This window comes from Bacteroides sp. AM32-11AC (assembly GCF_003603515.1).
Classification (GTDB): domain Bacteria; phylum Bacteroidota; class Bacteroidia; order Bacteroidales; family Bacteroidaceae; genus Bacteroides; species Bacteroides uniformis.
Genome location: NZ_QTNH01000012.1, coordinates 57,672 through 115,342, shown reverse-complemented (window position 1 = coordinate 115,342; position 57,671 = coordinate 57,672). Strand labels below are relative to the sequence as shown.

The window sequence follows — 57,671 nt, the reverse complement described above, 5'->3', positions numbered from 1 at the left end:
AATTTGTCGCATAAGTCTAAGAATTCTGGACTTGGAGGATTATGGCTACACCGTATTGCGTTACATCCGATCTCTTTCAAGATTTTCAATCGCCTTTCGTATGATTTATCAAAAGCGGCAGTACCCAAAGCTCCTGCATCTTGATGTAAGTTTACGCCCTTCATTTTCATCGCTTTCCCATTCAGGTGGAATCCGGTCTGGGCATTATAGTTAAAGTGACGGACTCCAAATGGCGTATGATAATCATCTATAATTTTATCATCAATCCGGATTACAGATTCCAATGTATACAATGAAGGAGAATCTACAGACCATAGACATGGATTAGCAATCTTTAATTGCTGTTTGACCGTCTGCACTGTATGCTCTTTGACGGACACTGGAGTGAGACTGCATGCGATTATTTGTCCCACTGTATCTTTTATCCGGCTCTCCAATAATATATTGCCTTTCTTGGCTGTATAGTTTTCAATGGAGGTTATTACATCAACATCGGCATTATCTTCCTCTATAGTAGGAGTGGTGATGTAAGTCCCCCATGTAGAGATATGTATAGGTGCTGTGACATTCAGCCAAACGTGTCTATATATTCCGGAACCGGAATACCAGCGTGATGACGGTGCATCGGAATGATTGACACGTACTGCTATCGTATTTTTTTCACCATATTTCAGGAACGGTGACAAGTCGTACTCAAATCCAATATAGCCATAAGGGTGGAAGCCTAAATGCTTGCCATTAATATATACATCGCTCTGATGATACACCCCATCAAAGAGGATGCTGATTTTCTTGCCTTTATATTCTGAAGGAACGTCAAATGTTTTTCTATACCAGCCTATGCCTCCAGGAAAGAATCCCATATTTGCTCCATTCTTTTTCTCTACATCCAATGCTATGCTCCAATCATGAGGTAGCTGTACTGTTGGCCAATAAACATCATTATATGTCTGAAGACAAGCATCTTGCGTATCCCCTAACATGAATTTCCAATCAAAATCAAAGCATATCCGTTTCCTTGTATCCGGATACATTTCGGTCTCTGGCGCCTTCAATTTTATGTCCGGTTTATCAGTCATTACAAAAATGAGATGTCCTCCTTTCATTATATCCTTATGCGCGATTGTCAATCCGGTCAAAGGAACCCCATTTAATTCGATAGAATGTACATATTTATTTGCTGTGCTCAATCCTTTAGCTTCCATTGTAAAGGTCTTTCCTTTTGGCAGAGTTAAAACGACCTTATCCAATTGTGGAGCGCCAATGACATACTCGCCGCTAATTGGGTCTACCGGATAAAATCCCATTGCTGAAAAAATGTGCCATGCAGACATTTGCCCGCAATCGTCATTCCCACATAAACCATCCGGTTTGGATAAATAGAAACGATCAAATATTTCACGAATCAAGAATTGGGTTTTGTCTTTTCTGTCGGCATAGCTATACAAATAAGCAACATGGTGGCTCGGTTCATTTCCGTGGGCATATTGCCCTATCAGTCCAGTGACATCTGAAGTAAAGCCCGTATTGTTAGCTCTGGTCTCAAGAAAAAATAGCGAATCTAACTTTTGTACAAATTTCTCATTTCCTCCCATGAGCTCAATCAATCCTTTGATGTCATGCTGTACGTGCCAAGTGTATTGCCATGAATTTCCCTCTGTAAAGTCTCCTCCTGATGTTCCGGCATGGGATAACAAAAAGGGATTAAAAGGTGTTCGCCAATTTCCTTTACTATCCCGGCCTCTCAATAATCCAAGCCGCGAGTCGAATAGATTCTTATAAAAACCAGAACGTTTAAGGAAGTAGGTATAATCTTCTTCTTTCCCCAAATTCCTAGCCAACTGAGCCGCACAATAGTCATCATAGCAACTTTCAACAGTGCGTGAAACAGATTCTTCCTTTATGACATCAAAAGGATAATAACCATATTTCATGTAAATATCCCAATTACTCTTTGGGTGATTAACTGTTAAAGAGTTCTTGATGGCTGTGTAGGCTTCTTCTGCGTCAAAACCATTAAATCCTTTTAAATATGCATCTACTACCACAGGGATGGCATGGTTTGCTATCATGCAATAATTTTCCTTACCCCACAATGCCCATATCGGTAAATATCCTTGTACTTTTGCATGTTCAATCATGCTATTCACGAAATCATTCACGTATTCAGGAGTTAATATAGTATACAAAGGATGTGCTGCTCGATAGGTATCCCACAATGATAATGTTGAATAATATCCGCTTTTTGAATAAAAAACGCTATCATTAACTCCTCTATACCGACCATCTACATCTGTAATGTCATTAGGTTGGGTATACAAATGGTATAAGGACGTATAAAATGCTGTTTTTTGTTCTGGAGTTCCTTGCACTTGAACACGTGAAAGAAGTTTTTTCCATTTACTTTGTGCCTGTTCTTTTACCGATTCAAAATTCCATCCTGGGTTTTCTTTTTCCAATGCCAATTTTGCTCCTTCAATACTGACTGTAGATAAACCTACTTTTACTTGGACTATATCGTTTTGGTTGGTATTAAACTTCAAAATAATTTTTTTCGTATTCTTTTCCGGCTCACCAATCTTCTTGACGATTTTGTAGGGCTTATCGAACTGTATTACATAATAAATCCTTCTTTCAACCCATGCACTTGCTTTATTAAAGCCTATTATGGTTTTACTGTCAGGCATTTCAACCTTTGATAGATGTACTTTTCTTCCTCTATGGCTATCTGCCGGCTTATTAGACAGGCCACCAGTCAGATCTATGTATATATACTTTGAAGTGTTTTTCGTAAAAGAATAGCGATGAAAAGCGGTGCGATGAGTAGCGGTCAATTCTACATTTACTCCTGCATCAGTCAGCTCTACAGAATAGTAGCCAGGAGATGCTGTTTGAGTGTCTCGATTATAATGGCTTTTCAACTTATCTGTTGTTTCATTACAGAAAGGATACATGAGGATGTCGCCTAAATCGGGAACTCCTGTGCCATTCAAGTGTGTTTGGGCAAAACCTTCGATAATTTCATCGTCATAATTATATCCGGAACAATACTTCCAACTTCCGTTCCCCGAATGTGGGCTTGCCTGAATCAGTCCGAAAGGCAGGCAAGCTCCTGGAAAAGTATGTCCATTTTCGGCATTGCCAATAAAAGGATTCACATATTCTAAAGGACCTTTATCCGCCTTGTTTTCTGCAGTCATGTATGTAAACATGCATAATGCGGAAAAACATAAGATGTATTTTATATATATACAATTCATATCAATGGTTACTTTTATTTGTTATGCTTTCGTAAATATTTCGCAAGACGTTTCTGCGAGTATCTCCTTCTTTTATTTTCATGCCCGACAGTGCTGACCATAGAACCGCAGTCTCCTTATCAACTATTCCATCCAAATTCGCATTCCAATCCGGCAGATACCCTTGAAGCCCCATACGTTGTGTTAATAGAAAATCTTTGTCTTCAATAGACATGTCTTTAAAATACATAAGTGTAGCTTTTTGGTCGAGTAATTTTTCTTGCAATAGAGTGACGTTTATATTTTTTACTTTTGTGTTCTGGTCAATACTTATTGAGGCTGCTAAACCCGCTGCTTGCCCCAAGGCCATCCAACATGGCTCCATGCGCAATGTGGAAAAACCAATATGACTGCCAGACACAGCTACGGGAATCAACAGATTATCGATTTCTTCAGGTACCATAACTCCATACGGGACAGTGTAAGGTGCTGCTCCATAACTGATGAATCCGTCCAAATTTATTTTGCCAGGTTCACGCTTGCGAACTGCATGGGAATCTAAGGCATAATCGCTACTTGTCACGCTGGAACGATGAATAGGAGGTCTTTTACCTTTCGCAACGGGCAGTGCATCATTTGCCGTAAAGAAATATTTTCCCTTGAAACGCCTCCCTTCCCTTACATACACCTGACGGGGAAAGTTTTCATTATCAACATACTCATCTTTTGCCAGTCCCCATTTTTGAGTTTCTGCACGAAAATGTTCCGGGAGTTCTGCATCATTCTGTACAAACCAAAATAAACCCAAAGTATAGTCTTTGAGGCGTTTGGAAAATTTGTCACGCCAATCCCAGCTTGATGTAGGCCAAGGCCAGTTCTCTTCCGGTAAATCTGTTGAGACAAAGGATAGGTGCTGATTGTTGGCATCCGTTTTATCATTAGGAATCTTTTTAATGTTGGAAATTTTGTGCATTCCCCATCTGTCTCCCGGTATTTTTGTCTTATTGCCTTTGGCTATATGTTCACGATTTTCTGCCAGCATTTCAGGTGTCACATTTGCCATTTGGAAGCCTGTATGCCTTCCTGTCCAGATATCATCAATCAAAGAAGAATAGTCGTTTCTGTTATAGTTATCCGGCTTCTCTATGGGAATTTTGTTCGAAGAATCTGTAGTCAGGCATATACGGTAATTATAGGCTTGAATTGAGTTGTCTCCAATGAACGTGCTGCAATCCTGTTCTGTCCCACCCCAATATTTGTAGACATTTCCTGCTCCGGGCTCATTGAATTCTGTTTTTCCTTCGCGTCCGACTCTGAATGGAATACCTGCTGCGGCCCCTAAATCACCTTCATAGGTGGCATCAACAAATATTTTCCCTTCGTAAGTTTCAACATCGCCGGATAACCTGTTCTGTATTCTAATAGAAACAATCTTGTCATTCTCAATCGTTACATTTTGAGGGTCAGAATCAAATTGTCTCATAGTAAGTACTGTTATGCATTGCTGATATTCATTCAGCATGTTTTGCAATGTGTTATAAGCGACTGAAGGCTCAAAATAAAAACCGCCGTCACAGTCTTTTACTTGTTGTGAGTTTTTCCCATACTTGTCCACATAATATTTTAAATTGCCTTTTAAGAAATCAAGGAATAAACCGGTCGTAGCCCCACGTGTAGCTAGGTCTGTTGCTCCCAAACCATTTGCCGGTAGGCCTCCAATATAGGCTGTTCGCTCCAACAGAAGAATTTTTTTCCCTTCTCTTGCTGCCGAAATGGCTGTCATTATCCCTCCTGGAGTACCTCCTATTATTATAACATCATACAATGTATCTGCATAAGAAGTTAGGATGGAAAGCAAACAAATGCATGTGCTTATTATTCTGTTTTTCATTTTATTATAGTTTTTATCGTAAATAATTAAATTGAATGTTTTCTGTTCCCCATTTTCCATTTGGTGCTGTTCCTAAATGGATGGTCAATTCCCCTCCATTCATTATTTCTTCATAACTTATCCAACTTCGTTCTAATTTTCTTCCATTCAATTGTACGGTCTGTATATACATGTCGTCATTTGATTTTCTTATAGTTCTGATGCGCAACTTCTTTCCCGTTGTATAATTTAATGTTATGGAGTCAAATAGAGGAGCAGATATCCAATAATACGGTATTCCGGGGCATACCGGAAATAACCCGATTGTTGACAAGACGAGCCATGAGGACATTGTGCCTGCGTCATCGTCCATCTCCTTCATATAGCCGTCTGGAGATGTTTTAAATACCTTACCGATATAAGGCTTTTCCCACTTGTCATGAGTTCCGTAATAATTCACTGTCGGATTCAGGATGATATCTTGTATTATCTTCTGAGCTTTCCAAGGCTGACCTAAATAGTAATAAAGGTAAGGCACATGAATATCAGGTTCATTGGCAATGTTAAACAAATGATTTTGAAAAAAGTAATCTAACTCTGCGATAGTTTTATCTTTGTTACCTATTGAATTAATCATCCAGTCCAAATCATAGGGGACAAACCAGCGATATTGCCAAAGTGTTCCTTCATATAAATTATCTCCATGCATCACATCTGCATTTTCTCCCATTATTTTAAATTTGTCGTTCCAGACAGTGCGATATTCCTGCGATTTTTTCAAATATGTTTGTGCAATCAATGGCAAATGAAGTAAAGTGGCTATACGTGATAAAGCCCAAAGATCATAGCATCTTTCCAGCATTTTGTCGGGTGTATTACCGGGAATCAGATTTGCTTCTGCCAGCATTTTATCGAAAACCAACTCTACGGCTTCAGGACTTGTCAGTCCTTTGTTTAAGGCATCCAATACCAAGACTATGGAATGTTCCGTGCGAACAGTTGGAAAGGGCTCTGTATTTGTAGCCCAGTCCGTTTTCCCTTGTTGGTAAAGTTTGAGCAAAGAATACATCATGTCTTTATATCTATCGGTCAACAAAAAGCTAAACAAAGGATCTTTTGTGCGGAAAGTATCCCAGATAGACCAGCCATGATAATAAGAACGTCCCGAATAATACGTTTTCCCATCACTGCCTTTGAATTGAGAAGAATAATCTGTCACATCAAATGGCGTTTGAACCGCATGGTATATTCTTGTATAAAATGATTTCTTAAGCTCCATATTGTCTGTTTCAACAACAACCTTATTCAAAAGCTCCTCCCATTTCTTGCAAGCCTCAGCCTTAATATCGTCAAAATTCTTATTGCCTAATTCCGCCAGTTTGTTTCTTTTTGCATTGTTGGAACTGACAGTTGACAATCCGACTCTCAACGTTATAACCTCTGTTTTTGAAGAAGTAAACGACCAACATAGCCGCCCCTCTTTCTCTGATAAATCAACATCTTTTTTATCTATATCAATATGATAATAGAATGTATAATATCCGCAGTCGCAGACGTTAGGAGCACTTACAGTACCGTATACCGCTTGGGAATTCTCCAAATGATGTATTTCATTCGCATTACCTGAAAATGAAGAGTTTAAATCGAGAATTAATCCTGCGTTCTGTGTCTTAGGGTATATGAAACGGTATATCGCAGATGTACGTCCAGCTGTTATTTCTACAAAGATGCCGTTTTTTAGCTTAACGCTATAATATCCAGGGCATGCCTTTTCGCTCTTTTTATCCAACTTTTCTGTTGGGGAAGGAATCTCGACAAACGGAAGTAAACGCAAGTTCCCGCCTGCTCCCCTGCAACCCACTCCTGAGATTCTGGTTTGGGAAAAGCCTTTAATTTCTTCTGCCAGATAATTATATCCAGCCTGCCCTGACGGCTTTGTATCAGGACCGGGTTTTATCATGCCAAAGGGAATATTAGCTGACGGGTCAGTCTGACCGTGGTCATCAGCTGTACCGATAAATGGATCAATATACGATGCCAATGGCTGTTGGGCATAACCAATAGAAAAGTTAGTATATACTCCTATCAAGAGTATATATATTACAAATATTTTCATTGTATTCGCTTTAAAAGTAATTTCAAACATTTCATATTCAGAAGCGTATGACTTACATCCGTGAGCAAATGCCTACGGATGTAAATCATTTTTTTGCCTCTGAAATATGTTTTCTATGTATTATGCATATTGTCAATATCCGGGATTCTGTTCTAACTTCGGATTTGCTGTAATTTCACGTTGTGGGATAGGCCACAGATAATCACGATTGTCTTCTTTGTTGAACTTGCGGACTTCAACTACGCGCATTTCCTCCCTATTAGGCACATTGGAGTAATCAGGAATACCATTCTCATCAATGGTGGGTGCTGTAGATAAAAGTCCTTTGGGTATGCGACCATAAAGAGGACCATTCAATACATATTCCGCTATCCGCCAACGTCTGATGTCAAACAGGCGAAGCCCTTCACCCGCCAACTCATATAAACGTTCTTTGCGAACAGCTGAACGGAGTTCTGCTTGGCTGAGGCCATTTGGCAATGGGGGCATGCTTACGCCGGGACGTTGCCTGACTTCATTTATTGCATTATAAACAGATTGGTCTATTTGGTTCGCTTCTATTTTGGCTTCTGCATAAATCAGTAGAATCTCTGCATAACGAAGCATGATTTGATGAATTTCCGATTCTGTCGGGTTTCCCCAATCGGCAGGATCATCTGCATATTTCCGCCAGCAATATCCGGTAAAAGTTGCATAAGGATTGGTTACATCCTCATTCTTCATGCGCACAGGCTTTTCTCCACGATAATTCCAGCATTCAACGCTGTCCTTATGAGTCTCAAACTGATATCCCATAAAGATTGAACCGGAAAGAGCAATGGTATAGCCCAAACGTGGGTCTCTGTTTTCATAAGGCTTTTCAGGGTTGTATAGGGCCGATTTATCTATATCCTTTCCATCTATACATTGGTATGCATCCACTACAGATTGCGTAGGTACTCTGCTGGATCCTCCTTTCCCATTTCGTGAACCGAAATTACGGGCGGTAGCATGAGTCTTTTTAGCAGCCTTTACATATTGGGTAGCCCAGATTATTTCTTTTGAATTCTTGCCGGCATACATGAAAAGTTCGGAGAAGTTATCATCCAAGGAGTATATTCCCATATTCATAATAGCTTTGGCTGCTTCCGCTGCAATTTCCCATTTCTCGTTATATAAAGCGGTACGGGCCTTGATGCCTAATGCAACCGCTTTAGTGACCTCTCCTTTATCGCTACTCTGATCTGGCAAGTATTCCACAGATTCATCCAATTCTTTAAAAATGAAATTAATGATATCTGCTTTAGGAGTCCTGGGCATGATAGCTTGCTTTAAATCGGGTATAATAGTAACCAAAGGGACAGCACCATAAAACTCAATCAGCCTATGGTAGGTATAAGCTCTAAGAACCCGAGCTTGTGCTTCAATGTTTTTATAGACTTCTTGATTTACATTCTCTTGAGCCCGTTGCATATTGTTAAGTAAATAGTTGCATCTGCAAATCGTAGCATACATCATCTTCCATATTTCAGCAGCATATCCTGTATCTGCATTGGCTTTACCTGCAACGAAACTCGGTAAACCTGACGAATTGCGCTCAAAAGCGATATCAGTAGCTGCATCCAAACTAATCCATGTTCCATAGTTTCCGCTAGAAGGAGTATAGGTTGCATTAGCATTATATGCACTGTATAAAGCTTTTCGGAGTTCAGATTCATCAGTCAAATAGGTATCCGAAGATGGACCGTTCAATGGATATTGATCCAGACTGCTACAAGCGGCAGCCACTAAAATCAATAATCCGATTGCAATTATATAAATTGTTTTTTTCATTCTGTTAGCATTTAAATTGATATATCAAAATTTTACTTCAAGACCAAAACTATACACTTTTACTTGGGGATAGAAATTGACCATACCTGTCGGGGCTTCTACATTATAGCCTTTCCAAAATTTGTCAAGGGTAAACAAGTTGGTGCCATTGGCAAAAAATCTTAGGTGGTTGATGCCCCATTTTTTTGTGAGATTCACAGGTAGGGTGTAACCTACCTGTAGATTTTTCAATCTGAGATAGGAAGCATCTTTTAGCCAGAAAGTAGATACCTGATTGTTATTGCTTTCATTGAAAGCAAGTCTCGGATATGCTGCGTTACGGTTATTCTCTGTCCAATAATCTTTGTGTTCTTCTAACACGGTTCCGCCAACACTTTCTCCACTGACAAAAGGTACAATACCAGGTCCCTGCAAATAACCGTCAGCTTTGCCTACTCCTTGGAAGAACATTGATAAATCAATACCTTTATAGTTCGCACCTATATTCAGACCAAATGTATAGCGAGGAATGGTGCTTCCAATTACAACTTTATCGTCACCGTTAATCCTATTATCACCATTCAGGTCTCTATATTTAATATCACCAGGCTTGATGGTGCCAACTTGGGTAGCACTGTTGGCTATTTCCTCTTCTGACTGGAAGTATCCTTCAGCAATATAACCATAAATTGAATTGATAGGATGACCTTCACGATTGGCTATAAATCCTGTTCCATTCTGTCCTCTGAGATCTGTTATCTTATTCTTTACATCGCTCAAATTGAAATTTACACTATATTGCAAATCACCAATTTTATCCCTATAAGTTATACCCAGCTCCCATCCTTTGTTTTCCACAACTCCTGCATTCTGCACAGGTGCATCAAGTCCGATAGTATAAGGAATAGGTAGGGTCAACAGAATATCACGTGTTTCCTTTTGATAATAATCGGCTGTTATATTCAGTTTATTGAACAGTGTCATGTCAAGGCCTATATCTTTAGACTCTGTAGTTTCCCATTTTATCAAGCTATTAGGCATTTTACTGAAGACTGCCATATTTACCACTTGGTTCCCCATTGCAGTAACTCCAAAAACCATCTGTGTTGTAAATGGATAGTATGAGCTACCTACATTCTGATTACCCAGTTTTCCCCAAGAGACTCTCAATTTCAAATCATCAAGGAATTTCTCTTTCAATTTTCGCATGAATTTCTCTTCTGAGATGCGCCATCCTACAGAGGCGGAAGGGAATGTAGCCCACTTGTTGCCTTTGGCAAAGCGTGAAGAACCATCGCGACGAATATTAAACTCAAACAGATATTTTTGTTTATAGTTATAGTTGGCACGCGCAAAAAATGAACGAAGTACGAATCGGTCTCTTCCGCCACTCACGCTTTGGTTAGCTACGGAACCTGTATTCAGAACCGGATAATTGACATCTATCGAATCTCGATATGCCGAGAAATTTTTAGCATGTCTTTCTTCCTGGGAAGCACCGGCAAGTACTGTGATGTTGTGATCTCCGATGTTCTTTTCAGCAGTAAGTGTTGCTCTTACATTATTATGCAAGGTCTTTGCGTCAGAGTTTGTTAATGAATTTTTGGTCGGATGGACGAAACTGGGGTTTCCATCTGGTAAATAGGATTGTATTGCCTTGGTCAAGTTGTCGTTACTGGCAACCGTATATTTAGGAGCTACATTTACTTCTGCGGTTAGCCAACTAAAGGGGGAATAAATCAACGAGGTATTGATGCTTCCCCAGATTGTTCTGGTAACAAATGCACCAGCATCTTTGGCATGTGATATAGGGTTCACGCCATTCCAACCGACTCCCCAGCTGCCATCGGAATTAATACCGATTTGATTGGCTGGTATGCCATTCATCCATATAAAGATATTTCCTGCCCCTGATGACGGACTGGACTTCTTTGTGCTGGTAAACTGAAGGTCAACCTTGGCTTTCAGCTTTGACGAAAACTTCCAGTCCATATTATTCCGCAGATTTAATCTTTTAAATGATGAATTCTCAATCAAACCGTCTTGGGTAAAATAACCCAAAGAAGTGAATGTTTTCAGTTTCTCGTTACCTCCACTGATGTTCAGAAAGTGGCTTTGCTGGAAGCCTGATTTTGTCAAGGTTTTCTTTTGCCAATCCGTATTAGGATAATCATCCGAACTAACTCCATTTTGTTTCTTGTATTGCTCAATCAATTCATCTGAATACAATGGGTCTCTTCCTACATTTTTATAGGCAACATTCAGTAAAGTCATATATCCTACGGCATCAACTATGTCTGGCATATTGGTAGGTTCCTGCCATCCCAAATAGTTCGTATATGAAATTGCAAATCGGCCTTCAGAACCACGTTTGGTAGTAACTAGCACTACGCCATTGGCAGCCCGGGAACCATAAATTGCGGCTGATGCAGCATCCTTCAATACTGAAACGGACTCAATAAGGTTTGGATCTATATTATTGATAGAACCTTCGACACCATCAATGAGTACTAACGGATTAGCATCACTAAGGGTCCCGATACCACGAATTCTGATACTGCCACTATCTGCACCTGGTTCACCAGATCTTTGTGTGACGGTAACACCGGGAAGAACTCCTTGCAAGGCTACAGATGTTTGTCCTACAGGCTTAATTTTAATGTCTGCGGAAGATGCAACAGCTATTGCACCAGTAAGATTTACTCTTTTTTGGGTACCATATCCTACAACAACCACTTCGTCTAGCAGTTCAGAGTCTTCTATTAATTTTATCTTAAAACCATTATTATTACCAACTTTAATCTCCTGAGATTTATAGCCAATCGAAGTTATATGCAAAATCGCATTAGAAGCAACCTCCAACGAAAAAGAACCATCTATTGAAGTAATAGTACCATTCGTTGTTCCCTTCTCCATAATATTAGCTCCAATAACAGGTTCTCCTTTATCGTCAGTTATTGTACCTGCAATTTTTCGCTTTGATTGTTGACCTTTAGGAAGAATAATAATTTTACTATTTTCGATCTTGTACTTGCTATCTGGCAGTATTTGAGTCATAACGCTCTTTATAGAAGCATTTTTAGCTTTAACGGAAACTTTTCTGTTCAAATCAATGTCCGAATTCTTATAAAAGAAAACATATTCAGTGTTTTGTTCAATAGCTTTTATTGCTTCATTTAGGGTGACATCAGACAATGTCAGATTCACTCTACGATTTTGTGCCTTAGATTCTTGTATGAAAAGACTAGAAAATAAGGCTATAAAGAAAAGAAAACATATTTGTGTTCTTTTTCTTGAAATAAAGTTAACAAAGGATATATTTGCCTTTGTATTAGATTTATTTTTCATAAATTTGTGTACTACATTTTTTACTTTTGTACATCCAGTTGTTGGCCTGTACAGAATCTTTTTTATAATCAGGCAAATGGTGCGAACATTTGCCTGTTTTTTGTTATCCATATTTACTATTTCATAGGCAATATCTTTTTAGGGTTTAACTTTGGGATATTTGGAACGGACGATAATTTCTTCTGTTCCGATCTCATATTTAATAGGAATTATCAGTGACAATAATTCCAATATTTCTTCCTTACTTTCTTTTCTGATAGTGAGTGACAACCGTTGATTTAAATCAATTGATTCTTCTGAAGTTACATTTACACCATACCAGAACCCAATGCTTTGTAGTACTTCAGATAATTTTTTATCTGAGAGAACTAATTGTTCATTAGTCCAAAGTACTTGATTTTGAGCATTAAATTCTTCGATTGCATGTTCACCAGTCTCTTTATGAATGGAAATTTTTTGATTAGGTTGTAATATGACATTCTTTGAATTGTTGAAGATGACCTCTACTTTCCCAGATAAAAGAACTGTTTCCATGGATGACCGACCAGGGTAGTTCTTCAAATCAAATTGTGTCCCCAATACACGAACTTTCATTTTATCTGTTTCTACATAAAAGGGTACCTTGGGGTTTGGGGTCACATCAAAGTAACCTTCTCCTTCTAATTTAACTATTCTGGCTTCTTCTGAAAACTTTTCTGGGTAAACTAGTTTGCTTCCTGCATTCAGCCATACAATAGTACCGTCAGGTAAGGCAACATTCCCTTTGCTATCTTTGCCCATAATTACATTATTTACAATTTTCTCTTGTATATTCGCAGATTTCATAGATTTACCCAATAGAAAACCGCCTGTCGAGAAAATAGCAATAAGTAAAGAAGCTGCTACTGAAATGCGATAAAATAGAAGTTTGTTCATCCGCTTTTTCTTTTCTTCATATTTGGCTGCGCGTTTCTTAAACAACTCTATTGCCCTATTGATTTCTACCTCACGTAAGAATATATTATTTGAAGAGTACCAAATTTGTTGGATATCACGGAATAGTTTCGGATGATTTGAATCTTCTCTCAACCATTCAAGCAATTTTTGTTTCTCTTCCAGAGTTGCAGTATCACTTAAGTATTTTGATATTAATTTTTCCATAATATAGATGTATCAATTCATTGCATAACACAAAAATGAAACGTTTTACCCTACCTCAACTAAAAACTTTTTTTGTTTTTTTTCTTTAGAAAACCAAAATAATTATATTTGCAGCCAAATTTTCCTTATAACTACTATGATATAAATGAAATATGATTCGCCGACATCAGCTGCTTTATCAGAATGCGAAGAGATATTTCGCATCTACTACCTTTCCTTAATCAATTATGCATGCAAATTTGTATTAAGAAAAACCATTGCTGAAGATATAGTGCAAGAAATGTTCATGACTATATGGATGAATAGGGAAAGCATACATATAAATAGGGAGACAATCAAGCCTTATTTATATAAAGCCGTGCGAAACAGGTGCTTGAATTACATCAGTTTATTAAAAAACACTCTATCTTTAGATGAAGAGGGTATTGATTTTCTCATTCAAAAAGAAGTTTTTGAAATGCCTGATGAAAATTTGTCATTAGAAGATGTTGAGAGGGAATTGCGATACTGCATAGAAAGTTTGCCTCCACAATGCAGAAAAGTATTTGTCTATAGCAGGCACCATAAACTTAAAAACTCAGAAATTGCAGCAATATTAGAAATTAGTGAAAAGGCTGTGGAAAAACACATTACTAAAGCTTTGAAAATCATTAGAGAGGGTTTGCAAAAAAAAGGATTATTATCTTATCTGATACTTGTAATTGTAGGCTGCTGAATTAGAATCAAATCACTGATTCCTTTGATTCGGAGGTAGGGATGCTCTTGTCTTTCTTGTGTATAGTGTTAGAAACTATTTGTAATGTTGAACAATTTAAATTCTAAGCCATGCAAAAGAAAATCCTAAATTTATTGTGTTTCATTGTATTCTTTACGTCTTCGACTCTGTTTGCCAAAATACAGTTACCGACGGTTTTGTCCCATAACATGGTCTTGCAGCAAAAAAGTCAGGTGAAATTATGGGGAAAGGCTACGCCTAATTCTTGTGTAAATGTGAAGACTTCGTGGAGTGGTCAGAATTTTGTTACCCAATCCGACTTTAATGGAAAATGGCAGTTGGTCGTTTCTACTCCTTCTGCCGGTGGGCCTTATGAAATCAGTATAACAGATGGTGAAGAAGTTATCTTGAAAGATATATTGATAGGTGAAGTTTGGCTGTGTTTAGGGCAGTCTAATATGGCTCTTCCATTAAAAGGGCGTCCAGGGCAACCGGTAGAAGGTGCGAACGAAATACTTGTGAAAGCAAAAGAAACTTTCCCTCTTAGAGTTTTTACAGTGGCATGCAAGTCCAGCGAGCTCCCGCAAGATGATGTTACTGGTAAATGGTTGAAACCTTCTGCTGAAAACCTGCAAAATAGTAGTGCCGTGGCTTACTTTTACGGTCAATTATTGCAGGAGGTATTGAATGTGCCTGTTGGACTTATTGTATCAGCATATAGTGGGTCTAAAATAGAATCATGGCTGCCTGAATCCCCTTCTTGTGATTTGTATAATGCTATGGTATATCCATTGAAAGATTATACTTTAAAAGGTTTTTTATGGTATCAGGGAGAAAGTAATTGTGTAGATCCGCAGTCGTATTCCAAGTACTTTCCTTTGTTTCCTAAAAGTCTTCGTGAGGTATGGGGATTAGGTGAACTTCCGTTCTATTATGTACAGATAGCTCCTTATGCGTATCAATGGTTGGAAGAAACGGCAGCTGCTCGTGTACGAGAGGTACAATTGAAAAATGAAAAATTGATTCCTAATGCTGGAATGGTAGTAACACTTGATTTGGGGGTGGAAACATGTAATCATCCACCAAAGAAGAAAGAAGTCGGACATCGGTTAGCTTATTTAGCATTGGCAAAGACTTACCATCACAAAGGTTTTGGTTACCAATCTCCTACTTATGAATCTATAGAGGTAAAGGATAATGAAATTATCATTACGTTTGATTATACTTCTTCCTATTGTATTGCGCCTATTTATGGTAAATTGGAAGGTTTTGAAATAGCAGCGTCAGATAGAGTGTTTTATCCAGCAGAGGCTAAAATTGATTATGAACGTCGGAAAGTTATTGTTTCGGCAAAGAATGTTTCTAATCCTATAGCTGTACGTTATGCCTTTAAAAATTATACGAGGGCTAGTCTTTTTGACGATTATGGATTACCAGTTTCTTCATTTAGAAGTGATGATTGGTAACAATAATTTTGGGTGTGCTGATATGATTGTATTTTTCTGTTGAAATGAAACTTAATCCATAAATATGCCTTTCACCCGGTTTAATTTCGGTTGGCTATTTTTTCACTGCTTCGCTGCAATTTGTAACACTCACTTTGCAAACTTCCTCATTCCCCAAGCGAGGGGAGGGGAGAACGGTGAGCATATTGTTATCCGTCAATGCAAAAATCTCTAAAAAAATAGTTTGTTCTAAGTAAATACAAAAGAGAAAGAGAACGATGAATAGCAATGTTTTGAAAATCACATCTCCGAATTTCATTTTGTAACAACATTTCAAAACCCAAAGACATCCGTTTCAAGCCATCAAGCCGTCACAGTCCATCCCCTCCCAGAACACCTTCTGAAGTGGGGGTAATTCAGTATACGACTGAATAGGATTCAATATACGACTGAATGGCATTCAGTATACGACTGAATAGGGTTCAGTATAGGAGTGAAAATAATCCATCTTCTTTTTCGGTTCGGAAGTGCAGTTTGCAAAGCATGATTCTGTAAACATTTCCCACCCACAAAGCCACGTCCGGAACAGGCGTTGGCAAAAAACAGTTTATGGAAATTGAGAAACACCAAGTGAGATTATGCCTGATTCGCAGACGAAAGTGCAGCTAAAATCTTCTTGATTCTTCGAGATTCTTGAAGAATCAAGAAGAAATTCCAGAAAAAACCGTATTTTTGCATAAAGAACTAATTTATAGGAATTATGTTAGAGCATCCACCTATAGCAAATGCACAGGAAAAGTCGGAATCCTTGAAACCGGACTTTTTAGCTGAAGTACAATCCGCCAATGCCGATTATCCGTATTGGGATAAAGTGAAATACATTCGTACAGAAAGCGGACTGAGCGGGAAACAACTGTGGCATGCGCTCAAATACCTCCGGCAACTGAACAGAACCTCCCTGCATTTCGGCAAGTACCGTTTCAGCTTTATGATGACGGATGAGATATTTGAGTTGCTGCACTATTTCGACATGAATATCGGTGGCAGTCTGACAGGTGAGCACTTGATTCCTTCTGAGAACAAGAATGCCTATCTTGTTTCGTCCATCATGGAAGAAGCCATTGCTTCCAGCCAGATGGAGGGGGCTGCTACCACTCGAAAAGTAGCGAAAGACATGCTTCGCAAAAGTGAAAAGCCCAAAGACAAGGGACAACAGATGATTCTGAACAGCTACCAGACAATCTGCCAAATCAAGAGAAATGCGGGAAGTAATTTTTCCGTCCGGCAGCTCCTGGATATTCATCGCTCAATGACCGAGAACACGCTCGACGAAGAAAACGATGCAGGACGAATACGCCAACATGACAACATCCTCATAATGGACGGCATCACCGGTGACGTTGCCCATACGCCTCCGCATCATGAAGAATTGCCGAACTTGCTTGCCGATTTGGAAACGTTTTTCAACAAAGACGGAAAAACATTTATACATCCCATAATCAAAGGCATCATCATCCACTTCATGCTGGCCTATTTTCACCCCTTTGTTGACGGAAACGGACGAACCGCCCGCTCACTGTTCTACTGGTATATGCTCAAAAAGGGGTATTGGCTGGTGGAATATATGTCTATTTCACGAACCATATACAAGACCAAAAGGAACTATGAAAAAGCCTACCTCTATACAGAATATGACGACAACGATCTGACTTATTTCATCCTATACAATTTGCGGACGATGAAGAAGGCCTTTGAAGAATTGAAGATATACCTGAAACGCAAATCGGAAGAGAACAGCAGCATTGTCTTGATTGCAAACATCAAGGGAATCAATACGCGTCAAGCACAAATATTAAAAATTATCCACGAGCAGCCTAACACTTGTTTGTCTGTAAAGGAGGTTGAAAATCGTTTTTCCGTTTCCAATTTCACAGCAAGGACAGATTTGGAAGGACTAGTCGGTTTAGGTTATTTATCTGAACTACAAATAAATAAAGTCAAACGGAATTATATAAAATCGGACAAATTTGACAGTTTAATGAAAAACAAGCTGTAATATTCTTCTTGAAATTTCGAGATTCTTGAAGAATCAAGAAGAATCTATCATTCTCAGCAGCTTCCAATCACTCCCTCCAGCGTCTCTCCATCGGCAAACAGCCTGCCATCCGCTTGTATCATCCGCTTCTTTAGGCGGAACTTCTGCCGGGACACGGAAGCGGGAGATACCGCAATGAGTGTGGCAATCTGCGTATTGCTGCATCGAAATCACTTTCCAATTGCGTCATTTCGCGCATCCGATAGATATTGAACTCCGGTCGGAGGGTTTTGCTTTCTTGCATGGCTTCGATGAGAAGTCCGTCATCAAGGGGTGGAAAGCGGACTTTAAAGAGAAAAGCATAGCCTAAAATAAATTTATTAGTAATAATATTATTAGTAATAGATATATTACTTATCTTTGCTCCCGGAATAACATCTGAAGATTATGGAGAAAAAACCTTTTATATTCGGTGTCGCGACATCGGGCGATAATTTCACCGACCGGGAAAAAGAGACCTCACGACTGGTATTGAATTTCCGGCATGGAGTGAATACGGTACTGATTTCGCCTCGTCGTTGGGGGAAAACCTCTTTGGTGCAGAAAGCGTGTCGCTTGGCGCAGTCCGACAAATTGAAAGTCGTTTATATCGATATTTTTTCTTGCCGTAGCGACAGGGATTTCTATGACGCATTTGCTTCCGCCATTCTCAAACAAACCTCTTCAAAGTTGGATGAATGGCTGGAGCATGCCAAATTATTCCTTTCGCGTATCAGCCCTAAAATATCGTTGGGGACTGATCCGATGACGGATTTTTCCATATCGCTTGAAATGAATCCCAAGAGCAACGAGATCGATGAAATCCTGCAACTCCCTGAAAAGATAGCGCAGAAGAAAGGTTGTAATATCGTTGTTTGCATCGACGAGTTCCAGCAAATTGCCGAATTCAAAGATTCCAAAACATTCCAGAAGCGGTTACGCTCGATCTGGCAATTGCAGAAATCGGTGTCTTACTGCTTATTCGGCAGCAAAAAACACTTGATGAACGAACTCTTTGAAAAAAGGAGCCTTCCGTTCTATAAGTTCGGAGACGCTATCTATTTGACAAAAATCGGGACGGCGGATTGGGTGGATTATATTTGTGGGCGTTTCGAGGCTACGGGCAAACAGATTTCAAAAGAGTTAGCCGAGAAGATCTGTCAGAGAGTTGACAATCACTCTTCGTATGTGCAGCAGTTGGCATGGTTGGTATGGATTCATACGGACAAAGTTGCCACGGAACAAGATTTCGAGGAGGCATATCAGGATATCATCGACCAGAATACACCGTTGTTCGAGAAGCAGACCGAGAGCCTTACGACCTATCAAATGAATTTTTTGCGAGCCATTATTGATGGGGTACATAGCGAATTTACCACGCAAGAGGTTTTGCAGAAATATCAACTCGGTTCATCGGCTAATGTCAGCATCGTAAAACGGGCACTGGTCAAGAAAGAGCTTATCGAGATCGAGAAGCGTCAAGCCATTATTCCCGACCCCGTGATGAAGGTGTGGTTAAAAAGAGAATTAGGTGTATAACAATAGTTCGTTAAGTTTTATACACTGCTTTTTGTATAGCAACAAATGTCATATTACCTTTCCTTTTTCATCTAATGCAGCAAAGCTACGATTTTTTTATGAGCAAGAAAAAAGGATATAGGATTTGCTATCATGCAACAAAGTAAATCATTAAAAAGCCTCAGCAGCTTCCAATCACCCCCTCCAGCGTCTCCCCATCGGCAAACAGCCTCCCATCCGCCTGCATCATCCGTTTCTTCAGGCGGAACTTCTGCTGGGACACGGAAGCGGGAGACACGGCAATGAGTGTGGCAATCTGTGCATTGCTGAAGTGCAGGCGGATAAGCATGCAAAGCTGGCTGTCGGCAGGCGTAAGCTGGGGAAAGCGCAGGACAAGGCGTTTGGAAGCACCCTTGTATACTCTGTCAGTAAGCTTCTGCAAGTAGTCCCACTGGCTGTCCGCAAGGAATTTGGGCTGGATGCGCAACTGCTTCACCACTTCGTCTGCGTCTATCATGGCGGAAGCAAGCGCCTGCACCTGCCCGTCGAGCATCCGGACACGCTCGCCCTCTTTCCTCAACAGCTCCAGTTCGCGGGGCACAGGGTTGTCTTCATACTCCTTGAGACGGGCACGGAGTGACTCGTTTTCCTTATCCAGACGGCTGCCATGTTCCATGAGGTTTGTCAGCGAGCTATGCACTTCTTCGCGCTCTTCGTCGGTCAGCGACATCTCCTTCAGGCATTCTTCCAGTTCCTCGCGCTCGCGTTCATTGTTGCGCAAGCGCTGTTCGTTTTCACTCAGGGTGACAAGATAGTTACGGTGACTACGTTCTTTCTTGAAACGGATAAGGCTGAACAGCATAGCACCGGAAATGCTGAACATAATCACAGAAAACACTCCCCAGAAAAAACGTTCGTAACCACTGACCGGCTTCAGCCGCACATGCCTGCCATCGGAAAGCTCCTTTATCTGATTATACTCACGGTGCAAACCGGAAATCAGGCGGACGGCCCGGGCACTGTCGACAGCACCGCATTGCACCAACGAGTCAGCATGAGAAAGGGACTGTTCGTAGTTCATCAAAGTTCTATCGGCAGGTTTCGAGCAGGCTGTCAGCCCCAGAAGGAGAATCAGCAGGAGAAAAAGGAAGGTATGTTTCATCTTGAAATTTTGTGTTTATAATAAGCAAGGTGTAAAATCGGTAAGGAACGAGCTTACTTCAACAGTTTTCATAATCAATGCATATTAATCGTTGCAGAAACAAAGGTAACACTTTCTTCCCACAATAAATAAAGAGGTACAAAGTTTTTCATTACTTTGTACCTCCTCTTTTTCTTCGACTTGCATCATTTATAGCCGTGAGTCAGCAAAAATCGTATAGCTTAGAACTCGCTCGTAAAGTGGAACTTGATATGCTTGAAGTCCATCTGCGCCATCTGCAACACATATCCGCTATCGGCCAGGAACACATCCCTACCCTCGCGGTCTTTCGCCATGTACTGGTATTTGCGCTTCTTGAAGGCTTCCAGTTCAGCCGCATCATCGCTCTCAATCCAGCAGGCTTTATACAGACTGAGCGGCTCCCAACGGCACTTCGCACTGTATTCGTTCTCCAGACGATACTGGATGACCTCGAACTGCAACTGCCCCACCGTACCGATAATCTTACGCCCGTTGAACTGGTTGACGAACAACTGCGCCACACCTTCGTCCATCAACTGGTCGACACCCTTGGCAAGCTGTTTCTGCTTCATCGGGTCGGCATTCTCAATGTACTTGAACATCTCCGGCGAGAAGCTCGGAAGTCCCTTGAAGTGGAGCGCCTCGCCTTCGGTCAGCGTATCGCCAATCTTGAACGTACCGTTATCCGGCAGGCCGATAATATCTCCCGCCCAAGCCTCATCGACAGTTGTCTTGCGCTGCGCCATGAACTGCGTAGGCGACGAGAAACGCATCGTCTTGCCATGACGTACATGCAAGTACGGGGCATTGCGTACAAACTTCCCGGAGCAGATTTTGCAGAAAGCGATACATGAACGGTGATTCGGGTCGATATTGGCGGTTATCTTGAAGATGAATCCGGTGAATTTTGGCTCTTCCGGCTCCACCTCACGTTCTTCCGCCTTCACGGGACGGGGACTGGGAGCAATCTCCACAAAGCAATCCAGCAGTTCCTGCACACCGAAATTATTCAGTGCCGAACCGAAGAATACGGGAGCAAGCTCTCCTTTCAAGTATTCCTCCTTATCGAATTCGGGGTAAACACCGTCTATCAGTTCCAATTCTCCGCGCAGCTTGTCGGCCAGCTGGGCGCCAATCTGGTTGTCCAGCTCCTCGGTATGGATGTCCACTTCCACCTTCTCCGTCACTACCTGCTTGCTGGGCTGGTAGAGGTTGAGGTTATGCTCGTAGATATTGTAGACACCCTTGAAACGGACACCGCTCTCAATAGGCCACGTCAAGGGACGCACGTGGATGTGCAGTTCCTCCTCCAGTTCGTCCAGCAGGTCGAACGGGTCTTTGGCTTCACGGTCCATCTTGTTGATGAAGATAATCACCGGCGTATTACGCATACGGCAGACCTCCATCAGCTTGCGTGTCTGCGTTTCCACACCTTTCGCACCGTCCACCACGATGATAACACTGTCCACAGCCGTCAGCGTGCGGTAGGTATCTTCAGCAAAGTCCTGGTGACCCGGAGTATCAAGGATGTTGACCTTGTAGTCATGGTAGTCGAACTCCATTACAGAAGTGGTAACGGAAATACCACGCTGTTTTTCAATATCCATCCAGTCCGACGTTGCCGTCTTCTTTATCTTATTGCTCTTTACGGCACCCGCCACCTGGATTTGTCCACCAAAAAGCAACAGCTTCTCGGTCAATGATGTCTTACCGGCATCCGGATGCGCGATAATCGCAAACGTTCTCCGTCTCTCTATTTCGTTGTTATTGGCCATATATCAATTAGTCAGTAATAATCACTCTTCCAAATTCTTCATGCAGACGGCAAGGCTCGCCTCCCAATGGGGTATATCGATGCCGAATGTCTTCTTTATCTTTGTCTTGTCCAACACGGAATAATGCGGACGCGGCGCCTTGGCAGGGAATTCGTCCGTATGCAGCGGACTTACCTTGCAGCTCTTGATACCTGCCAGACGATGGATAGCCAACGTAAAATCATACCACGAGCAGACTCCCTCGTTGCTGAAGTGATAGATGCCGGGCACGATTCCCTGGCTGATAGCCGCAAAGATGGCGCGTGCCAAATCATTGGCGTATGTCGGCGTACCTATCTGGTCGAATACAACTCCCAGCGTCTCGCGCTCGCGTCCCAAACGGAGCATCGTCTTCACAAAATTATTTCCATAAATGGAATAGAGCCACGCCGTACGGATAATCATGGCACGGCTGCAATGCTTCATCACCGCCTGCTCACCCGCCAGTTTGGTAAAACCATATACTGAATCGGGACAAGTAGCCGCCTCTTCCGTATAGGGGATGTGTCCGGTTCCGTCAAAAACATAGTCGGTAGACACTTGTATCAATGCAGCACCGCAAGCTTCGGCAGCGGCAGCCAGATAGCCCGGAGCGACATGGTTCAGCTTGTCGCAAAGCTCCTGATTGTCTTCCGCCTTGTCTACAGCCGTATAAGCGGCGCAATTCACGATTACATCTATCCGGTTGTCCTTCACAAACCCGTGCACAGCTTGTTCGTCGCAAATGTCCAATTCCTGCACGTCAGTGAAAAAATAAGCATGTTGTCCGTTTTCTTTCGACAACACTCGCATTTCATTGCCAAGTTGACCGTTGGCACCGGTTATCAGAATATTCATTTAATAAAGTTACACTTATATATAGAATGTTACGATGAACAATATTTTCCTCCATAATTATCAATTATCCATCAACTCCAATTCTCCTCGCTTCTCCTTGTCATAATAGTTGGCAAGCAACGAGATGAAACCGCTGATGGCCTCCATAGCCTTTGCCGTGCCCTGACTGATTTCCTTCTTCTGCAAGCGCAACAGCAGCACTCCATAAAGCGCCTCGAAACAAGTGTCTACTTCAGACTCCTCTTTCCGGCCGTTCTTCTGACGCAGCTCCACGATAAAAGGCAGTGCCTTGAAATAAGCCGCATTATAGAACGGATATTTCGTAGAAGCCAGCAATTCGCCATGTAGCTCCGTCAGGTTCAGAATGACATTCCGGTTGATTTGCAGATGCCCTTTTTCCGTTACGCCTTCCGCACGCATCATATCTGCCAGGTTTCCATACCATTCTTCCAGCGCAGGCCGTTCCTCCTCCGGATAGCGCAAGATGATGTTCTGGCGTATCCGGTCTATGTCACAGCCATTGGCACGGAGCAAATCCTCCACCTGCCACATATATATAAGGTATTCGGCTATATTCTTCTCTTTCAGTTGTTGCGCAATCTTCACGATAAAATGTATGAATTATGAATTTTCACCTTTCCATTCAATACAGCGATTCACCCATCAGCGTAAACACCAATCCCACCACAGACACCACAATGACAATGCTCCCGATAATGCGGTTCAGCATCCAGATGCCACGTAAGTTGAATTGTGTACGGACTTTATTGACAAAAAAGGTAATGCCAAACCACCATGCCAAAGCGCCCAATGCGATGGCCAAGTATCCGGTAACGGCCTCGAATACCAGCACTCCCTCACTTACAAAAGCGAAGCGGGCGAAAAGGCCTACAAAAAGGAATATAATCAGAGGATTGGAAAGCGTGACGGCAAACGCCGTTATGAAGTTATGAAAATAGGAACCCTTGTTGATGGATACCGGACGGATGGACTGTACCGGATTGCTGCGGAACGTATAAACGCCAAACGCCAACAGAAGAATGCTTCCGAAAAGTTGCAGGTAAAAGATGTTCTTGTTGACATAATCAAAAACGAAACTCATCCCGTAGCCCGTCAGCAAAGCATATGCAATATCGCTTAGCGAAGCTCCTATCCCCGTTACGAAACCATACCACCGTCCTTTATTCAAAGTACGCTGAATACACAATACTCCTACAGGACCCAATGGCGCGGACACAATGACGCCGATAATGAACCCCTTCCACAATATGTCAAATATGGTCTCTATCTGAATCATGGCTGCAAATATCGGACTTTTTTATGAGACGAACGAATAGTGTTAACGTTTTTTCGACGGAAAAGGATTTTAAGAAGTAAAGATTATCCATTTTACATATTATTCCGTATATTTACCTCCGAACTTAACAATACCCCCTTATGAAACGAATAAAAAAAACTCTAACACTCGTTTCCATGGCCGTCTTACTACTGACGGCATGCGAAGCCCCCAAGGAACTCGGTGTGGTTCCATATCCGCAGTATGCCCAAACAACGTCAAAAACAGTCGAACTGCCATCTACGGTAACCTTCTCGACCAATCTGGCGAAATCCGACATGAATGACCTGCTGGCCTATCTGCCGGACTTTGCCATCCCCATGAAGCTTGTCGACAAGAATCCCTTTGTAACGATAGAAATAACGGACGCAACGGATAATCCAATCGCTACCGAAGGCTACAACCTGACAGTCAGCAAACAAGGTGTAAACATTCAGGCCTCCTCTGCAGCTGGTGCCTTCTATGGACTGCAAACCCTGGCACAACTTGCCCGTAACGGGAAGGAACTGCCAGTCACGACCATCAAGGACGAACCCAGATTCCCCTATCGTGGGCTGCACCTGGATGTTTCAAGACACTTCTTTAACACGGACTATGTCAAGAAACAAATAGACCTGGTAGCCACCTACAAAATCAACCGCCTGCATTGGCATCTGACCGACGGTGCCGGATGGCGGCTGGAGATTCCGGGCTATCCCCGCCTGACAGAATTCGCAGCCTGGAGAAAAGCCGCCAATCTGCAGGATTGGGGGAAATATGACCATCACTTCTGCGAGAAGGATGAAGAAGGAGCCTATGGAGGCTACTATACGGAAGCGGATGTACGTGAGGTTCTGGAATATGCCCGCTTGAGGCATGTCACCGTTATCCCCGAAATAGAAATGCCGGGACACTCGGGAGAAGTACTGGCAGCCTATCCACAGCTGTCCTGTACCGGCAAGCCTTATACATCCGGTGAAGTCTGTATCGGAAACGAAGAGACCTTCAAGTTCTTCGAAGATGTGCTGGATGAAGTGATACGGCTGTTCCCTTCCCGGTATATCCATATTGGAGGTGATGAAGCCAGCAGACGCCACTGGAAGGCATGTCCCAAATGCCAGAAGCGCATGAAGGAAGAAGGGCTCAAAGATGAAAGTGAGCTGCAAAGCTATATGATAGTCCGCATAGAGAAGTACCTCAACGACAAAGGGCGTGAAATCATCGGCTGGGACGAGATACTGGATGGAGGCCTGGCCCCCAACGCAACCGTCATGTCGTGGCGGGGTACGGAGGGTGGCATTGCCGCCGCCCGCATGGGGCATTACGCCATCATGACACCGGAGAGCCACTGCTATCTGGACCACTACCAGGATGACCCTGAGACACAGCCGCTGGCGTTTGGCGCCTGCATCCCCATCGGACAGACCTACTCCTACGACCCGGCTCCCGATTCATTGGGAAGTGATATCTGCAAATACATATTAGGCGTGCAAGGCAATGTATGGGCTGAATATCTGCCCACTTACGAACATGCCGAATATATGATATACCCACGCATCATCGCTCTGGCAGAAGTAGGCTGGACTCCCATGGAGAACAAGCATCCGGAGAGTTTCAAGAGACGTATCAACAACGAAATACGATACATCCGGACAAAAGGGTACAACCCGTTCACCTTGTCGGAACAAGTGCAGACCAGCCAGACCGTTGACTATGCCAAGAAAAAAATCATGCTGTCCCTCACCTCCGAAAAACATCCGATTGACATCCGCTACACAACGGACGGCTCCGAACCGACTGTATCTTCCAAGTTATACAAGAAACCGTTTGCCGTAAAAGACTCCATATTGCTGACCGCACGCCTTTTCGACGGAGAAAAGCCTATCGGAAAAAGCCTTCACCTGCGCACCGACTACCACAAGGGCATAGGCAAAAAGATAACCTATGCACCGGGCGGCAGATACTATCAGCATAAAGAAGTATACAAAGGCGGCGGTGACGCCGGTCTCCTCGACGGACTTCGCGGCGGCAAAAGCTACATGGACGGACGATGGCAGGGCTTCTGCCCCAATGATTTGGATGCCATTATCGACCTGGGCGAAGTGACCGCCATACATCGGGTCATGGCCAACTTCATGCAAATCCGTACCCCACAAGTATTTCTCCCTGCCAAAGTGGAAGTATGGGCATCTGTTGATGGCAAGAACTTCACCCTGCTGGGCAGTGATATCTGCAGCGAGGAAGAGGCCGGAAAGGACGTGATATTCCGTGATTTCGGCTGGATTGGCACCCCCACTGAGGCACGATATGTACGCTTCCATGCCATACAAGGGAAGAAGCAATTCTTATTTACGGATGAAATCGTCATACAATAACACACATCCGGTTTTTATGAAACAGAACAAAAAACGCATACGAGTAAAATTGCATGCGTTTTTTGTTTTCCTTTTTTTCTCCTCCCCACCGATTTTACGTATCTTTGCCCCCAAGAAGAAAAGATGAAGATACTCAAAGAAGTAACTTCAATCGTAAAATCGTAAATCGTAAAATCGTAAATATAACTATGATTCTTTTTTTCAGAACCCCATCCAAGAGTGTGATTGCCGTAGAATGTAATCACGAACTCCCCCAGGCAGACAGCGACAAACTCTGCTGGCTTTTTGGAGAAGCCACCCCCGAAAGTGAAGACAACCTGAAAGGACATTTCGTCGGCCCGCGCCGTGAGATGATTACTCCTTGGAGTACAAACGCCGTAGAAATCACCCAGAATATGGGGCTGGACGGCATCATACGCATCGAGGAGTACTTCCCCGTAAAAGATGAGAACGCAGACCACGATCCGATGCTGCAACGTATGTACAAGGGGCTGGACCAGAATGTATTTACAACCAACCGGCAGCCGGAACCGATTGTACACATCGAAGACCTGGAGGCATACAATGAAAAGGAAGGTCTGGCACTCTCCAAAGAGGAAATGGATTACCTCAAGAAGGTAGAGAAAGACCTCGGGCGCCCTCTGACAGACTCCGAAGTATTCGGCTTCGCGCAAATCAACTCCGAGCACTGCCGTCACAAAATCTTCGGCGGGACATTCATCATCGATGGAGTGGAACAGGAATCTTCACTCTTCCAGATGATAAAGAAAACGACACAAGAGAATCCCAACAAAATTATCTCTGCCTACAAAGACAATGTAGCCTTTGCCGAAGGTCCGGTTATCGAACAGTTTGCTCCGGCAGACCACTCCAAGCCCGACTATTTCCAAGTAAAGGACATCAAGAGTGTCATCTCCCTGAAAGCGGAAACACATAACTTTCCCACAACAGTAGAACCGTTCAACGGTGCGTCTACCGGTACGGGCGGTGAGATTCGCGACCGTATGGGCGGCGGTAAGGGCTCTTGGCCGATTGCCGGAACAGCCGTTTACATGACCTCCTACCCCCGTACGGAAGAAGGACGTCCCTGGGAAGAGATTCTGCCGGTACGCAAATGGCTGTATCAAACTCCCGAACAAATACTAATCAAAGCCTCCAATGGTGCCAGTGATTTCGGGAACAAATTCGGCCAACCGCTAATCTGCGGTTCCGTGCTCACTTTCGAACATAAGGAAAAAGATGAAGTCTATGGTTACGACAAAGTGATTATGCTTGCCGGAGGCGTAGGCTACGGTACCCAGCGTGACTGTTTGAAAGGTACACCGGAAGCCAGCAACAAAGTGGTTGTCATCGGTGGAGACAATTATCGCATCGGTTTGGGCGGCGGCTCCGTATCTTCCGTAGATACCGGACGCTACAGCAGTGGCATCGAGCTGAATGCCGTGCAACGCGCCAACGCCGAAATGCAGAAACGCGCCTACAACGTGGTACGCGCACTTTGTGAGGAAGAGACCAATCCGGTGGTTTCCATCCACGACCACGGCTCTGCCGGACATGTAAACTGTCTGTCCGAATTGGTAGAGGAATGCGGCGGTTTAATTGACATGAGCAAGTTGCCCATCGGTGACACGACTCTGTCTGCCAAGGAAATCATTGCCAACGAAAGCCAGGAACGCATGGGCTTGCTGATTCAGGAAGAGGCCATCGAACATGTACGCAAGGTAGCCGAACGTGAGCGTGCCCCGATGTACGTAGTCGGTGAAACGACCGGCGACCATCGCTTTGCCTTCCAGCAAGCTGACGGTGTACGTCCGTTCGACCTCGCCGTAGAACAGATGTTCGGCTCTTCCCCCAAGACCTATATGGTGGACAAGACCGTGGAACGTCACTACGAAATGCCCCAATACGAAGTTTCCCAACTACACGAATACCTCACCAATGTGCTCCAACTGGAAGCTGTGGCTTGTAAAGACTGGTTAACAAACAAGGTGGACCGTTCTGTAACAGGCAAGATTGCCCGCCAACAGTGCCAGGGTGAATTGCAGTTGCCTCTGAGCGATTGTGGTGTGGTAGCTTTGGACTATCGCGGCGAAAAGGGTATCGCAACCTCTCTGGGCCATGCTCCCCAGGCGGCACTTGCCGACCCGGCAGCCGGCTCCGTTCTTTCCGTCAGCGAAGCATTGACCAACTTGGTTTGGGCACCGCTTGCCGAAGGTCTGGACAGCGTTTCCCTTTCTGCCAACTGGATGTGGCCTTGCCGTTCGCAAGAAGGTGAAGATGCCCGTCTGTACACGGCAGTAAAGGCCTTGAGTGACTTCTGCTGTTCCCTGCAAATCAATGTACCGACCGGTAAAGACTCTCTTTCCATGACACAGAAATACCCCGACGGCAGCAAAGTAATTTCTCCGGGCACGGTAATTGTTTCTGCCGGTGGAGAAGTTTCCGACGTCAAGAAAGTCGTATCTCCGGTGCTGGTTAACAATGAAAAGACTACCATTTATCATATAGACTTCAGTTTCGACAACCTGAAACTCGGCGGTTCTGCCTTTGCTCAGACCCTGGGCAAGGTAGGTGACGAAGTTCCCAGCGTGCAGGATGCCGAATACTTCCGCGATGCTTTCCTTGCCGTGCAGGAACTGGTCAACAAGGGACTGATTCTTGCCGGACATGATATTTCCGCCGGTGGTCTTATCACTACACTGCTTGAAATGTGCTTTGCCAATGTGGAAGGCGGTATGGAAATCAACCTGGATAAAATCAAGGAGCAAGACCTTATCAAGATTCTGTTTGCGGAGAACCCGGGTATCGTTATCCAGGTGAGCGACAAGCACAAGGAAGCTGTAAAGCAAATCCTGGAAGATGCAGGCGTAGGTTACGTGAAGCTCGGCAAACCGACAGACGAACGCCATATTCTTGTATCAAAAGGCGATGCTACTTATCAGTTTGGCATCGACTATATGCGTGATGTATGGTACTCTACTTCTTATCTCCTTGACCGTAAGCAGTCCATGAACGGCTGTGCCAAGAAGCGTTTCGAGAACTACAAGATGCAACCGGTGGAATTCGCCTTCATGCCGGACTTCAAAGGCAAGTTCTCACAATACGGCATCGACCCGGACCGCCGCACACCTTCCGGTATCCGCGCCGCCATCATCCGTGAAAAAGGAACCAACGGCGAACGCGAAATGGCCTACTCACTCTATCTGGCAGGCTTCGATGTGAAGGATGTTACCATGACCGACCTTATCAGCGGCCGCGAGACGCTGGAAGATGTAAACATGATTGTTTACTGCGGTGGTTTCTCCAACTCCGACGTTCTTGGTTCTGCTAAGGGTTGGGCAGGTGCTTTCCTCTTCAATCCGAAAGCAAAAGAAGCGCTCGACAAATATTATGCACGCGAGGATACGCTTTCACTGGGTGTCTGCAACGGCTGCCAGCTCATGATGGAACTTAATCTTATCAATCCCGAGCACAAGAAAAACGGCAAGATGCTTCATAATGACTCACACAAGTTTGAATCCAGATTCCTCGGTGTTACCGTCCCCACCAACCGCAGCGTAATGCTCGGCTCACTGAGTGGAAGCAAACTGGGTATCTGGGTAGCTCACGGTGAAGGAAAATTCTCCTTGCCATACGACGAGGACAAATACAACGTCGTGCTGAAATACTCATACGACGAATACCCTTCCAACCCCAACGGCTCAGATTATTCCATAGCCGGATTGGCAAGTGCCGACGGACGTCATCTGGCCATGATGCCCCACTTGGAACGTGCCATCTTCCCCTGGCAGAACGGTTGCTACCCCGCAGACCGCGTAAACAGCGACCAAATCACTCCTTGGGTAGAAGCATTTGTCAATGCACGCAAGTGGGTGGAAGCCAATAAAAAATGAACTGAACTTCCTTTTTTATAGAAATGTAACAAGCGCGGGTTATGAATAATCCCGCGCTTGTTACATTTCTATTCTTCGCTTTCTTTTTTTGCTTTTCTCAAACAAAAGCATTATTTTTGTGTTTATTTTCAACTCTCCCTCAGTACAACATTCAAAAAAACCGCTCGACAATTATGAAAAAGTACTTCTTTTTCTGCATACTACTATTATTGCCAATTATAGGCATTGCACAAACATACAAATACATCGGTGTGGAAGACGGTTTGAGCAACAGACGGGTATATGCTATTCAAAAGGGACCCAAAGGTTACATGTGGTTTCTTACCCACGACGGCATCGACCGATACAACGGAAAAGAATTCAAGCCGTACAAACTGATGGATGGAGATGAGGAAGTGAATTCCATGATGAACCTGAACTGGCTCTATGTGGATTCCAAAGGAACCATATGGGAAATTGGCAAGAAAGGACGCGTGTTCCGCTATGATACAAAACACGACCGTTTTGTCCTGGTATACAAGCTACCCGAAAGCGAAGTGAAAGGACGTCCAACCCCTATCAGTTACGGTTTTGTGGATGCCAACAGCGTAATATGGCTTTGCAATGAAGATGCCCTATATCTGTACGACAGCAATACCCAGAAGGTGACATTCATTCAAAACGAAATAGGAGAACGAATTACTGATATCGCACAGATTGATTCGACCCACTTCTTCATCGGGACCGACATCGGCATACATTATGCTGAGCTGGCCAACAACACCCTCACCCTCAGTCCCTGCAACCAATTGGACACCTTGAAGATACAAATCAACGAACTATACTATCATAAACCGTCTCACAAGGTTTTTATCGGTACTTTCCAACGGGGAATATTTACCTATGACCTGAATGAGCACAAAGTCATGCATATCCCATCCGGACTGATGGACGTTAGTATTAACTGTATCCGTGCCTACAATAACAATGAAATCCTCATAGCTACAGACGGGGCCGGTGTCTACAAAATGAATACCGATACCTATGAATCTATACCATACATTGTTGCTGACTATAACCGGTACAACTCAATGAACGGAAATACCATCAATGATATCTACATTGACAGTGAACAACGCATCTGGATGGCTAATTATCCCATTGGTATAACTGTACGCAACAACCGATATGCCGATTATCAATGGATAAAACACTCTATCGGCAATAAACAGTCACTCATCAATGACCAGGTAAATGCCATCATTGAAGACCATGACGGCGATTTATGGTTTGCCACCAATAACGGCATCAGCCTTTATTATAGCAAGACGAAACAATGGCATTCTTTTCTCAGCAGTTTCGACACCGCAAGCCATAGTAAAAACCATATCTTCATCTCATTGTGCGAAGTGGAGCCCGGCATCATCTGGGCCGGAGGATATAGTTCCGGCATCTACCAGATCAACAAGAAACTACTGTCCACAGAGTTCTTTACTCCGTCTTTATTCAGTAATCTGAATATCCGGCCGGACAAGTATATCCGTTCCATTATGAAAGATTCTTCAGGAAACATCTGGTCCGGAGGGTATTATAACTTAAAAGAAATAGATTATTCCAGAAAAAATATACGCCATTTCCCGGGCTTGAATGGTATCACTGCCATCATAGAGAAAGACTCCACACATATGTGGATAGGCACTTCCACCGGCTTGTACCTGTTGGAAAAAGCAACCGGTAAGTATACCTATATCCAGATGCCGGTAGAATCCTACTACATCTACTCCCTATGCCAAGCTTCCGACGGAATGCTGTATATCGGTACCAACAATGCCGGTTTACTGGTATATGATACGACCAAAAACACATTCAGACATTATCATAGAGACAACTGCGCCTTGATTTCCAATAATATCTATACACTATTGTCTGATGGTAAAGGAAATATCTTTCTGAGTACAGAACACGGTCTGTCCACCTTCTATCCTGTCGAAGAGACATTCCATAACTGGACCAAAGAACAAGGACTGAAGTCTGACCATTTCAACGCAGCCTCAGGCACCTTGAGGAAAAACGGCAATTTCATTTTCGGCAGTACGGATGGAGCCATAGAATTCAACAAAGACATGATCCTGCCTCGCGACTATAAGTTCAAAATGGTATTCAGTGACCTGCGGGTATTCTATCAGACCGTTTATCCCAAGGATGAAGGTTCTCCACTTATTCTGGATATTGACGAGACAAAAACCTTGCGTTTGAAGTACAACCAGAACATCTTCTCATTGCAGGTCTCAGACATCAACTATGACTATCCTTCCCTAATTCTGTACTCCTGGAAACTGGAAGGCTTCTATGAGGGTTGGAGCCGTCCGGGAGAGGAAAACGTCATCCGTTTTACCAACCTGAGTCCGGGCAACTATACCCTCCGCGTACGTGCCATCTCCAACGAAGACCGTCGTATTGTCCTGGAGGAACGCAGTATGGACATCATTATCGAGCAACCCCTCTGGCTCAGTTTCTGGGCGCTGATACTCTATGCAGTGATTATCATATCCATTGCAAGCATCACTCTACGAATAATAGTCTTGAGAAAACAGCGGAAAGAATCCGATGAGAAAATACGCTTCTTCGTCAATACGGCGCATGATATACGTACTCCACTGACGCTCATCAAAGCACCCTTGGAAGAAATCACCGAACGCGAGCAACTGACTTCCAGCGGACAGAGCAACATCAATACAGCCCTGCGAAACGTAAATGCCTTGTTGCGCCTGACCACCAACCTTATTAATTTCGAACGCGCAGACACCTATTCCGGAAGTCTATACGTATCCGAATACGAACTGAGCACATATATGGAAGAGACGATCGATGCTTTCCGTTCATACGCAAACATAAAACACATCAACCTAACCTACGAAAGCAGCTTCCGTTATCTGAACGTATGGTTAGATAAGGACAAGATGGATTCCATTTTGAAAAATATCATATCCAACGCACTGAAATATACACCGGACGGCGGCAATGTACATGTCTTTACTTCCGAGACAGAAGATACCTGGAGTATTGAGGTGAAAGATACCGGTATCGGAATTCCGGCTTCAGAACAGAAAAAGCTGTTCAAGATGCATTTCCGTGGCAGTAATGCTATCAATTCCAAAGTTACCGGCAGCGGCATCGGACTACTTCTGGTAGGGAAACTTGTACGCTTACATAAAGGAAAGCTCAACTTCAGCAGCATGGAAGGGAAAGGCTCTTGCATCAAAATCACGTTCCCCAAAGGGAACAAGCATTTCCGCAAAGCAATCCAACGCCCTCAACCCAAAAACGAACGGATTGTTTATTCGGCTTCCGGAGTGCCTATCAATGCCTCTACTACATCATCCCCTGCTTCCAGTGGAATCTACGACAAGACGCAACAACAGTCACAAAACAACAGTAACCACCAGAAAATTCTTATTGTAGAGGACAATGACGAATTAAGGGAATATCTGCGCAGAACATTGTCTGAACAATACAACATACAAGTATGCTCCAATGGAAAAGAAGCACTGACCATTGTCAAGGAGTATATGCCCAACCTCGTCATTTCAGACATTATGATGCCGGAAATGAGAGGAGACGAATTGTGTCATATCCTGAAGAACGACATCGAGACATCACATATCCCCATCATCCTGCTCACAGCACTGAATACCGACAAGAATATCATCGAGGGACTGCAAAGCGGAGCGGATGAATATATTGTGAAACCCTTCAATATCGGTATATTGCGGGCAAACATTGCCAACCTGCTGACTAACCGGGCACTGTTGCGCCACAAATATGCCAGCCTGGACCTGAACGACGAGAAGAACAATACGGATTGCATCAACTGCTCCAACGACTTGGACTGGAAATTCATTGCAACCGTCAAAAAGAGCGTCGAAGACAATATGGACAACCCAAGCTTCAACGTCGACGTGCTCTGCAACCTGCTGAATATGAGTAGGACCAGCTTCTACAATAAGATAAAGGCACTGACCGACCAAGCTCCGGCTGACTACATCCGGCTGATTCGACTGAAACATGCTGCCCAACTTCTGAAAGAACAAAAGCATACCATCACCGAGATTTCAGAGCTGACCGGTTTCAGTGATGCGAAATATTTCCGTGAAGTATTCAAGAAACATTTCAATATGAGCCCAAGCCAGTATGCCAAGAGAGGGAAGGAAGGGAAAGATGATAAAGAAATAAAGTAAATTACAACATTTTGAATATGAATATATATCTTGAAGCATTCTCCATTTTCTTTAAGATAGGAGCCTTTACCATCGGCGGCGGTTATGCTATGGTACCGCTGATAGAAAACGAAATCGTAACCAAACGAAACTGGATAGCCAAAGAAGATTTCATTGACCTGCTTGCTATATCACAGTCCGCTCCGGGCATCCTTGCCGTCAATATATCCATTTTTATAGGGTACCGGCTACGGGGAATACGAGGGAGCATAATCACTGCATTGGGAACCATACTTCCTTCGTTTCTCATCATCCTCGCCATAGCGTTGTTCTTTCACAACTTCAAGGACAACACCATTGTGGAACGTATATTCAAAGGTATTCGCCCGGCAGTGGTTGCATTGATTGCAGCCCCTACATTCAGCATGGCTAAATCGGCCCGGATAAACCGATACAACATATGGATACCGGTGGTTTCAGCACTGCTCATCTGGCTGTTGGGCTTCTCTCCCATCTGGATTATTATTGCGGCAGGTGTAGGAGGATACTTCTTCGGACGTTTTCAACATTCCAGAAATGAAGAATCAAAGAATTAAAATTAAAGATGCAGGACAAGCACACTAACCACTAACCATTAATCACTCTGATTATGATTTTCTTACAGTTATTCTATACATTCTTTAAAATCGGCCTTTTCGGCTTTGGCGGCGGATATGCCATGCTGTCCATGATACAAGGCGAAGTAGTCACCCGTTATGGCTGGCTTTCCCCTCAAGAGTTTACTGATATCGTGGCAATCAGCCAGATGACACCCGGTCCGATAGGTATCAATTCGGCAACCTATGTAGGTTTTACTGCCACTGGTAGTGTATGGGGATCTATTGTCGCCACTTTTGCCGTAGTGCTCCCCTCTTTCCTACTGATGCTGACCATCAGCAAGTTCTTTTTGAAATATCAGAAACATCCTTCGGTAGAAGCGGTATTCAGTGGGCTTCGCCCGGCAGTGGTCGGTCTGCTGGCCTCAGCCGCGCTGGTATTGATGAATTCGGAAAACTTCAGTTCTCCCAAAGAAGACATATATTCCTTCGTCATCAGCTGCCTCATCTTCCTCGTGGCATTTATAGGTACAAAGAAATATAAACTGAACCCGATAGGAATGATTGTAGCCTGTGGAATAGCAGGGTTGATACTTTATTAGGGAGGGAAATTAAGGATTAGGGATTAATGATTAATCCCTAATCCTTAATTTTCTTTTTAAAGTTTAATCTTCTTTCCAACGGATTTCGATTCATTATGCAGACGGTCCAAGGCTGTCACCACATAGCGGTACTTTGTCTTTCCGTCTTCATAAGGAAGTTTATAGAAATTATCGCGCGTGATGGCTACAATATGGGAAGGATCGTCTATATTCACTTTCTCTTTGGCATCAAAACGATAGACTACATACTGAACAGCACGATTCATCTCCTCTTTGTACTTGGGTGCTGTCCAGAAAAGAATATATCCGTCTTCCGTCCATACCGGTTTCATCTTACGCACCTTTCCTGGAGCTTCGTTATCCATAAAATCGAAAACGGGAGGCAATGCCGGATATTTATGATATTCGGCAATCAAGGCATCACGATACTTGCCCGCATTCTCAATCACCGCACTGGCGGGCCACTGGCAACTGCCGCCGATGGTTTGATAAGCCCGCTGCAAAGCCATCTTACGGGGAAGCTGATTGATTGACGGATTCTTTGGGTCGGCATTCTGCACAGTGTTCATTACGGACTGACCGATAAACAAAGGACGGTTTTCCGTATTCTTGGCCCACCATTTCACCAGTGTCTCATAGTCGGCAACCGGATGTCCTATATGCCAATAAATCTGCGGAATATTATAGTCTATCCAACCTTCACGGGCCCACAGCAACACGTCCGCATAAAGGTCATCGTAGTTTTGCAGGCCTTTGGTCTTACTGCCAAGCGGGTCACTGCTTTCATTCCGGTAAATGCCAAACGGAGAAACCCCGAACTTCACCCACGGCTTGATTTCACGAATTGTTTCATGCAGTTTCTTAATCAGCACATTCACGTTGCTCCGGCGCCAGTCTCCTTTATTGCTGAAACCTCCGCCAAAACGTGCAAAACTTGCATCGTCAGGGAAATCCTTTCCCTTAATGGGATAAGGATAAAAGTAATCGTCCATATGAATGGCATCCACATCATAGCGGGAAACGATGTCGCTCACCACCATGCAGATGTGCCGGCGGCTCTCAGGCAGTGCCGGGTCAAAATACAACTGGTCGCCATAAGTGACAAACCATTCCGGATGGATATTGTACACATGATTGGGAGCCAACTCACTCTTCAAGGTCGTCTTCGTGCGATACGGATTAATCCATGCATGAAACTCCATACCACGCTTATGGCATTCATCAATCATAAACTGCATAGGGTCCCAATAGGGTTCGGGCGCTTTACCCTGCACTCCGGTAAGGAAACGACTCCACGGTTCCAGTCTGGAAGCATACAGAGCATCCGCTTCGGGACGTACCTGGAAAATTATGGCGTTGATTCCCGCCTTCTGCAAGGAATTCAACTGCCCGATCAGATTCTGCTTCAGTTTTTCGGTCGGCATTCCACGGAACTGTCCGTTTACTGACTGTATCCATGCTGCACGAAATTCACGTTTAGGATAGGCAGACCCGGTCTGCACTTGCGCAAATACTCCTCCCGCCATTAGCAGCAAGAAGAATACACATAAAAGGGATTTTACTCTCATTCTCTAATTACAGCTTTTTAACACTTAAAATAGTTTATAATTAAGGTTTGTCCTTCATCGGCCATTCCACAATAAAGCGGCATCCTCCGCAATAGGTGTCATCCAGATAAATCCGGCCTCCCACCAACTCCATTATCTCATTGGCTATGGCAAGCCCCAATCCGGACCCTTTGGTAAACGTGTCCACTTTATAAAAACGTTCGAAAATACGGTCCGATTCGTCCGGCCTGATGCCTATACCGGTATCCTCTATCACGAAGCGCAATACATGTCGGGACTTATCTTCCTCGCAGGAAACGCGTATATGACCTTCTTCCGTAAACTTCACCGCATTATCCAACAAAGACACCAGCACCATTTTCAGCCATTGCCGGGCTGCATAAAAGGCCATAATGCCGGAAGCAGGCACATATTCCAGTTCAACTCCCGGCTTCAGTTCCGGACGGAAGCCCTCAATACATTCCTTGCAACACGCATCCACTTCTATCTCCTCCCGCGGCATCTCCCACACTCGCGAATCCATATCCGCAATATTGAGTATGTTCTCCATCAGACTCAACAGATATGTATTGTTGCCCTCCACTTGTTCAACATACTCGCGTTTCTCCACATCATCCAGTTTCTCTTGAGCCAGCAAGGTAGAAAAGCCGACGATGGAATTCAACGGAGTACGGATTTCATGGGTGATATGCTGTATAAAGGAACTTTTGACCTGGCTCATTTTTTCCACCGCCCTGCGTGCAGCTTCCAACTTGCGGTTCATGGAGAGGGTGCGGATATACAGATAAGTAATGAGCAGCAAAAGCAACAATACCAGTCCGCCAACGGCCAAGGCTATCATCAGTCGTTCCTTGTTCAATCTGGCACTCAGCTCCAGCTTCTCCATCTTCAACCGGTCCACCTCAAACTGTGCCGTATATTTGCTTAGCTTGTCATCCATTTCTGCCGTACGCACGGAGTCACTCACGGCGGCATATCTGGCATAACTGCGGCAAGCCGCACGATAATCGCCCAACTGTTCCTGCAGTTCTCCTTTCATATAATGGTTATAAGGATAGCAAAGCCCCAGTGAATGCTGATAATCCATGAGTGAATCCACGTAAGCAATGTTACCTTTCAAATCACCGAGGATACGGCAACACATTATCTTATAGCCAAACCATGCTTCGGGCGTCGAGCTCTCCGGATGTTGACGGTAGAAGCGGTCGGTCTCCTCAATATAAGGCTCAGTAGCCTTTCTACCTTCATTGGCCAATAAGCCTATAACCCTGAATTCACAGAAACGCAGGTGCAGGGAAGGGTCTATGCTGACTTGTTTACGGTCCAGTTTGTCCTCCAGTTGCGACAATTTACTCAGATACTCGCCGGCTTCTGCATACTCACTGCGTGAAAGATAAGTCTGGATAATATTAAGCAACACCACGTATGCGTCACGATAATAGCTGCCTTCCTCGAAAAGTTTCAGTGCATTGTTGTAATTCTCTATACACAGTTTTACGTTGTTTCCAAAGACCCGATGGTTATACCCGATGCACATTTCGCCACATGCCAATCCGTATTTGTCCCGGGCTTGCTCGGCATCCTGATGGAGCCTGACGGTTTCAGCCATCGCCTCCTCCTGCATACCTTTCTCTGTCATGCGCTGAATGTACTGCCGCCACGCCATATACCGGTCTCGTGTCCGTTGGTATTTCCGGCACCAGTCCATATATTCATAGGTTGCGGCTTTCAGGTGGTCAATGTCCCCCAACTGATAATAATGAGAAATCAGGTTGTTGTGGGCATCGCTAATCTGTACCGTATCGTTCAGTTCGCGGGCAAATTTCATCCACCGGGCATTGATGGAAGGCAATCGGTCTTGTCCCAACACTTTCTGCGCACTATCTGCCAGAGCTTTCATCTCTCCATAAGGGTCTTCGGCATGCAGGATTGAGGGGCATAAACCTAACACCAGCACAACAAGAAGCCATTTTATATTACGCTTTACCATGTTCGGACATTAAAAGGAGTCGGATGCGAATTTAGTGCTTTTATTTAATGTAAATTAGCAGTCATCCTAAAGTATAACAAATCTTAACCTTGCCTATCTGATACGATTTTTCCAGCAGGTTCGTTTTATTCTACCCCGGTTTGCATTATCTTTGCAAATCCTAAATCACATAAGTGACTTTTATATGGCAGAAAATACATCGATTATCATAAAGGGAGCCCGTGTCAATAACCTCAAGAACATTGACGTAGAGATTCCCCGTAACAAACTCGTAGTCATCACCGGACTGTCCGGTTCCGGAAAATCCTCACTTGCTTTCGATACATTATATGCCGAGGGGCAGCGCCGCTACGTGGAGAGCTTGAGCAGTTATGCCCGCCAGTTTTTGGGACGTATGAGCAAGCCTGAATGCGATTTCATCAAAGGGATTCCACCTGCCATTGCCATTGAGCAGAAAGTAAGCAGCCGTAACCCACGGTCCACCGTGGGTACCTCCACTGAAATATACGAATATCTGCGGTTGCTCTACGCACGTGTCGGTAAGACCTTCAGCCCGGTCAGCGGACAAGAAGTGAAGAAACACTCGGCAGAAGATATCGTGAAGTGCATGCTGGAATATCCGGAAGGAACCAAGTATACCGTGCTCGCCCCGATATTGCTGCGCGAAGACCGCACGCTGCAACAACAACTGGAGATAGACATGAAGCAAGGTTTCACCCGTCTGGAAGTGAACGGTGAAATGATGCGCATCGACGAATACAAGCCGAAAGCCGGAGACACAGTTTTTCTGTTGATTGACCGTATGACAGCCTCTTCAGAAAAGGATTCCGTCAGCCGCCTCACCGACTCGGCCGAAACAGCCATGTATGAAGGAGACGGTGCCTGCCTGCTGCGTTTCTACCAGCCCGACGGGAGTACCTGCCTCTATCGTTTCAGCACCAAGTTCGAGGCAGACGGCATCACCTTCGAAGAACCGAACGACCAGATGTTCTCCTTCAACTCTCCCATCGGTGCATGCCCCGTATGCGAGGGATTCGGGAAAGTCATCGGCATCGACGAGCATCTCGTGATACCCGACCGCTCCTTGTCCGTCTATGATGGAGCCGTTGTATGCTGGCGGGGCGAAAAGATGGGCGAATGGAGGGATATGGTGATACACGGAGCCGAGAAAGCCGGCTTCCCCATCTTCACTCCCTATTATGAACTGACCGACGAGCAACGCCGGATGCTGTGGGAAGGGACACCCTACTTTGAGGGCATCAACGCCTTCTTCAAGATGGTGCAGGAAAATCAGTACAAGATACAATACCGTGTGATGCTGGCACGCTACCGCGGAAAGACGCTCTGCCCCAAATGCCACGGCACCCGCCTGAAGCCCGAAGCAAACTACGTACGCGTGGGAGGACGCAACATCTCCGAACTGGTAGATTTGCCCATCACTGAGTTGAAGCTCTTCTTCGACAACCTGCAGCTAGACCCACATGACGCCGACATAGCCCGCCGCATCCTGACAGAAATCAACAGCCGCATCCAATTCCTATTGGATGTCGGTTTGGGATACCTCACGCTGAACCGCCTCAGCAACTCGCTCTCCGGCGGTGAAAGCCAGCGAATCAACCTCGCCACCTCGCTGGGAAGTAGTCTGGTGGGCAGCCTGTATATTCTTGACGAACCGAGCATCGGCCTGCATAGCCGCGATACGGACAAACTGATACACGTGCTCCGCCAGCTGCAACAGTTGGGCAATACGGTAGTGGTAGTGGAACACGATGAAGAGATTATCCGTGCTGCCGACTATATCATCGACATCGGTCCCCGGGCAGGCCGCCTGGGAGGGAAGGTCGTCTACCAAGGAGATATGAAAGACCTTCAGAAAGACAGTGACAGCTATACCGTGCGCTATCTGCTGGGCGAAGAAACCATCCCCCTGCCGGAACACCGCCGCCCGTGGAACAACTACATAGAAATAAAAGGCGCGCGCGAAAACAACCTGAAGGGTGTAGAGGCACGGTTCCCGCTGAATGTAATGACCGTAGTCACCGGTGTCAGCGGTTCGGGCAAGAGTACGCTGGTACGCGACATCTTCTACCGCGCCCTGAAACGAGAGTTGGATGAATGCAACGAACGTCCAGGCGAGTTCACTTCCATTGGAGGAGACTTGCAGAACCTGCGCAATGTAGAGTTTGTTGACCAGAATCCTATCGGGAAGTCATCGAGAAGTAACCCCGTGACCTACATCAAGGCCTACGATGAAATCCGTAAACTATGGGCGGACCAACCGCTTGCCAAGCAGATGGGATACAGTGCCGGATACTTCAGCTTCAACAGCGAAGGCGGCCGTTGCGAGGAATGCAAGGGTGAAGGCACCATCACGGTGGAGATGCAATTCATGGCAGACCTTGTACTGGAATGCGAATCCTGCCACGGCAAACGCTTCAAGGCGGACACGCTGGAAGTGAAGTTCCACGACATGAATATCTACGACGTATTGGAGATGACCGTAAACCAAACCATCGAATTCTTTACGCAACACGGACAGAAAAAGATTGTGAAGAAGCTGCAACCCTTGCAGGATGTAGGTTTGGGATATATCAAACTGGGGCAAGCCTCCTCCACCCTCTCCGGTGGAGAGAACCAGCGCGTGAAACTCGCCTTCTACCTCAGCCAGGAGAAAGCAGACCCGACCATGTTCATCTTCGATGAACCGACCACCGGACTACACTTCCATGACATCAAGAAACTGCTCGAAGCCTTCGATGCCCTAATACGCCGCGGGCACAGCATTGTCATCATCGAACATAATCTGGATGTGGTGAAGTGTGCGGACCATGTGATAGACCTGGGGCCCGAAGGAGGGGACAAAGGAGGAAACATCGTAGCTACCGGTACACCGGAGGAAGTGGCGAAGTGTGCGGCAAGTTATACGGGACAATTCTTGCAAGAGAAATTACACCCCTCGCTTCCTTAAATAGAACACAGAGGCACGGAGACACAGAGATATTAAATTCAAGGAAAAAGAATAAAACTCTATGCCTCCGTGTCTTTGTGCTTAATCTTACCGGGTGCTACTACTCCAATTTAAAAGTAACCGGAAAAGTAAATTCCACCTTCACGGCTTTACCCTGCTGCATCCCCGGTTTCCATTGTGGCATCAATTCTACAATCCGTAATGCTTCCTCATCCAGGGCAGGATACCTGCTGCGCATAATAACGGGGTCCGTCACACGACCATTCTCGTCAATCACCACGCTGACAGCAACTCTTCCTTGAATGCCATTCTTACGGGCTTCTTCCGGATAACGGATATTCTTTTGAATAAAATCCATTAAGGCTTTCATACCTCCCGGAAACTCGGGCATCACTTCCACTACTTTATAGACCGGTTCTTCCATTGGCTCTTCCGTTATCAATTGTGGGCTCCCGCCCTTCCCTGCATCCGAAACATAAGGGGGAAGAGATGTCTTTTCCGCCGTTCTCCATTCTTCCTCATTGTCCGTCAGTCTGAACTCAGCCATCATCAAGACAGGTTTCCTCCTGATGGTTATCTCATAAAAGTAACGGTAGCGTCCCGGCTTGTAGGGATGCACATCCGGATAAAGGGAGGCTTTCATAACCCTTTCCTCCCCATCCCGCAGCACATAGGCGATGTCCCAAAAGGCAGCGTTTATCGGCAATTCCCGCCAGGTACCTTTTTCGTCTTCGAACGTCAGGTAGTAATGCTCGCCGCAGGTCAAATCTCCGCCGCTGTGATTGCTGAGGATAAATGTCGCCTGAGTCGCTTTCGTTGAAAAGACCGGATATTCGGGACGGATATGGATGCCACGAATATGATTCCTGCCTACTCTCTCGTTGATGACGGGGACTTCTACACCATGAAAACAGAAAACGGGGGAGTCCATTATCTCCTCCCGGAACTCTTTCCGTTTTTCAGGAGTATTCACAATCAAATCTATATCTATGCAATGCATCCCCACCCCATATCCAGTCACATTCCTCCGGATGTGTGTGTAGGTTGTGTTTTCCAACCGCTTTCTCAGTTCGTCGTGAATGGCAAGCAATTGTTTTTGCAAGCAGTCACCGTCATCCACGAGCCCTATCTTGAGGCTATCGCTCACTGATTTTTCCTGCAACCGTCGGTCTAACCCTACCGTATCTACAGAATCTTCAGGCATTTCTACGCGTTCCGTCTTATTCATCTTGCAGGATGAAAGGCAACAAAGCAATAGGAGAAAACAAACTCTGTTCATAGCATTTTGTATTTCAAGTCCATAGCATCAAATATACTCATTTTCGCAATCATAATCAAAAATAGAACCCCTAATCTCATAAGACTATATTAGGAATACATGTAATAACGGTATGAGAATAGAAAAGATTACGGCTAAAAGACACTGCATCGCCACTGCAAAGTCACTGCATTCCTTTTGCAGTGCTGCTGCACGCCCATTGCAGTACGACTGCAACCGTATTGCAGAGCTACTGCAAGCCTCATGCAGTGACACTGCAAAAAGCGTGCAGAACTTTGCAGTAGGAAAGAACTGATAACTAAGATAATAGCGCCAATGAAAGAAGTATGCAGTACAATTGAAATGGAAACGAAATGGGCGTGACAGATAAGTGTAACGATTCTTATCTATCACGCCTATCTATCACGCGGTAAGGTATTTGTAATCAATAGAATATACCCCTCCGCGTGATAGCATGACAGATGTTTTGCAAAAACAAACTCTGTGGTAGTAGCAAAATGAGATTAGAAATAGAATCCGAAACCTACTTTCAGACCAAATTTAGAACGGTCGTCGTTAATGTTCCAATAAGCAGCAGGCTCAATGGTTACCGTACGCGTCAGGAAGAACGCATAACCGGCTTCCAGACCGAAAGAGAACTTGGTATCATCCAAATCGTGTCCCCAATCCCAACGGTCCACATTGACATCGGCACCCAGATACACGCCAATCTTGTCGAAATAATAACGTCCGCCTACACCCAGCGTATAGACATCGAGGTCAGATCCTCCGGTATTCCAAGCAGCTCCGGCATGCACCAGCAAGGCGATGTTGTCGAGTAGAAAAGCACCTCCCTTGGCTTCAAGGCCAAAACTTGTCTTGTCGGTTCCCGTGTCATGAGAAAATTCCAAACCGGTGATGGACGGGTTCAAAATCCACTTACCTTTTTCAAACTGTGCCTGAGCTGCCACTGTGACAACAAGCAAGCAAACGAATAATGCCAGTTTTTTCATCTTGTTCTGTTTTTTGAGTAAATAATCAATGTTGTTTATTGTCTTCTTCGAATCGCTTGCGTTGCAGCGCCTCCTTCTTGCGAAGCACCAGCCACAGCACAAATACAATGAGGTACGAAGCAGCTACGGTGACATACTTCTCAGTATCGCTGATTTCCGTATTGCGGGGAAGGAAATAAGCGGCAGTAGCAGAAACGTAAATAAGCAGGGCCAACGTGAGCCCGGTAGATTTCTTGATTTTCTTCATTACCAAAGTTTTTTAGTCGTCTTAAAATACCAAATATTAAACCAAATAGCAGCCAGCACAACAGCTATCAAGGCTATGCCCAGCGCATAATTCGGACCGAGCCCGAAACCTTCGGGAGCAATGCAGATGTAAGTGGTACACACAGCCGTCATGAATAATGCCGGGAAATAGGTGACGTAATAATAACGTCCTTTCTTCTCGCGTACCAGATAGACCGTAATGGCCCACAACGTAAAGACGGACAGAGTCTGATTGGCCCAGGCAAAATAACGCCAAATCATATCAAATCCATCCTTGTCCCGCAGGCTGTAAAGCAACAAGCTAATGGCTACCAGGAACATCGGGATGCATATATATAAACGGCGACGCATGGATTTTTGTTCCATTCCCAAGAAATCTGCCACAATGAGGCGCGCTGAACGGAAAGCCGTGTCGCCACTGGTAATAGGCGCGGCAATAACACCCAGAATGGCCAATACGCCACCTACGGCACCCAGCCAGTCTTTTGTAATGGCGTCTACAATGATAGAGGCATTCGTCTCCCCCATCCCGTTCTCATGGAAGAAATAAGTGGCGGCGGCAGCCCATATCAGAGCTACAATGCCTTCGGTTATCATTGCCCCATAGAAAACGGGGCGTCCGTGGCGCTCGCTTGTCATGCAACGTGCCATCAGCGGACTCTGCGTGGCATGGAAGCCACTGATGGCACCGCAGGCAATACTGACGAACATGATGGGGAAGATGGGCAATGCAACCGCATCGGGATGCGTGTTCTGCAATCCGTCCCATATCTCCGGCAATGCAGGATGGTTGACGTAAAGCATTACCAGAATACCGACCGCCATGAACAGCAGGGCAACGGCGAACAGCGGGTATATCTTACCGATAATCTTATCTACCGGCAGCAAAGTGGCAAAGATATAATAAGCGAAAACAACAATAATCCAGAAGGTGGTATCCAAGCTGTCGGGGGTCAACTTGGCAAGCAGTCCGGCCGGCCCTGCCACAAAGACAGCTCCCACCAATATCATCAGGATGACGGTAAAGCCGCGCATCACCTGCTTGGTGGTCAGCCCCAGATAGCGTCCGATGATTTCCGGCAGGCTTTCCCCGTCATGCCGCAAGGAGAGCATACCGGCAAGATAGTCGTGCACTGCACCGGCAAAGATACTGCCAAGTACAATCCACAGATAGGATGCCGTACCGAACTTGGCTCCCATGATGGCACCGAAGATAGGTCCCAACCCGGCAATATTGAGAAACTGTATCATAAAGATTTTCCAAGTAGGCAGTGGAATGTAATCCACACCATCGGCTTTGGTAAGGGCGGGTGTTTTGCGGTCATCGGGACCAAAGACGCGTTCTATGAAGCGTCCGTAGATAAAATAGCCGGCTATCAACGCCAGCAGGCAAAGCGTAAATGTAATCATGGCGTGTTAATATCTTTAATGTATGCAAATGTAACAGTTTCCAAGTAAACAGCACAAAATAATCGGGTGTTTTGCTTATCTTCGCCGAGAAATATGACAGAAATAAAGAAGAAAAGAGAAAAATGAAACGAATTATTTCCATTTTACTATATATGGCCGTCTTGCTGCCACTGGCTGCGCAACCGCCCAAGCATGAAGTGCGTGCCGCCTGGATAACTGCCGTCTATGGCCTGGACTGGCCGCAGACACGCACCACTTCGCCCGAAGGCATCCGCAAGCAACAGGCCGAACTGATTGAAATATTGGACAGACTGAAAGCCGCCAATTTCAACACAGTACTGTTCCAGACCCGTACACGGGGAGATGTCCTCTACAAATCAGCCATCGAGCCCTACAACTCCATACTGACCGGAAAGGTGGGCGGCGACCCCGGCTACGATCCGCTGGCTTTTGCCATAGCCGAATGCCACAAGCGCGGTATGGAGTGCCATGCCTGGATGGTGACCATCCCTCTGGGCAACCGCAAGCATGTAGCCGCCCTCGGTAAAGAGTCCGTCACCAAAAAGAAACGCGCCATCTGCGTACCCTACAAACGCGAATACTTCCTGAATCCCGGACATCCGCAAACCAAAGAGTACCTGATGAGCCTTGTCCGCGAAGTGGTGGAACGCTACGATGTAGACGGGATACACTTCGACTACCTGCGCTATCCGGAAAACGCCCCCCGTTTTCCCGACAGCTACGACTACCGCAAATACAGCAAAGGACGCAGCCTTGCCCAATGGCGCAGAGACAACCTGACGGAAATAGTACGCTATATATATAAAGGTGTAAAAGCCATGAAACCCTGGGTAAAGGTCAGCACCTGCCCGGTAGGAAAATACAAAGACACTTCCCGCTACCCCTCCCGTGGCTGGAATGCCTTCCACACCGTCTATCAAGACGTGCAGGGTTGGCTGGGCGAGGGCATCCAGGACCAGATTTATCCGATGCTCTATTTCCGTGGCAATCATTTCTATCCCTTTGCCCTCGACTGGCAGGAACAAAGTAACGGACGCCAAATCATTCCCGGTCTGGGCATCTACTTCCTCGACCCCAGCGAAGGGAACTGGACGCTGGACGAGATTGAACGGCAGATGCACTTTATCCGCGCCCACGGTCTGGCGGGCGAGGCACACTACCGCGTGAAGTATCTGATGGACAATACGCAAGGGCTTTATGATGCGCTGGAAGAAGACTTCTATACCGCCCCGGCCCTGCAACCCGCCATGCCGTGGATAGACAATGTAGCTCCTACACCTCCCTCCGGACTCACGGTGGAAACACCGGAAAACGGCTATTGGAAACTAAGCTGGCAACCCGCCACGGACAATGACAAGCGGAATGCTCCGATGTATGTAATCTACGGTTCGGACACCTATCCCGTAGATACCTCCAATCCGGAGAATATCCTGGCACAACGAGTACAAGGCACGGAATATACCTATGCCCCCATCCGCCCGTGGACTGCCCGAAAATATTTTGCCGTGACAGCCATAGACCGTTGCGGAAACGAAAGCGAAGCTATTCAGCAGCAGTGACACAGACAAAAGCCCGGTAACGGCTCTTCGGAGTGACCGGTACCAGAGGCAGATAGCCGGAAACAACCCTGCCGTCCTTCACCACCAGCGGATAGCTTTGCATATCCTGCTCATGCCGCTCCATCAAAGCTTCATGGGTCGGAAAACAATCAATGGAGAAACGTCCCTCCCCACCGGGGACAATGAAATGATCACTAAGCACATGGGAAACGATTCCCATATTCATCCGTAGATTTATTTCGACATGGGGGTTGATGGCATACGGATGCCCTTCCTTCTGACGGCAGACCATCATGTCCACACCCAAGAAACCCATATAAGATGTAGCATAACTCGTTTCCAATGCTTTCTGCATCATATTGCGTATGCGTACAAATGCTTCAAAGGGTACATATTGCTGAATCCATTCCTCCACTTGCTCATCCGAAGTAAGGATATTACCACGATATGCCCCTTTGTCATCCGTAACAAAACGGGAATAGCCGACAAAAAGAAGCTTTCCCCGACCATCCGAATAAAATTCCATGGCAAAGTCTTCCACCTTATCAAATATAGGCTCCATCACAAAACCTCTATTTTCTTTCAGCGCCCTACTACACCAATCGGAAACATTTTTCGTAAAGCCATGACGGCACCAACACAATCCCTTTCCACTTCCCGACCAAAGTGATTTGAACACACATCCCTCCTTGTAACGATCAACAATATCCGGAGAGATATCCGTCATTCTACCATCAGCCTCCACCAAGCAACAACCGTCACCACAAGTATAATCTATTTTATTGAAATAGAAAAGTGCGCGAAAAGCCAAAGCGTTACTACGGGCAGCCTTCATACGATATTTATCCAAAGCATCCGGCGTAGGAAGATTTTTTTCCAGAACACCGCCTTTCAACATCCGTTTACGGATAGCGGGGTTCCATCCCCAAGGCATTACCCGCACATCAGCATAATCGGGCAGCTCCGGCTCTGTCACCAAATGCACATCCAGCCGGAACAACTGTTGCATCTGTTTCAGATAATCTGCATTATAGGCGGAAGAGGCCAGTACCCCACTACCCGGCTGGGCATACCAAATCGGCAACAAAGCCAAGTCTTCAGCCATACGGCGGATGGTAGCGGGCGCCATATAATTTTCTTCATTATTTCCCAATGCCATATCTGCATCAGGATTGAACACATAAAGTTTCATCTTTCAAATGTTAACCAATTACTCACGTTTTGTATGAGAGTGCAAAGTTATATAATATTTTGCCATCTCTACTTTGCAAATCTATAAAAAAGCCGTATATTTGTCGCCCGATAAACCGAATTTAAAGCATGGAAGCATTTTACCGTACACACGCTTATCTCGTAGAGCATACCAATGCCCCCGTACGCCGCGACCTAATGGACGAAATAGACTGGAATGACCGTCTTATCGGTATCAAAGGCACAAGAGGCGTAGGTAAGACTACTTTCTTGCTGCAATATGCCAAAGAGAAATTCGGCACAGACCGCTCCTGCCTCTTCATCAACATGAACAACTTCTACTTCTCCGGACATGGCATCGTGGAGTTCGCCGCCGAATTCCAGCGCCGCGGAGGAAAAGTGCTGTTGATAGACCAAGTATTCAAGTACCCGGAATGGAGCAAGGAACTGCGTATGTGCTACGACCGCTTCCCCAACCTGAAAATCGTGTTCACCGGCTCGTCCGTGATGCGTCTGAAAGAGGAGAATATGGAGTTGCGCGACATCGTGAAGAGCTACAACCTGCGCGGCTTCTCCTTCCGCGAATACCTGAACCTGCAGACGGGCATGAAGTTCCATGCCTATCCGTTGGAAGAAATCCTGAGCAACCACGAACAGATAGCCAAAGGCATCCTCTCCAAAGTACGTCCATTGGACTACATACAAGACTATATGCACCACGGCTTCTACCCTTTCTTCCTTGAAAAGCGTAACTTTTCGGAGAATCTGCTCAAGACGATGAACATGATGGTGGAAGTGGATATCCTGCTCATCAAACAAATTGAGCTGAAATACCTTTCGAAGATAAAGAAATTACTATATTTGTTGGCCGTGGACGGGCCGAAAGCGCCGAATGTCAGCCAACTGGCAAACGACATACAGACCTCCCGCGCCACAGTAATGAATTACATCAAGTATCTGGCAGACGCACGACTCATCAATATGGTCTATCCGAAGGGAGAAGAATTCCCCAAGAAGCCGTCGAAGATAATGATGCACAATTCAAATCTGATGTATTCCATCTATCCCGTCAAGGTGGAAGAGCAAGACGTACTGAACACTTTCTTTGCCAACACAATGTGGAAGGACCACAAGGTGAACAAGGGCGACAAGAACATCTCGTTCATGGTAGATGAGGTGATGCCTTTCAAGATTTGTCCGGAAGGAACAAAGATAAAGAATAATCCGGGAGTTACTTATGTACTGCATAAGGCAGAAATAGGCCGAGGCAACCAAATACCTCTCTGGTTATTCGGTTTCTTGTATTAAGAGAGAGATTTTTTTACTTAAATAAATAATTCAATTTAGTTATGACTAAACAGAAGAAATTCATTACTTGTGATGGTAACCAGGCTGCTGCACATATCTCGTATATGTTCTCCGAAGTAGCTGCCATCTACCCCATCACCCCCTCTTCTACGATGGCTGAATACGTAGACGAATGGGCTGCCGCAGGTCGCAAGAACATCTTCGGCGAAACAGTATTGGTACAGGAAATGCAGTCAGAAGGTGGTGCTGCAGGTGCCGTCCACGGCTCTCTGCAAGCCGGTGCGCTGACTACTACTTACACAGCTTCACAAGGTCTGTTGCTGATGATCCCGAACATGTACAAGATTGCCGGTGAATTCCTGCCTTGTGTATTCCACGTATCAGCACGTACATTGGCAAGCCATGCACTGTGTATCTTCGGTGACCACCAGGACGTTATGTCTGCACGCCAGACTGGTTTTGCCATGTTGGCCGAAGGTTCTGTACAAGAAGTTATGGACTTGGCAGGTGTTGCCCACCTAGCCACCATCAAGGCCCGTGTTCCGTTTATGAACTTCTTCGACGGCTTCCGTACTTCTCACGAAATCCAGAAGATTGAAATGTTGGAGAACGAAGACCTCGCTCCGCTTATCGACCAGGAAGCTTTGGCTGAATTCCGCGCACGTGCATTGAACCCGATGAACCCGGTTGCCCGTGGTATGGCCGAAAATCCTGACCACTTCTTCCAACACCGTGAATCTTGCAACAACTACTATGAAGCAGTTCCGGCTATCGTTGAGGAATACATGAACGAGATTTCCAAAATCACAGGCCGCAAGTATGGTTTGTTCGATTACTACGGTGCAGAAGATGCAGAACGCGTTATCATCGCCATGGGTTCTGTAACGGAAGCTGCCCGCGAAGCTATCGACCACCTCGTTGCCAATGGCGAAAAGGTTGGTTTGGTTGCCGTTCACTTGTATCGTCCGTTCTCTGCCAAGCACTTCCTTGCCGCCGTTCCCAAGACTGCCAAGAAGATTGCCGTACTGGACCGTACGAAAGAACCGGGTGCTAACGGCGAACCGTTGTACCTCGACGTAAAAGACTGCTTCTACGGTGCAGAGAATGCTCCGGTTATCGTAGGCGGCCGTTATGGTTTGGGTTCCAAGGATACTACTCCTGCTCAAATCCTCGCCGTTTACAAGAATCTGGCTATGCCGATGCCGAAGAACCACTTCACTATCGGTATCGTGGACGACGTTACCTTCACTTCTCTGCCCCAGGAAGAAGAAATCGCATTGGGCGGCGAAGGCATGTTCGAAGCCAAATTTTACGGTTTGGGCGCTGACGGTACAGTAGGTGCCAACAAGAACTCCGTAAAGATTATCGGTGACAACACCGACAAGCACTGCCAGGCCTATTTCTCTTACGACTCCAAGAAATCAGGCGGTTTCACTTGCTCGCACCTGCGTTTCGGCGACACTCCTATCCGCTCTACATACCTGGTAAATACGCCTAACTTCGTGGCTTGCCACGTTCAGGCTTACCTGCACATGTACGACGTAACCCGCGGCTTGCGTAAGAACGGCTCTTTCTTGCTGAACACCATCTGGGAAGGCGAAGAGCTTGCCAAGAACCTGCCTAACAAGGTGAAGAAGTACTTTGCACAAAACAATATCACTGTTTACTATATCAATGCAACCCAGATTGCACAGGAAATCGGTTTGGGCAACCGTACCAACACCATCCTGCAATCCGCATTCTTCCGTATCACCGGCGTTATTCCGGTTGACCTGGCTGTAGAACAGATGAAGAAATTCATCGTTAAGTCTTACGGCAAGAAGGGTGAAGACGTTGTCAACAAGAACTACGCAGCAGTTGACCGTGGCGGCGAATACAAGCAACTGACCGTTGACCCGGCTTGGGCCAATCTGGCAGACGACGCCAAGGCTGAAAACAACGATCCTGCATTCATCAACGAAGTGGTTCGTCCTATCAACGCACAAGACGGTGACTTATTGCCGGTATCCGCTTTCAAGGGTATTGAAGACGGTACTTGGGAACAAGGCACTGCCAAATATGAGAAACGTGGTGTAGCCGCATTCGTTCCCGAATGGAACGCTGAGAACTGTATCCAGTGTAACAAGTGTGCTTACGTTTGTCCTCACGCTTCCATCCGTCCGTTCGTACTCGATGCTGAAGAGCAGAAGGGTGCCAACTTCACTCAACTGAAGGCTGTAGGTAAAGCATTCGACGGTATGACATTCCGTATTCAGGTAGACGTTCTCGACTGTCTGGGTTGTGGCAACTGTGCCGATGTCTGTCCGGGCAACCCGAAGAAGGGTGGCAAGGCTCTGACTATGAAGCACCTCGAAAGCCAATTGCCGGAAGCTGCCAACTGGACCTACTGTGCTGAAAACGTGAAGAGCAAACAACATTTGGTTGACATCAAGGCCAACGTGAAGAACTCTCAGTTCGCTACTCCGTTGTTCGAGTTCTCAGGCGCTTGCTCCGGTTGTGGTGAAACTCCGTACGTTAAACTGATTTCCCAGTTGTTCGGTGACCGCGAAATGGTAGCCAACGCAACAGGATGTTCTTCCATCTACTCCGGTTCAGTACCTTCTACTCCTTATACCAAGAACGAAAAAGGTCACGGTCCTGCTTGGGCAAACTCATTGTTCGAGGACTTCTGCGAATTCGGTCTGGGTATGGAGCTTGCCAACGAAAAGATGCGCGCACGTATCGTGAAGGCTATGGAAGATGCCATCGCAGCAGAAGGAACTCCGGCTGAATACAAAGAAGTATTCCAGGCTTGGATTGAAAACATGTACGATGCAGACAAGAGCAAGGAACTGGCTGAAAAGATTATTCCGATGGTAGAAGCTGCCAAAGACAAGTGCGACAGCTGCAAGACTATCGCCAGTCTGTCTCAATACCTGGTAAAACGCAGCCAGTGGATTATTGGTGGCGACGGTGCCTCTTACGACATCGGTTACGGTGGTCTCGACCATGTAATCGCAAGCGGTAAGGATGTCAACATCCTCGTACTGGATACTGAGGTTTACTCCAACACAGGCGGTCAGTCTTCCAAGGCTACCCCGGTAGGCGCTATCGCCAAGTTTGCCGCTGCCGGTAAGCGTGTACGCAAGAAAGACCTCGGTCTGATGGCTACTACTTACGGTTACGTATACGTTGCCCAAATCGCTATGGGTGCCGACCAGGCTCAGACTTTAAAGGCTATCCGTGAAGCAGAAGCATATCCCGGTCCGTCACTCATCATCGCTTACGCTCCGTGTATCAACCACGGTCTGAAGGCAGGTATGGGCAAGAGCCAGGCAGAGGAAGAAAAGGCCGTTAAGTGCGGTTACTGGCACTTGTGGCGTTACAACCCGGCTCTGGAGGCTGAAGGCAAGAATCCGTTCACGCTGGATAGCAAGGAACCGGATTGGAGCGGATTCCAAGACTTCCTGAAGGGTGAAGTTCGTTACGCATCCGTAATGAAGCAATATCCGCAGGAGGCCGACGAGCTGTTCAAGGCTGCTGAAGAAAACGCTAAATGGCGTTACAATAGCTACAAGCGTCTTTCCAAAGAAAATTGGGGCGCTGAAGTTACAGAGTAATTCCGATTACTAAATAAAGAATAGAGGCTGCTCCTGAATAAGGCGTAGTCTCTATTTGTTTTTAATTAACAATACTAAATATCACAGGTTATGATTGGATTTATCATTTGGATTATCGGTGTGGTTCTGTGTGTCAAAGCCGTACTTGAAATCATGAAGTGGCCGGTAGACGGCGTGAAGAAACTATTAGTTGCAATTATCATCCTGCTCACAAGCTGGATTGGAATCTGTGTTTACTACTTCTGGGGAAGGGAAAACCTGCCTCAAATACTGAAATAAGTTCCAGTATCATTTACAGAAGTAAACAGACGTGTATTAAGAACAAGGGGGATAGACAACAGCTATCCCCTTCTTTTCAGAAACTCGGTAGGACTCTCCCCAAACTGTTCCTTATAGCATTTCGTGAAATAGGAAGGTGACGAAAAGCCCACTTCATAGGCAATCTCCGCTACCGTCATGTCAGAGGAGGCAAGCAGTGAGGCAGCCTTTTTCAACCTCATCTGGCGCAGCAGCTCATTCGGCGAATAGTTGGTCAGCGATTTCAGCTTACGGTAAAGCTGCACACGGCTCATACCCATATTCCGTCCCAAATCCTCCACATTGAGTTCCGCATCTTTCATCCTCTCCTCGACAAGCGATTTGAAGCGGGAGACGAAACCCTTATCCAAATCACTGATGGCTTCCTTCTCGATAGTCTGGTTATCTCCGAAGAACTGCCTCAACTGACGGCGGTTTGCAATAAGATTGCGGACACGAGACAAGAGCAACTGCGAATTGAATGGTTTGGAAATATAAGAATCGGCACCGCCATCATAGCCCTGGATACGCTGTTCGTCCAGCGAGCAGGCCGTCAGCAGAATCACCGGGATATGGCATGTCTGCAACTCCCCCTTCAAGTGGCGGCAGCATTCCACACCATCCATACCGGGCATCATTACATCGGAGATAATCACATCCGGCACATACTTCATGGCCAGCCGGATACCCTCTGTCCCGTCCGCAGCATCCAATACACGGAACTCGTTCGACAGAAGTGACTTCACATAGGTGCGAATATCCGCATTATCGTCAATTACCAGCACAGTAGGACAATCAGCCTCAACCACCTCTTCGCATGCCTTCACTTCCGTATCTATCAGGGTGGACGACACGTCCTTCTCTTCGGCAGGCAACGTCACTATGGTGGGATGGTACTGCGAAACATCCTGCTTCGGGAAAGTGACGGTGAAGGTAGTACCCTTATCATCACTGTGTGCCGCAATGTTGCCACCATGCATCTCTACAAAAGCACGTACCAGCGCAAGACCGATACCGGTACCTGCCTGATGTCCGTCCACTTGATAAAAACGCTCGAAGATAGCTTCCACATCGGTCGAAGAAATGTAACTGCCGGAATTGAAAACAGACAAGCTATAGTTCTGCTCTGTCATTGACAAGCGTATAGCTATCTTCCCATTCTCCGGCGTATACTTCACGGCATTGGAGAAGAGATTGAAGTAAATGCGCTCCATCTTCTCCGCATCTGCCATCATCCGGAAGTCCGTATCGGGAGATGCCTCAAAGCTGAAAGCAATATGTTTCTTCAGCAACGCCATGCGGAAAGAGTCGTTCCAGCCCCGGAAGCTGTCGAGCAAATCAAAAGGTTCGAGATGGAGCTCCATGCGCCCGTTCTCCACCTTCCGGAAATCAAGTATCTGGTTGACCAGGCGAAGCAGGATATACACATTCTTTTTCATCAGCTCGAGGAGCTGGCGCGGCTGTCCGTCGAGGGTGCGGTTGGCAAGAAGCTGCTCTATGGGATCGGCTATCAGCGTCAGCGGAGTACGGAAATCGTGTGAAATATTCGTGAAGAACACCAGCTTGGCGTGCGTAGCCTCCTCCAGTTCATGGGAAAGCTGTTCCAACTGCGACTTCTGCACTTCCAACAGTTCCTTCTGCTGTATCAACTGAGTTTTCTGTTCTTCCAGTTTCTTTTTCTGCATGGACAGCTCACGGTTCAACCGGTTCTTGGCACGCAAGGAGAGGTAGACAGCCACCAACAAACCGACCAGCAACAATAGGGCGGACAGACTACCGTACAAGACAACCTGCTGCGTGGCATAACTGGCCAAATACTGGTTTATCTTTCCGTTCAGGGTTTCTATCTTTCCATCTAGGGTGCCGATGTGGGCGGTCTGCATCTTCATGATGAGAGCATTGTCGCGGTCGACGACGGAAGTGCCCAGGATAGTTTCACGGGGAAAATCACGCTTGTTCAGGATATCCATGGCAATCTGCATCACGCGGTCACCACCGGTAGGATATATAAACGTGGCATCCAGTTCGCCGGCAAGCACTTTCTCCACTCCATAGTCTTTGCCGGACAGGGCGTCTATGCCGATGAACCGCATATCCTTTTCCCGCCCCTCTCGGGCAGCGGCAGCATAGGCTCCGGCCGCCATACGGTCATTCTGCGCATACACCAGGTCGATATGCGGAAAGCGGCTCAGCAGAGTATCCATTTTCTCTCCGGCCTTGAGTTGCAACCAGGCACCGTCTTCAACGGCCAGCAACCGGATACCGGGATAAGCGGATATAGCCTTCACAAATCCTTGATGACGGTCTACGGCAGGTGTGGAGCCCACCAAACCTGAGATTTCCACCACATCTCCCTGCCCATGCAGCACATTGGCCACATACTCTCCCACAGCTTTCCCTATCTCGTAGTTGTCTGCACCGACGTAGGCCGTGTATTTGTCCGAAAGGATTTTACGGTCCACTACAATCACCGGAATGCCCCGGTTGTATGCCTCCTCCACAACCGGAGTTATCGGAGTGGCTTCATTAGGGGCCACAATCAGCAGATCCACCCCTTCGGCTATCAGCTCACGAATGTCTTTTGCCTGACGGTCATTATCGTCGACAGCAGTACGGATGTCCACCTCCACATCCTCGTAGAAATGGGCTTCACGGAGTATCTCACTGTTCATCTGGCGCCGCCATTCATCCTCGCTACATTGGGAAACGCCGATACGGAAACGTGCCTCGCGCCGGGAGCAGGCAACCGCCACTCCCCAAAGCACGAGCAGAAAGAATAAAATCCGAAGGTTATGCTGTCTCATCTTCACTTTCCTCTGATTTAAGATTGCAGATGAGCAAAGATAACGAAAAATGTGAAAAGAATAAGAAAAATCTATGCCAGCCTTTCTTTCAAGGCCACCGGCAATTCCGGCATGGCACCGCTCTGGGTACATACATAGGCAGAGACTTCCACCGCCAGTTTATGGGCATCGGGCACCTGCTTCCCGCTGAGAATGGCAGCGGTGAAGGCTGCCGTGAACGAGTCACCGGCTCCAACGGTGTCCGCCACCGGTACCTTGGGCGTCTCCTGGAAGGAAACCACTCCCGGAGTGAACACATAGCTGCCGTTCGTTCCACAAGTCAAGATAAGCATTTTCAGGTTATATTTAGCC

General features: G+C 45.6%; 36 protein-coding genes (2 of these 36 cut by a window edge). 15 read left to right on the top strand and 21 right to left on the bottom strand.

Features of this window, described 5'->3' with window-relative positions; all coding sequences use genetic code 11:
- The 6 genes from DW800_RS20080 to DW800_RS14135 form a co-directional block, all read right to left on the bottom strand.
- A protein-coding gene (locus DW800_RS20080) for a GH92 family glycosyl hydrolase (protein ID WP_310591092.1) crosses the window boundary here: on the bottom strand, positions 1-3,260 show its 5' portion. The gene continues 1,282 nt to the left of window position 1, outside the view; only the first 3,260 of its 4,542 coding nucleotides appear in the window; the start codon lies at positions 3,258-3,260; the stop codon falls past the left edge of the window.
- A 1-nt stretch (position 3,261) separates the two neighbouring features.
- Positions 3,262-5,130: an FAD-dependent oxidoreductase gene (locus DW800_RS14155; RefSeq protein ID WP_117681343.1), complete on the bottom strand. Its 1,869-nt coding sequence runs from the start codon at positions 5,128-5,130 to the stop codon at positions 3,262-3,264.
- A gap of 13 nt (positions 5,131-5,143) precedes the next feature.
- Positions 5,144-7,225: a GH92 family glycosyl hydrolase gene (locus DW800_RS14150; RefSeq protein WP_117681344.1), complete on the bottom strand. Its 2,082-nt coding sequence runs from the start codon at positions 7,223-7,225 to the stop codon at positions 5,144-5,146.
- A 132-nt stretch (positions 7,226-7,357) separates the two neighbouring features.
- A complete protein-coding gene (locus DW800_RS14145) occupies positions 7,358-9,037 on the bottom strand; it encodes a RagB/SusD family nutrient uptake outer membrane protein (RefSeq protein ID WP_117681319.1) in 1,680 nt (559 codons plus the stop codon).
- Between the two features lie 24 nt (positions 9,038-9,061).
- Positions 9,062-12,475, bottom strand: a complete 3,414-nt coding sequence (locus DW800_RS14140) for a TonB-dependent receptor (RefSeq protein WP_117681320.1) — start codon at positions 12,473-12,475, stop codon at positions 9,062-9,064.
- A gap of 27 nt (positions 12,476-12,502) precedes the next feature.
- Positions 12,503-13,504, bottom strand: coding sequence for a FecR family protein (locus DW800_RS14135; RefSeq protein ID WP_117681321.1), 1,002 nt, complete (start codon positions 13,502-13,504; stop codon positions 12,503-12,505).
- A gap of 145 nt (positions 13,505-13,649) precedes the next feature.
- Here DW800_RS14135 and DW800_RS14130 point away from each other — a divergent pair, with 145 nt between their 5' ends.
- The 3 genes from DW800_RS14130 to DW800_RS14115 all read left to right on the top strand — a co-directional run bounded on the left by DW800_RS14130 (position 13,650) and on the right by DW800_RS14115 (position 17,720).
- Entirely contained in the window at positions 13,650-14,219 is a 570-nt protein-coding gene (locus tag DW800_RS14130; protein WP_117681322.1) for an RNA polymerase sigma-70 factor, read from the top strand.
- Positions 14,220-14,329: 110 nt separating this feature from the next.
- Entirely contained in the window at positions 14,330-15,685 is a 1,356-nt protein-coding gene (locus DW800_RS14125; RefSeq protein WP_117681323.1) for a sialate O-acetylesterase, read from the top strand.
- 739 nt (positions 15,686-16,424) lie between these two features.
- On the top strand, positions 16,425-17,720 hold the full coding sequence (locus DW800_RS14115; RefSeq protein WP_117681325.1) for a Fic family protein: 1,296 nt from the start codon (positions 16,425-16,427) through the stop codon (positions 17,718-17,720).
- 33 nt (positions 17,721-17,753) lie between these two features.
- Here DW800_RS14115 and DW800_RS19680 read toward each other — a convergent pair whose 3' ends face one another.
- Positions 17,754-17,924, bottom strand: coding sequence for a hypothetical protein (locus tag DW800_RS19680; protein WP_153881085.1), 171 nt, complete (start codon positions 17,922-17,924; stop codon positions 17,754-17,756).
- A gap of 222 nt (positions 17,925-18,146) precedes the next feature.
- Here DW800_RS19680 and DW800_RS14110 point away from each other — a divergent pair, with 222 nt between their 5' ends.
- Positions 18,147-19,277: an AAA family ATPase gene (locus DW800_RS14110; protein ID WP_117681326.1), complete on the top strand. Its 1,131-nt coding sequence runs from the start codon at positions 18,147-18,149 to the stop codon at positions 19,275-19,277.
- A 160-nt stretch (positions 19,278-19,437) separates the two neighbouring features.
- Here the strand turns inward: DW800_RS14110 and DW800_RS14105 are convergent, their stop codons facing one another.
- The 5 genes from DW800_RS14105 to DW800_RS14085 form a co-directional block, all read right to left on the bottom strand.
- The gene (locus tag DW800_RS14105) at positions 19,438-20,418 is read right to left on the bottom strand and encodes a helix-turn-helix transcriptional regulator (protein ID WP_117589135.1); all 981 of its coding nucleotides are present in this window, start codon (positions 20,416-20,418) and stop codon (positions 19,438-19,440) included.
- Between the two features lie 221 nt (positions 20,419-20,639).
- Positions 20,640-22,214, bottom strand: coding sequence for a peptide chain release factor 3 (locus tag DW800_RS14100; protein WP_117681327.1), 1,575 nt, complete (start codon positions 22,212-22,214; stop codon positions 20,640-20,642).
- A 21-nt stretch (positions 22,215-22,235) separates the two neighbouring features.
- Positions 22,236-23,090, bottom strand: coding sequence for a dTDP-4-dehydrorhamnose reductase (gene rfbD, locus DW800_RS14095; protein ID WP_117681328.1), 855 nt, complete (start codon positions 23,088-23,090; stop codon positions 22,236-22,238).
- Positions 23,091-23,150: 60 nt separating this feature from the next.
- Positions 23,151-23,696 carry a DUF4924 family protein gene (locus DW800_RS14090; protein WP_035449558.1) on the bottom strand — a complete coding sequence of 182 codons (546 nt, stop codon included), beginning with the start codon at positions 23,694-23,696 and terminating at the stop codon, positions 23,151-23,153.
- 37 nt (positions 23,697-23,733) lie between these two features.
- Positions 23,734-24,387 (bottom strand): LysE family translocator, encoded by a 654-nt coding sequence (locus DW800_RS14085; RefSeq protein ID WP_005826316.1) that lies wholly within the window; start codon positions 24,385-24,387, stop codon positions 23,734-23,736.
- Between the two features lie 140 nt (positions 24,388-24,527).
- Between DW800_RS14085 and DW800_RS14080 the strand changes: the two genes are divergently transcribed.
- The 5 genes from DW800_RS14080 (at position 24,528) to DW800_RS14055 (ending at position 36,067) form a co-directional block, all read left to right on the top strand.
- Entirely contained in the window at positions 24,528-26,780 is a 2,253-nt protein-coding gene (locus DW800_RS14080; RefSeq protein WP_117681329.1) for a family 20 glycosylhydrolase, read from the top strand.
- A gap of 188 nt (positions 26,781-26,968) precedes the next feature.
- On the top strand, positions 26,969-30,673 hold the full coding sequence (gene purL / locus DW800_RS14070) for a phosphoribosylformylglycinamidine synthase (protein ID WP_117589138.1): 3,705 nt from the start codon (positions 26,969-26,971) through the stop codon (positions 30,671-30,673).
- A gap of 173 nt (positions 30,674-30,846) precedes the next feature.
- Entirely contained in the window at positions 30,847-34,890 is a 4,044-nt protein-coding gene (locus tag DW800_RS14065; RefSeq protein ID WP_117703682.1) for a two-component regulator propeller domain-containing protein, read from the top strand.
- 17 nt (positions 34,891-34,907) lie between these two features.
- Positions 34,908-35,465, top strand: coding sequence for a chromate transporter (locus tag DW800_RS14060; protein WP_119958157.1), 558 nt, complete (start codon positions 34,908-34,910; stop codon positions 35,463-35,465).
- Between the two features lie 53 nt (positions 35,466-35,518).
- Positions 35,519-36,067 carry a chromate transporter gene (locus tag DW800_RS14055; RefSeq protein ID WP_119958152.1) on the top strand — a complete coding sequence of 183 codons (549 nt, stop codon included), beginning with the start codon at positions 35,519-35,521 and terminating at the stop codon, positions 36,065-36,067.
- Between the two features lie 56 nt (positions 36,068-36,123).
- On the opposite strand, the gene DW800_RS14050 is transcribed toward DW800_RS14055, so the two are convergent.
- On the bottom strand, positions 36,124-37,635 hold the full coding sequence (locus DW800_RS14050) for a glycoside hydrolase family 10 protein (protein ID WP_044467939.1): 1,512 nt from the start codon (positions 37,633-37,635) through the stop codon (positions 36,124-36,126).
- A 40-nt stretch (positions 37,636-37,675) separates the two neighbouring features.
- Positions 37,676-39,625, bottom strand: a complete 1,950-nt coding sequence (locus DW800_RS14045; RefSeq protein ID WP_119958151.1) for a sensor histidine kinase — start codon at positions 39,623-39,625, stop codon at positions 37,676-37,678.
- Positions 39,626-39,809: 184 nt separating this feature from the next.
- Here DW800_RS14045 and uvrA point away from each other — a divergent pair, with 184 nt between their 5' ends.
- Positions 39,810-42,593, top strand: coding sequence for an excinuclease ABC subunit UvrA (gene uvrA, locus DW800_RS14040; protein WP_119958150.1), 2,784 nt, complete (start codon positions 39,810-39,812; stop codon positions 42,591-42,593).
- Between the two features lie 100 nt (positions 42,594-42,693).
- On the opposite strand, the gene DW800_RS14035 is transcribed toward uvrA, so the two are convergent.
- A complete protein-coding gene (locus DW800_RS14035) occupies positions 42,694-43,872 on the bottom strand; it encodes an energy transducer TonB (protein ID WP_119958149.1) in 1,179 nt (392 codons plus the stop codon).
- Positions 43,873-43,984: 112 nt separating this feature from the next.
- Here DW800_RS14035 and DW800_RS19675 point away from each other — a divergent pair, with 112 nt between their 5' ends.
- Positions 43,985-44,167: a hypothetical protein gene (locus tag DW800_RS19675; RefSeq protein ID WP_044467943.1), complete on the top strand. Its 183-nt coding sequence runs from the start codon at positions 43,985-43,987 to the stop codon at positions 44,165-44,167.
- A gap of 208 nt (positions 44,168-44,375) precedes the next feature.
- On the opposite strand, the gene DW800_RS14030 is transcribed toward DW800_RS19675, so the two are convergent.
- Genes DW800_RS14030 through DW800_RS14020 form a run of 3 tightly spaced genes read right to left on the bottom strand, consistent with a single transcriptional unit; the run spans position 44,376 to position 46,541 of the window.
- Positions 44,376-44,864 (bottom strand): outer membrane beta-barrel protein, encoded by a 489-nt coding sequence (locus DW800_RS14030; RefSeq protein WP_044467944.1) that lies wholly within the window; start codon positions 44,862-44,864, stop codon positions 44,376-44,378.
- 25 nt (positions 44,865-44,889) lie between these two features.
- Positions 44,890-45,111 (bottom strand): hypothetical protein, encoded by a 222-nt coding sequence (locus tag DW800_RS14025; protein ID WP_005826297.1) that lies wholly within the window; start codon positions 45,109-45,111, stop codon positions 44,890-44,892.
- Positions 45,111-46,541 carry a carbon starvation protein A gene (locus tag DW800_RS14020; protein WP_008663941.1) on the bottom strand — a complete coding sequence of 477 codons (1,431 nt, stop codon included), beginning with the start codon at positions 46,539-46,541 and terminating at the stop codon, positions 45,111-45,113. Before DW800_RS14020 ends, DW800_RS14025 begins: the two co-directional genes overlap by 1 nt.
- Before the next feature lie 122 nt (positions 46,542-46,663).
- Between DW800_RS14020 and DW800_RS14015 the strand changes: the two genes are divergently transcribed.
- On the top strand, positions 46,664-48,121 hold the full coding sequence (locus DW800_RS14015; RefSeq protein WP_151252734.1) for a glycoside hydrolase family 10 protein: 1,458 nt from the start codon (positions 46,664-46,666) through the stop codon (positions 48,119-48,121).
- On the opposite strand, the gene DW800_RS14010 is transcribed toward DW800_RS14015, so the two are convergent.
- Positions 48,105-49,313 (bottom strand): hypothetical protein, encoded by a 1,209-nt coding sequence (locus DW800_RS14010; RefSeq protein WP_044467947.1) that lies wholly within the window; start codon positions 49,311-49,313, stop codon positions 48,105-48,107. The genes DW800_RS14015 and DW800_RS14010 overlap by 17 nt on opposite strands.
- A gap of 128 nt (positions 49,314-49,441) precedes the next feature.
- Between DW800_RS14010 and DW800_RS14005 the strand changes: the two genes are divergently transcribed.
- From DW800_RS14005 to DW800_RS13995, 3 genes are all read left to right on the top strand, one after another.
- Positions 49,442-50,620: an ATP-binding protein gene (locus tag DW800_RS14005; RefSeq protein ID WP_119958148.1), complete on the top strand. Its 1,179-nt coding sequence runs from the start codon at positions 49,442-49,444 to the stop codon at positions 50,618-50,620.
- A gap of 41 nt (positions 50,621-50,661) precedes the next feature.
- Complete coding sequence (gene nifJ / locus DW800_RS14000) at positions 50,662-54,219, top strand: pyruvate:ferredoxin (flavodoxin) oxidoreductase (RefSeq protein WP_005826291.1); 3,558 nt, start codon at positions 50,662-50,664, stop codon at positions 54,217-54,219.
- 90 nt (positions 54,220-54,309) lie between these two features.
- Complete coding sequence (locus tag DW800_RS13995; protein WP_005826290.1) at positions 54,310-54,498, top strand: hypothetical protein; 189 nt, start codon at positions 54,310-54,312, stop codon at positions 54,496-54,498.
- A gap of 62 nt (positions 54,499-54,560) precedes the next feature.
- Here the strand turns inward: DW800_RS13995 and DW800_RS13990 are convergent, their stop codons facing one another.
- Both DW800_RS13990 and DW800_RS13985 read right to left on the bottom strand, forming a co-directional pair.
- Positions 54,561-57,320 carry a substrate-binding domain-containing protein gene (locus tag DW800_RS13990; RefSeq protein WP_119958147.1) on the bottom strand — a complete coding sequence of 920 codons (2,760 nt, stop codon included), beginning with the start codon at positions 57,318-57,320 and terminating at the stop codon, positions 54,561-54,563.
- A 71-nt stretch (positions 57,321-57,391) separates the two neighbouring features.
- Positions 57,392-57,671 carry the final stretch of a carbohydrate kinase family protein gene (locus DW800_RS13985; protein ID WP_005826288.1) on the bottom strand. 608 nt of this gene lie beyond the right edge of the window, so 280 of the gene's 888 nt are visible here — the last part of the coding sequence; the start codon falls outside the window, past its right edge; it ends in the stop codon at positions 57,392-57,394.

Coding starts and splice junctions, on each gene's coding strand:
- DW800_RS14155 (WP_117681343.1), bottom strand. CDS start 5,130: ATGAAAAACAGAATAATAAGCACATGCATTTGTTTGCTTTCCATCCTA.
- DW800_RS14150 (WP_117681344.1), bottom strand. CDS start 7,225: ATGAAAATATTTGTAATATATATACTCTTGATAGGAGTATATACTAAC.
- DW800_RS14145 (WP_117681319.1), bottom strand. CDS start 9,037: ATGAAAAAAACAATTTATATAATTGCAATCGGATTATTGATTTTAGTG.
- DW800_RS14140 (WP_117681320.1), bottom strand. CDS start 12,475: ATGGATAACAAAAAACAGGCAAATGTTCGCACCATTTGCCTGATTATA.
- DW800_RS14135 (WP_117681321.1), bottom strand. CDS start 13,504: ATGGAAAAATTAATATCAAAATACTTAAGTGATACTGCAACTCTGGAA.
- DW800_RS14130 (WP_117681322.1), top strand. CDS start 13,650: ATGAAATATGATTCGCCGACATCAGCTGCTTTATCAGAATGCGAAGAG.
- DW800_RS14125 (WP_117681323.1), top strand. CDS start 14,330: ATGCAAAAGAAAATCCTAAATTTATTGTGTTTCATTGTATTCTTTACG.
- DW800_RS14115 (WP_117681325.1), top strand. CDS start 16,425: ATGTTAGAGCATCCACCTATAGCAAATGCACAGGAAAAGTCGGAATCC.
- DW800_RS19680 (WP_153881085.1), bottom strand. CDS start 17,924: ATGCAGCAATACGCAGATTGCCACACTCATTGCGGTATCTCCCGCTTC.
- DW800_RS14110 (WP_117681326.1), top strand. CDS start 18,147: ATGGAGAAAAAACCTTTTATATTCGGTGTCGCGACATCGGGCGATAAT.
- DW800_RS14105 (WP_117589135.1), bottom strand. CDS start 20,418: ATGAAACATACCTTCCTTTTTCTCCTGCTGATTCTCCTTCTGGGGCTG.
- DW800_RS14100 (WP_117681327.1), bottom strand. CDS start 22,214: ATGGCCAATAACAACGAAATAGAGAGACGGAGAACGTTTGCGATTATC.
- rfbD (WP_117681328.1), bottom strand. CDS start 23,090: ATGAATATTCTGATAACCGGTGCCAACGGTCAACTTGGCAATGAAATG.
- DW800_RS14085 (WP_005826316.1), bottom strand. CDS start 24,387: ATGATTCAGATAGAGACCATATTTGACATATTGTGGAAGGGGTTCATT.
- DW800_RS14080 (WP_117681329.1), top strand. CDS start 24,528: ATGAAACGAATAAAAAAAACTCTAACACTCGTTTCCATGGCCGTCTTA.
- purL (WP_117589138.1), top strand. CDS start 26,969: ATGATTCTTTTTTTCAGAACCCCATCCAAGAGTGTGATTGCCGTAGAA.
- DW800_RS14065 (WP_117703682.1), top strand. CDS start 30,847: ATGAAAAAGTACTTCTTTTTCTGCATACTACTATTATTGCCAATTATA.
- DW800_RS14060 (WP_119958157.1), top strand. CDS start 34,908: ATGAATATATATCTTGAAGCATTCTCCATTTTCTTTAAGATAGGAGCC.
- DW800_RS14055 (WP_119958152.1), top strand. CDS start 35,519: ATGATTTTCTTACAGTTATTCTATACATTCTTTAAAATCGGCCTTTTC.
- DW800_RS14050 (WP_044467939.1), bottom strand. CDS start 37,635: ATGAGAGTAAAATCCCTTTTATGTGTATTCTTCTTGCTGCTAATGGCG.
- DW800_RS14045 (WP_119958151.1), bottom strand. CDS start 39,625: ATGGTAAAGCGTAATATAAAATGGCTTCTTGTTGTGCTGGTGTTAGGT.
- uvrA (WP_119958150.1), top strand. CDS start 39,810: ATGGCAGAAAATACATCGATTATCATAAAGGGAGCCCGTGTCAATAAC.
- DW800_RS14035 (WP_119958149.1), bottom strand. CDS start 43,872: ATGAACAGAGTTTGTTTTCTCCTATTGCTTTGTTGCCTTTCATCCTGC.
- DW800_RS19675 (WP_044467943.1), top strand. CDS start 43,985: ATGAGAATAGAAAAGATTACGGCTAAAAGACACTGCATCGCCACTGCA.
- DW800_RS14030 (WP_044467944.1), bottom strand. CDS start 44,864: ATGAAAAAACTGGCATTATTCGTTTGCTTGCTTGTTGTCACAGTGGCA.
- DW800_RS14025 (WP_005826297.1), bottom strand. CDS start 45,111: ATGAAGAAAATCAAGAAATCTACCGGGCTCACGTTGGCCCTGCTTATT.
- DW800_RS14020 (WP_008663941.1), bottom strand. CDS start 46,541: ATGATTACATTTACGCTTTGCCTGCTGGCGTTGATAGCCGGCTATTTT.
- DW800_RS14015 (WP_151252734.1), top strand. CDS start 46,664: ATGAAACGAATTATTTCCATTTTACTATATATGGCCGTCTTGCTGCCA.
- DW800_RS14010 (WP_044467947.1), bottom strand. CDS start 49,313: ATGAAACTTTATGTGTTCAATCCTGATGCAGATATGGCATTGGGAAAT.
- DW800_RS14005 (WP_119958148.1), top strand. CDS start 49,442: ATGGAAGCATTTTACCGTACACACGCTTATCTCGTAGAGCATACCAAT.
- nifJ (WP_005826291.1), top strand. CDS start 50,662: ATGACTAAACAGAAGAAATTCATTACTTGTGATGGTAACCAGGCTGCT.
- DW800_RS13995 (WP_005826290.1), top strand. CDS start 54,310: ATGATTGGATTTATCATTTGGATTATCGGTGTGGTTCTGTGTGTCAAA.
- DW800_RS13990 (WP_119958147.1), bottom strand. CDS start 57,320: ATGAGACAGCATAACCTTCGGATTTTATTCTTTCTGCTCGTGCTTTGG.